The 56090-nt window shown below is 62.3% G+C and carries 56 protein-coding genes and 4 tRNA genes (2 of these 60 cut by a window edge); 32 read left to right on the forward strand and 28 right to left on the reverse strand.

Annotated features, from left to right (window positions below; all coding sequences use genetic code 11):
• From JLC71_RS09155 to rbsB, 11 genes are all read left to right on the forward strand, one after another.
• On the forward strand, positions 1-147 hold the 3' portion of the coding sequence (locus JLC71_RS09155; RefSeq protein ID WP_200915135.1) for a hypothetical protein. Its footprint begins 390 nt before the window's first position; only the last 147 of its 537 coding nucleotides appear in the window; its start codon lies beyond the left edge, outside the window; its stop codon occupies positions 145-147.
• On the forward strand, positions 144-2105 hold the full coding sequence (locus JLC71_RS09160) for a secretin GspD/PilQ domain-containing protein (protein ID WP_200915136.1): 1962 nt from the start codon (positions 144-146) through the stop codon (positions 2103-2105). The genes JLC71_RS09155 and JLC71_RS09160 overlap by 4 nt, the downstream gene beginning before the upstream one ends.
• A 14-nt stretch (positions 2106-2119) precedes the next feature.
• A complete protein-coding gene (locus JLC71_RS09165) occupies positions 2120-2587 on the forward strand; it encodes a type II secretion system protein (protein ID WP_236250847.1) in 468 nt (155 codons plus the stop codon).
• 7 nt (positions 2588-2594) lie between these two features.
• Entirely contained in the window at positions 2595-2969 is a 375-nt protein-coding gene (locus JLC71_RS09170) for a type II secretion system protein (RefSeq protein ID WP_200915137.1), read from the forward strand.
• Positions 2944-3456 (forward strand): type II secretion system protein, encoded by a 513-nt coding sequence (locus JLC71_RS09175; protein WP_200915138.1) that lies wholly within the window; start codon positions 2944-2946, stop codon positions 3454-3456. Before JLC71_RS09170 ends, JLC71_RS09175 begins: the two co-directional genes overlap by 26 nt.
• 76 nt (positions 3457-3532) lie before the next feature.
• Positions 3533-4534, forward strand: coding sequence for a LacI family DNA-binding transcriptional regulator (locus tag JLC71_RS09180; RefSeq protein WP_200915139.1), 1002 nt, complete (start codon positions 3533-3535; stop codon positions 4532-4534).
• A gap of 233 nt (positions 4535-4767) precedes the next feature.
• Entirely contained in the window at positions 4768-5667 is a 900-nt protein-coding gene (locus tag JLC71_RS09185) for a ribokinase (protein ID WP_200915140.1), read from the forward strand.
• The gene (rbsD, locus tag JLC71_RS09190) at positions 5664-6062 is read left to right on the forward strand and encodes a D-ribose pyranase (protein ID WP_200915141.1); all 399 of its coding nucleotides are present in this window, start codon (positions 5664-5666) and stop codon (positions 6060-6062) included. The genes JLC71_RS09185 and rbsD overlap by 4 nt, the downstream gene beginning before the upstream one ends.
• A gap of 41 nt (positions 6063-6103) precedes the next feature.
• A complete protein-coding gene (locus JLC71_RS09195; protein WP_200915142.1) occupies positions 6104-7585 on the forward strand; it encodes a sugar ABC transporter ATP-binding protein in 1482 nt (493 codons plus the stop codon).
• Positions 7586-7587: 2 nt separating this feature from the next.
• Complete coding sequence (locus tag JLC71_RS09200) at positions 7588-8526, forward strand: ABC transporter permease subunit (protein ID WP_200915143.1); 939 nt, start codon at positions 7588-7590, stop codon at positions 8524-8526.
• A gap of 82 nt (positions 8527-8608) precedes the next feature.
• The gene (gene rbsB, locus JLC71_RS09205; RefSeq protein WP_200915144.1) at positions 8609-9547 is read left to right on the forward strand and encodes a ribose ABC transporter substrate-binding protein RbsB; all 939 of its coding nucleotides are present in this window, start codon (positions 8609-8611) and stop codon (positions 9545-9547) included.
• An 80-nt stretch (positions 9548-9627) separates the two neighbouring features.
• Here the strand turns inward: rbsB and JLC71_RS09210 are convergent, their stop codons facing one another.
• A complete protein-coding gene (locus JLC71_RS09210; protein ID WP_200915145.1) occupies positions 9628-10692 on the reverse strand; it encodes a bifunctional nicotinamide-nucleotide adenylyltransferase/Nudix hydroxylase in 1065 nt (354 codons plus the stop codon).
• A gap of 43 nt (positions 10693-10735) precedes the next feature.
• On the reverse strand, positions 10736-11653 hold the full coding sequence (gene nadA / locus JLC71_RS09215) for a quinolinate synthase NadA (protein ID WP_200915146.1): 918 nt from the start codon (positions 11651-11653) through the stop codon (positions 10736-10738).
• Between the two features lie 243 nt (positions 11654-11896).
• Here nadA and JLC71_RS09220 point away from each other — a divergent pair.
• The 3 genes from JLC71_RS09220 to JLC71_RS09230 all read left to right on the forward strand — a co-directional run bounded on the left by JLC71_RS09220 (position 11897) and on the right by JLC71_RS09230 (position 12197).
• Positions 11897-11972, forward strand: a tRNA-Gly gene (locus JLC71_RS09220).
• A gap of 25 nt (positions 11973-11997) precedes the next feature.
• Positions 11998-12073 (forward strand) — tRNA-Gly (locus JLC71_RS09225).
• A gap of 50 nt (positions 12074-12123) precedes the next feature.
• A tRNA-Cys gene (locus tag JLC71_RS09230) sits at positions 12124-12197 on the forward strand.
• Positions 12198-12442: 245 nt separating this feature from the next.
• Here the strand turns inward: JLC71_RS09230 and JLC71_RS09235 are convergent.
• Positions 12443-12527 (reverse strand) — tRNA-Leu (locus JLC71_RS09235).
• 154 nt (positions 12528-12681) lie between these two features.
• Here JLC71_RS09235 and JLC71_RS09240 point away from each other — a divergent pair.
• On the forward strand, positions 12682-13863 hold the full coding sequence (locus JLC71_RS09240; RefSeq protein ID WP_200915147.1) for an MFS transporter: 1182 nt from the start codon (positions 12682-12684) through the stop codon (positions 13861-13863).
• A gap of 246 nt (positions 13864-14109) precedes the next feature.
• Here JLC71_RS09240 and JLC71_RS09245 read toward each other — a convergent pair whose 3' ends face one another.
• From JLC71_RS09245 to JLC71_RS09265, 5 genes are all read right to left on the reverse strand, one after another.
• Positions 14110-14976, reverse strand: a complete 867-nt coding sequence (locus JLC71_RS09245) for an SDR family NAD(P)-dependent oxidoreductase (protein ID WP_200915148.1) — start codon at positions 14974-14976, stop codon at positions 14110-14112.
• A gap of 115 nt (positions 14977-15091) precedes the next feature.
• Positions 15092-18187 carry an error-prone DNA polymerase gene (locus tag JLC71_RS09250; RefSeq protein ID WP_200915149.1) on the reverse strand — a complete coding sequence of 1032 codons (3096 nt, stop codon included), beginning with the start codon at positions 18185-18187 and terminating at the stop codon, positions 15092-15094.
• Complete coding sequence (locus JLC71_RS09255; protein WP_200915150.1) at positions 18188-19615, reverse strand: Y-family DNA polymerase; 1428 nt, start codon at positions 19613-19615, stop codon at positions 18188-18190.
• Entirely contained in the window at positions 19545-20228 is a 684-nt protein-coding gene (imuA, locus tag JLC71_RS09260; protein WP_200915151.1) for a translesion DNA synthesis-associated protein ImuA, read from the reverse strand. Before imuA ends, JLC71_RS09255 begins: the two co-directional genes overlap by 71 nt.
• Positions 20229-20363: 135 nt before the next feature.
• Positions 20364-20732: an Mth938-like domain-containing protein gene (locus JLC71_RS09265; protein ID WP_200915152.1), complete on the reverse strand. Its 369-nt coding sequence runs from the start codon at positions 20730-20732 to the stop codon at positions 20364-20366.
• A 134-nt stretch (positions 20733-20866) separates the two neighbouring features.
• Between JLC71_RS09265 and JLC71_RS09270 the strand changes: the two genes are divergently transcribed.
• Genes JLC71_RS09270 through thrC form a run of 4 tightly spaced genes read left to right on the forward strand, consistent with a single transcriptional unit; the run spans position 20867 to position 25361 of the window.
• Positions 20867-22096, forward strand: coding sequence for a pyridoxal phosphate-dependent aminotransferase (locus JLC71_RS09270; protein ID WP_200918318.1), 1230 nt, complete (start codon positions 20867-20869; stop codon positions 22094-22096).
• 8 nt (positions 22097-22104) lie between these two features.
• Positions 22105-22542 (forward strand): GNAT family N-acetyltransferase, encoded by a 438-nt coding sequence (locus JLC71_RS09275; protein WP_200915153.1) that lies wholly within the window; start codon positions 22105-22107, stop codon positions 22540-22542.
• 21 nt (positions 22543-22563) lie between these two features.
• Positions 22564-23883, forward strand: a complete 1320-nt coding sequence (locus tag JLC71_RS09280; RefSeq protein WP_200915154.1) for a homoserine dehydrogenase — start codon at positions 22564-22566, stop codon at positions 23881-23883.
• Positions 23884-23933: 50 nt separating this feature from the next.
• Positions 23934-25361: a threonine synthase gene (thrC, locus tag JLC71_RS09285; RefSeq protein ID WP_200915155.1), complete on the forward strand. Its 1428-nt coding sequence runs from the start codon at positions 23934-23936 to the stop codon at positions 25359-25361.
• A gap of 62 nt (positions 25362-25423) precedes the next feature.
• Here thrC and JLC71_RS09290 read toward each other — a convergent pair whose 3' ends face one another.
• The 10 genes from JLC71_RS09290 to JLC71_RS09335 form a co-directional block, all read right to left on the reverse strand.
• Positions 25424-26242, reverse strand: coding sequence for a polysaccharide deacetylase family protein (locus JLC71_RS09290; protein ID WP_200915156.1), 819 nt, complete (start codon positions 26240-26242; stop codon positions 25424-25426).
• A gap of 133 nt (positions 26243-26375) precedes the next feature.
• Complete coding sequence (locus tag JLC71_RS09295; protein WP_200915157.1) at positions 26376-27479, reverse strand: ABC transporter ATP-binding protein; 1104 nt, start codon at positions 27477-27479, stop codon at positions 26376-26378.
• A gap of 52 nt (positions 27480-27531) precedes the next feature.
• Positions 27532-28371, reverse strand: coding sequence for a carbohydrate ABC transporter permease (locus tag JLC71_RS09300; RefSeq protein ID WP_236250848.1), 840 nt, complete (start codon positions 28369-28371; stop codon positions 27532-27534).
• A 91-nt stretch (positions 28372-28462) separates the two neighbouring features.
• The gene (locus JLC71_RS09305; RefSeq protein WP_236250849.1) at positions 28463-29338 is read right to left on the reverse strand and encodes a carbohydrate ABC transporter permease; all 876 of its coding nucleotides are present in this window, start codon (positions 29336-29338) and stop codon (positions 28463-28465) included.
• A gap of 95 nt (positions 29339-29433) precedes the next feature.
• A complete protein-coding gene (locus JLC71_RS09310; protein WP_200915158.1) occupies positions 29434-30684 on the reverse strand; it encodes an ABC transporter substrate-binding protein in 1251 nt (416 codons plus the stop codon).
• Positions 30685-30863: 179 nt separating this feature from the next.
• On the reverse strand, positions 30864-32114 hold the full coding sequence (locus tag JLC71_RS09315) for an ABC transporter substrate-binding protein (protein WP_200915159.1): 1251 nt from the start codon (positions 32112-32114) through the stop codon (positions 30864-30866).
• Positions 32115-32509: 395 nt separating this feature from the next.
• Positions 32510-33250, reverse strand: coding sequence for a GntR family transcriptional regulator (locus tag JLC71_RS09320; protein WP_200915160.1), 741 nt, complete (start codon positions 33248-33250; stop codon positions 32510-32512).
• 22 nt (positions 33251-33272) lie between these two features.
• The gene (locus JLC71_RS09325) at positions 33273-34151 is read right to left on the reverse strand and encodes a glucosamine kinase nucleotide-binding domain-containing protein (protein WP_200915161.1); all 879 of its coding nucleotides are present in this window, start codon (positions 34149-34151) and stop codon (positions 33273-33275) included.
• 260 nt (positions 34152-34411) lie between these two features.
• Positions 34412-35095 carry a phosphoadenylyl-sulfate reductase gene (locus tag JLC71_RS09330; RefSeq protein ID WP_200915162.1) on the reverse strand — a complete coding sequence of 228 codons (684 nt, stop codon included), beginning with the start codon at positions 35093-35095 and terminating at the stop codon, positions 34412-34414.
• Positions 35096-35140: 45 nt separating this feature from the next.
• Positions 35141-35917: a sulfite exporter TauE/SafE family protein gene (locus tag JLC71_RS09335; RefSeq protein WP_200915163.1), complete on the reverse strand. Its 777-nt coding sequence runs from the start codon at positions 35915-35917 to the stop codon at positions 35141-35143.
• Between the two features lie 105 nt (positions 35918-36022).
• On the opposite strand from JLC71_RS09335, the gene cysB reads away from it, so the two are divergent.
• Positions 36023-36964 carry an HTH-type transcriptional regulator CysB gene (gene cysB / locus JLC71_RS09340; RefSeq protein ID WP_200915164.1) on the forward strand — a complete coding sequence of 314 codons (942 nt, stop codon included), beginning with the start codon at positions 36023-36025 and terminating at the stop codon, positions 36962-36964.
• Positions 36965-37042: 78 nt separating this feature from the next.
• On the opposite strand, the gene JLC71_RS09345 is transcribed toward cysB, so the two are convergent.
• Entirely contained in the window at positions 37043-37585 is a 543-nt protein-coding gene (locus tag JLC71_RS09345; protein WP_200915165.1) for an NUDIX domain-containing protein, read from the reverse strand.
• Positions 37586-37797: 212 nt separating this feature from the next.
• Here JLC71_RS09345 and JLC71_RS09350 point away from each other — a divergent pair, with 212 nt between their 5' ends.
• The 4 genes from JLC71_RS09350 to JLC71_RS09365 all read left to right on the forward strand — a co-directional run bounded on the left by JLC71_RS09350 (position 37798) and on the right by JLC71_RS09365 (position 40833).
• Positions 37798-38337, forward strand: coding sequence for a YfaZ family outer membrane protein (locus tag JLC71_RS09350; protein ID WP_200915166.1), 540 nt, complete (start codon positions 37798-37800; stop codon positions 38335-38337).
• A gap of 141 nt (positions 38338-38478) precedes the next feature.
• Positions 38479-39348 carry an ATP-binding protein gene (locus JLC71_RS09355; protein WP_200915167.1) on the forward strand — a complete coding sequence of 290 codons (870 nt, stop codon included), beginning with the start codon at positions 38479-38481 and terminating at the stop codon, positions 39346-39348.
• Positions 39349-39430: 82 nt separating this feature from the next.
• Positions 39431-40384, forward strand: coding sequence for a Nudix family hydrolase (locus tag JLC71_RS09360; protein WP_200915168.1), 954 nt, complete (start codon positions 39431-39433; stop codon positions 40382-40384).
• A complete protein-coding gene (locus JLC71_RS09365; protein ID WP_200915169.1) occupies positions 40381-40833 on the forward strand; it encodes a hypothetical protein in 453 nt (150 codons plus the stop codon). Before JLC71_RS09360 ends, JLC71_RS09365 begins: the two co-directional genes overlap by 4 nt.
• 19 nt (positions 40834-40852) lie before the next feature.
• Here JLC71_RS09365 and JLC71_RS09370 read toward each other — a convergent pair whose 3' ends face one another.
• Complete coding sequence (locus tag JLC71_RS09370) at positions 40853-41185, reverse strand: DMT family transporter (RefSeq protein WP_200915170.1); 333 nt, start codon at positions 41183-41185, stop codon at positions 40853-40855.
• A 110-nt stretch (positions 41186-41295) separates the two neighbouring features.
• Here JLC71_RS09370 and JLC71_RS09375 point away from each other — a divergent pair, with 110 nt between their 5' ends.
• The 3 genes from JLC71_RS09375 to JLC71_RS09385 all read left to right on the forward strand — a co-directional run bounded on the left by JLC71_RS09375 (position 41296) and on the right by JLC71_RS09385 (position 43227).
• Positions 41296-42192, forward strand: coding sequence for a LysR family transcriptional regulator (locus tag JLC71_RS09375; protein WP_200915171.1), 897 nt, complete (start codon positions 41296-41298; stop codon positions 42190-42192).
• A gap of 56 nt (positions 42193-42248) precedes the next feature.
• The gene (locus tag JLC71_RS09380; protein ID WP_200915172.1) at positions 42249-42743 is read left to right on the forward strand and encodes a DUF4124 domain-containing protein; all 495 of its coding nucleotides are present in this window, start codon (positions 42249-42251) and stop codon (positions 42741-42743) included.
• Between the two features lie 61 nt (positions 42744-42804).
• Entirely contained in the window at positions 42805-43227 is a 423-nt protein-coding gene (locus JLC71_RS09385; RefSeq protein WP_200915173.1) for a c-type cytochrome, read from the forward strand.
• 5 nt (positions 43228-43232) lie between these two features.
• Here the strand turns inward: JLC71_RS09385 and JLC71_RS09390 are convergent, their stop codons facing one another.
• On the reverse strand, positions 43233-44087 hold the full coding sequence (locus tag JLC71_RS09390) for an ion transporter (RefSeq protein WP_200915174.1): 855 nt from the start codon (positions 44085-44087) through the stop codon (positions 43233-43235).
• 232 nt (positions 44088-44319) lie between these two features.
• On the opposite strand from JLC71_RS09390, the gene JLC71_RS09395 reads away from it, so the two are divergent.
• The 3 genes from JLC71_RS09395 to JLC71_RS09405 all read left to right on the forward strand — a co-directional run bounded on the left by JLC71_RS09395 (position 44320) and on the right by JLC71_RS09405 (position 47467).
• A complete protein-coding gene (locus JLC71_RS09395) occupies positions 44320-45927 on the forward strand; it encodes a methyl-accepting chemotaxis protein (protein ID WP_200915175.1) in 1608 nt (535 codons plus the stop codon).
• A gap of 91 nt (positions 45928-46018) precedes the next feature.
• On the forward strand, positions 46019-46789 hold the full coding sequence (gene xth, locus JLC71_RS09400) for an exodeoxyribonuclease III (RefSeq protein ID WP_200915176.1): 771 nt from the start codon (positions 46019-46021) through the stop codon (positions 46787-46789).
• A 6-nt stretch (positions 46790-46795) separates the two neighbouring features.
• The gene (locus JLC71_RS09405) at positions 46796-47467 is read left to right on the forward strand and encodes a Crp/Fnr family transcriptional regulator (protein ID WP_200915177.1); all 672 of its coding nucleotides are present in this window, start codon (positions 46796-46798) and stop codon (positions 47465-47467) included.
• A 60-nt stretch (positions 47468-47527) separates the two neighbouring features.
• Here JLC71_RS09405 and JLC71_RS09410 read toward each other — a convergent pair whose 3' ends face one another.
• The 6 genes from JLC71_RS09410 to JLC71_RS09435 all read right to left on the reverse strand — a co-directional run bounded on the left by JLC71_RS09410 (position 47528) and on the right by JLC71_RS09435 (position 53199).
• Positions 47528-48685: an OmpA family protein gene (locus JLC71_RS09410; RefSeq protein ID WP_200915178.1), complete on the reverse strand. Its 1158-nt coding sequence runs from the start codon at positions 48683-48685 to the stop codon at positions 47528-47530.
• A 157-nt stretch (positions 48686-48842) separates the two neighbouring features.
• A complete protein-coding gene (locus tag JLC71_RS09415) occupies positions 48843-49697 on the reverse strand; it encodes a YoaK family protein (RefSeq protein ID WP_236250850.1) in 855 nt (284 codons plus the stop codon).
• Between the two features lie 38 nt (positions 49698-49735).
• Positions 49736-50161, reverse strand: coding sequence for a hotdog fold thioesterase (locus tag JLC71_RS09420; RefSeq protein ID WP_200915179.1), 426 nt, complete (start codon positions 50159-50161; stop codon positions 49736-49738).
• Between the two features lie 112 nt (positions 50162-50273).
• Positions 50274-50693 (reverse strand): VOC family protein, encoded by a 420-nt coding sequence (locus tag JLC71_RS09425; protein WP_200915180.1) that lies wholly within the window; start codon positions 50691-50693, stop codon positions 50274-50276.
• A gap of 93 nt (positions 50694-50786) precedes the next feature.
• Positions 50787-51395, reverse strand: coding sequence for a lytic transglycosylase domain-containing protein (locus JLC71_RS09430; RefSeq protein ID WP_200915181.1), 609 nt, complete (start codon positions 51393-51395; stop codon positions 50787-50789).
• A gap of 91 nt (positions 51396-51486) precedes the next feature.
• Positions 51487-53199, reverse strand: a complete 1713-nt coding sequence (locus JLC71_RS09435; RefSeq protein ID WP_200915182.1) for a proline--tRNA ligase — start codon at positions 53197-53199, stop codon at positions 51487-51489.
• A gap of 169 nt (positions 53200-53368) precedes the next feature.
• Here JLC71_RS09435 and JLC71_RS09440 point away from each other — a divergent pair, with 169 nt between their 5' ends.
• The gene (locus JLC71_RS09440; RefSeq protein ID WP_200915183.1) at positions 53369-54544 is read left to right on the forward strand and encodes an MFS transporter; all 1176 of its coding nucleotides are present in this window, start codon (positions 53369-53371) and stop codon (positions 54542-54544) included.
• Positions 54545-54659: 115 nt separating this feature from the next.
• A complete protein-coding gene (gene gdhA / locus JLC71_RS09445) occupies positions 54660-56003 on the forward strand; it encodes an NADP-specific glutamate dehydrogenase (protein WP_200915184.1) in 1344 nt (447 codons plus the stop codon).
• Positions 56004-56078: 75 nt separating this feature from the next.
• Here gdhA and JLC71_RS09450 read toward each other — a convergent pair whose 3' ends face one another.
• Positions 56079-56090, reverse strand: partial view of an N-acetylmuramoyl-L-alanine amidase family protein gene (locus tag JLC71_RS09450; RefSeq protein ID WP_200915185.1) — the end only. It continues 693 nt past the right edge of the window; the window shows 12 of its 705 coding nt (coding positions 694-705); its start codon lies beyond the right edge, outside the window — the gene reads right to left on this strand; it ends in the stop codon at positions 56079-56081.

A 56090-nucleotide genomic window follows, 5' to 3' on the forward strand; every position in this document is an offset into this window, starting at 1 on the left:
AATCGCTGCGATGCGCTTGGGCGCATCCAGCAAGGTGAAACCGTGCTCGGCAGCTGGCGTGTCGACAAAGTCAGCCGCGATGCCATCGCCTTTACATTCATGCCATTGAATCAGCAGCAAGTGCTGCCGATAGGAGGAACGCCGTGAAACGAGCGTTGACCGTGACCATTCTGGTCGCGATGCTGACCGGCTGTGCCGCCGATACCGCGCGCCAGCAAGGTGAGTCGCTGATCGAACAAGGCAATACCCAGCAAGGGTTGAGTGCGCTGCAAACCGCAGTGAAACAGTATCCGGACGACATCAAGCTGCGCACCGCCTACCGCCGCCAGCTGGATCAAATGCTGGGACAGCTGCTGCAGGAAGCCGAAACCGCTCGTTCGCGCGGCGATCTGCCGGGCGCGCTGGCGCGTTACCAGCAGATGCTGTCGTGGGAGCCGGGCAATGTGCGGGCGCAGGAAGGCATGCGCCAGCTCGAACGCTCTAGCCGCGGCGATTCGATGCTCAAGTTCGCCAACGAGATCAAGGACAAGCGCCCCGATGAGGCGCTGGAAATCGTCCGCCAGTTGCTCGCTGAAAATCCGCGCAACCCGCAGGCGGTGAAACTGCGGGACGACATCGAAAACCGCAAGGCGCGCGAGGCCAATCTGCGCCCGGCACTGGCGCAGGCTCTGAAGAGCCCGATCTCGCTGCAGTTCCGCGACCAGCCGGTGATGAGCGTGTTCGACATCATCGCGCGCATCGGCAAGGTCAACTTCATTTTCGACCGCGACGTGCCGCCCAACCTGCGCACGACGATTTTCGCCCGCGATACCACGGTCGAGGACGTGATCAATCTGGTCCTGGCCACCAACCAGCTCGACAAGAAAATCCTCAACGACAACACCATCCTGATCTATCCGAAGCGGCCCGACAAAGACCGCGACTACAAGGATCTGGTGATGCGCACCTTCTACCTGAGCAACGCCGATCCCAAGCAGGTGCTGTCGATGCTCAAGCAGATGGTCAAGACCCGCGACGTCTATATCGACGAGCGGCTGAACATGCTGGTGATGCGCGATACGCCCGACGCGATCGCCGTGGCCGAGCGCTTGATCGCGGCGCAGGATCTGCCGCAATCGGAGGTGGTGTTCGACGTCGAGGTGCTCGAAGTCAACAGCAGCGATACGCTCAACCTCGGCATCCGCTACCCGGACAGCATCAGCGCCACCGCTGGCGGCTTCAGCGCTCAGGGTGTATTCACGCCGGGGCTGATCGGCCTGGACAAACTCTCCGACCTGAACAAGGGCAATGTGCTGGTCAACGTCGGCTCGCCGACGATCACCGCCAATCTCGCGCACAACAAGGGCGCCGGCACGGTGCTGGCCAATCCGAAAATCCGCGTCAAGAACCGCGACAAGGCCAAGATCCTCATCGGCGATCGCTTGCCGGTGGTCACCACGGTCAACTCGAACGGCGTGGTCAGCGAAACCATCAGTTATCAGGATGTCGGCCTGACGCTGAATGTCGAACCCACCATCGGCAACGACGGCGATATCGGCGTCAAGGTGATGCTGGAAGTCTCCAATGTCACCGACACGATGACGACCAAGACCGGCCTGACCGCCTACACCATCGGCACCCGCCGCGCCGAAACCAATATGAGCGGCCGCGACGGCGAAACGCAGATCCTCGCCGGCCTGTTGAATCGCACCAGCCAGAGCACCGGCAATGCGATTCCGGGCCTGGGCGAGCTGCCGATTCTCGATCGCATTTTCGGCAGCAAATCGGACTCGTCGAAGAAAACCGAACTGGTGCTGTCGATCACCCCGCGTATCGTGCGCAATCTGCCGATTCCGGGCGGCTATATCACCCAGTTCGACAGCGGCACCGACAGCGCGATTTCGACCGATCCGCTGCGCTTGCGCCCGGCATCGACCATCAACTTCTCGACCCAGGGCGGCGCGGTCAGCGCCCCGCCACCGGCGCCAGTTCCGGCACCAGTTCCGGCACCAGCTCCGGCACCAGCTCCGGCACCAGTCCCGGCCGCACCGGCGCCGCAGGCGCAGACCGGCGCGCCGGCCGTCGCGGACGCGCCGGTGCCCCGCGCCGGACTGGGCCGGCGTTGAACGGATTGGCAACCGTGCAACGCGGCTTTACGCTGATCGAGCTGATGGTCACGCTGACCATCCTCGCGGTGCTGGCGACGGTGGCGTTGCCACTGTCGCAGGTTGCCGCGACGCGCAACCGCGAGTCCGAGCTGCGCCAGGCGCTGTGGCAGATCCGCAGCGCCATCGACGCCTACAAGCAGGCGGCGACCGACAAGCGCGTCGCCACCTCGCTCGACGACACCGGTTATCCGCCCGAACTGGCCGTGCTCGTCGACGGCGTCAAGGACGCCACGGATCCGACCGGCAAGAAAATCTACTTTCTGCGGCGCATTCCGCGCGACCCGTTCTGCGATTGCCCGAGCATGAGCAACGCCCAGACCTGGGGTATCCGCAGTTATGCCAGCCCGCCCGATTCACCGCAGGAAGGCCGCGACGTCTACGATGTCTACACGCGCTCCAACGCTGTCGGCCTCAATGGCACGCCCTATCGTGAATGGTGATCCAGACATGTCTTCTTTACGCCGCCGCGGCTTTACGCTGATCGAACTGTTGGTCGTGCTCGCCATCATGGCCAGCCTGCTGACCCTGGTCGTGCCACGTTATTTTCAACAAACCGATCGCGCCGCCGAGACCGTGCTCAAGCACAACCTCGTGGCGATGCGTGACGCCATCGACAAGTTCTACGCCGACACCGGCCGCTATCCGGCCACGCTGGACGAGCTGGTGCAGCGCCGCTATCTGCGCGAGATGCCGCTGGATCCGGTCGCCAACCGCCGCGATGCCTGGCAGACGCTGGCGCCGGAAGGCGGCAGCGGCGTTTACGACGTCAAGAGCGGCGCCGATGGCAGCGACAGCGATGGCAAACCATACCGTGAACTTTGAGCGTCGCCCACGGACGCCGCCCGGCCAAGCCGGCTATGCCTACCTGTGGGTATTGATGATGGTGCTGGTCATGGGCATCTATCTGGGCCTTGTTGGCGAGGCCTGGCAAAACCGCTTGCAGCGTGAACGCGAGCAGGAACTGCTGCGCGTCGGCGATGAAATCCGTTTAGCAATCAAGAACTACAACGCCATTACCACCGCCGGAGGCACGCAATATCCGAAGCGGCTGCAAGATCTGGTGCAAGACCCGCGCGTGCCCTTCGCCCGACGCTTTCTGCGCCGCGCCTATAAAGACCCGCTCACCGGCGAAGACTGGGCTTATATCGGTGCGCCCGGCGGCGGCTTCATGGGCGTTTACAGCAAATCGCCCAAGCTGCCGCTCAAGCAGAACAACTTTCCGCGGCAGTTCGCCAACTTCGCCGACAAAAAAAGCTTCGCCGACTGGCAGTTCGCCTCGTGGCCCGATGGCGGTGGGCGCACGCGCTGAACCAGCGCGGTCTTTACCTTGTCCTGAACCCCGACAAACGCTAAGCTAACACGGTTTAGCAAAGCAGATCGCCACCGTGTCCGCCTTCGCCCGCCTGACCATCGATGACATCGCCCGGCTTGCCGGCGTCTCCCGCACCACCGCGAGTCTGGTGCTCAATGGCCGCGCGCAAAACTACCGGATTTCCGAGGCCACGCAAGCGCGCGTGCTGGCGATTGCTGCCGAGCACCAGTTCCAGCCCTCGCAGTCGGCACGGGCCTTGCGTGCGCGCGCCAGCCACACGCTTGGGCTGGTGGTGCCGCAGCTGACCAACTTCGCCCACGCCAGCCTCGCCGAAGCGCTCGAGCCGCTGGCGCGCGCCGCCGGTTACCAATTGATGATCGTCAGCAGCAGCGATGATCTGGAACAGGAAGCCGCCGGCATCGGCCAATTGGTCGCGCGACAGGTCGATGGCCTGATCGTGGTGCCGTGTAATCCGAATCCGACGGCCTACGCCGGCTGGGCCACGCGCTTGCCGCTGGTGTTCGCCGACCGCCGCGTACCCGGCAGCCCGGTTCCGTTTGTCGTGACCGCCGCCGCAGATGCCAGCGACGCGCTGGTCAGCCATGCCATCGATCTGGGCGCCCGCGAGATTGTGTACATCGGCGGTGGCGCCGCGCTGTCGACCAGCGCCGATCGCCTCGCCGGCTACCGCGCCGCACTCGCGCGCGCCGGCATCATGCCTGGTGACGACTGGATCAGCGAACGTGATTACCAGCGCGCCTCCGGCCACGCCCTGCTGGCTGACTGGATTGCCAAGCATGGCCGCTACCCGCAGGCGGTGTTCACCGGCGGCATTACCCTGCTTGAAGGCGTACTGGCCTGCGTCAATACCCGCGGCCACGGCGCGCCCGACTACCTGCTCACCTTCGATGACCACCCGCTGCTCGATTGCCTGCCGCAACCGGTGCAATCGGTCGCGCAGGACAGCCACGCGCTCGCCGCCGGTAGCCTCGCAGCGGTGCTGGCCTTGCTGGCCGGCGAGATCCCGCCGCCAGCGTGCTGGGTCGACGCCAGCCTGCGTTACCGCAGCCGCTAAACCCGCGCTCTGCTCCCCCCATCCCTGGCGGCCTTGATCCCGAGGCAGGCTGTTGCACGCCTGCATCGCGTCTCATAAGGGGAATCCTGTAGTTTTCATAAATTCACTACATAAACTTGATCTAGGTCTACTTTTTTTGCTTAACACGGTTTAGCATCAGCACATCAGTCATTTCCAGATTCTGAATCCGTGCTAACGGTCTAGCCTGTACTACGGATGCATAAGGAGTTTTCATGACCAAGGTACTTGTTGTCGGCAGCATCAATATGGACCTCGTCGTCGGTACGGCGAAGTTTCCCAGACTGGGGGAAACGCTGTTCGGCGAGCACTTCGCCACCTACCCCGGCGGCAAGGGCGCCAATCAGGCCGTCGCCGCCGCGCGCCTCGGCGCACAGGTGACGATGATAGGCCGCGTCGGCGACGACGCTTTCGGCCAGCAAATGCTCGCCACCCTTGGTGCTGAAGGCATCGATACCCGCTGGATCGGTATTTCGGCCACCGCCGCCACCGGCATCGCGGCGATCACCGTCTGCGATGGCGACAACGCCATCCTCGTGATCCCCGGTGCCAACGGCGAGCTCTCCCCCGCGCACATCGCCGCGTCGGAAGCCGCTTTCGCCGACGCCGACGTCGTACTGGCGCAGCTCGAAGTCCCGATGGCGGCCATCGAAGCCGCCGCCGCGCTGGCCGCCAAACACGGCAAGCCCTTCATCCTCAACCCGGCGCCAGCCGCGTCGCTGCCGATCAAGCTGATCGGCCAGATCGCGCTGTTCACGCCGAATGAATACGAGCTTGCCGTTGCCTTCGAGGGCAAACCGGCAGACTGGAAGGCGCTGCTGGCGACGCTGCCGGGCAAGGTGGTGATGACCAAGGGCCGCGACGGCGCCTGGTTCACCGATGCCGCCGGCGTGCTGCAGCATCAGCCCTCGTACCCGGTCGCAGCGGTCGACTCGACCGGCGCCGGCGACACGTTCAACGGCGCCATCGCGGCATTCTGGGATCTGGGCCTCGCCGCCGCCGCGCGCTACGCCTGCGCCGCCGGGGCACTGTCGGTCACCCGCCCCGGCGCCCAGGGCGGTATGCCGACGCGTGCCGACGTCGACGCCTTTCTCGCCACGAGGGATGCAGCATGAAAAAGCACGGCATCCTCAATAGCGATATCGCCCGCGTCCTGGCGACGCTGGGCCACACCGACTGCATCGTCATCGGCGACTGCGGCCTGCCGATTCCCGATCATGTCGAACGCATCGATCTGGCGCTGCGCATCGGCGAACCGCGCTTTTTCGACGTCCTCGACGAAGTGCTCAAGGACATGCAGGTCGAACGCGCGGTGTTCGCCACCGAAGCGCTCGACCAGAACGAGGCCGTGATGAGCCGCGCGACGACGATGGCCGGTGACGGCATCGAGATCGCCTATGTCGCCCACGACGAACTGAAGCGGCTGTCGCACTCTGCCCGCGCGGTGATCCGCACCGGCGAAGCCACGCCTTACGCCAATGTCGTGCTGTATGCCGGCGTGATCTTCTGAATGACCAATGGTCAAGGGATCGATCTTCAAGGGGGACGATCATGGTTGTAAAAATGAAGGACGTCAGCAAGGCCTTCGGCCCGGTCAAGGTGCTCGAAGGCGTCGACTTCGAACTCAAGCGCGGCGAAATCCACGCGCTGATGGGCGAGAACGGCGCCGGCAAGTCAACGCTGATGAAAATCCTCTGCGGGGTTTATCAGGCCGATTACGGCAGCATCGAAATCGAAGGCAGACCGGTCGAAATCCGCGACACCAAGGACGCCGAGCGCCACGGCATTGCGATGATTCATCAGGAACTCAACCTGATTCCGCAACTGTCGGTGATCGACAACCTGTTTCTGGGGCGCGAAAAGCACAAGGGCGGCGTGCTCGATTCACGCAAGATGCGCGAACTGGCGCTTGAATACCTGGCGCATCTGGGCGTGAAGAACATCGACCCGGACATCGAGGCCGGCAAGCTGTCGATCGGTCAGCAGCAGATGGTCGAAATCGCCAAGGCGCTGAGCCTGAACGCGCAAGTGCTGATCATGGACGAACCGACCGCGGCACTGACCGACCGCGAGATCGAGGTGCTGTTCGGGCTGATGCGCGACCTCAAGTCGCGCGGTGTCGGCATCGTTTATGTCTCGCACCGGATGGAAGAAATTTTCGAAATCTGCGACCGGATTTCGGTATTGCGCGACGGCCAGTTCGTCGGCCAGCGCGTGATCAAGGACACGAGCTTCGACGAAATCGTCAAGATGATGGTCGGCCGCGAAATCGGCGACCGCTTCCCCAAACGCAACGTGGCACTCGGCGACGTCCGCCTCAGGGTCAGCGACCTCGACGACGGCCACGCGATCTCCGACGTCAACTTTGAAGTCCACGCCGGCGAAGTGCTCGGCATCTCCGGGCTGATGGGGTCGGGGCGCAGCGAGATTGTCTGGGCGCTGTTCGGCGCCGGCAAGCGCAAACACGGTCAGGTCTGGCTTGATGGCGAAGCGATCGACATACGCAATCCGGTTGAAGCCATCGATCTTGGCATCGGCTTTGTTACCGAAGACCGCAAAAGCCAGGGGCTGGTACTGGGGATGTCGGTCAAGGAAAACATCACCCTCACCCACCTTTCCAAGCTGGCACGCGCCGGCGTGGTCAACAGCGGCGAAGAGAACCACGAGGTGGCCGGGCTGATCGAGCGGCTGAAAATCCGAACTCGTGACGCCGAGCTCGACGTCAAATCACTGTCGGGCGGCAATCAGCAAAAAATCGTCTTCGCCAAGTGGCTGGGCATCACCCCCAAGGTGCTGTTTCTCGATGAACCGACCCGCGGGGTCGACGTCGGCGGCAAGGCGGAGATTTACCAGATCATCAACGAACTCGCCGCGAACGGCGTCGCCATTGTCATGGTGTCGTCCGAACTCCCCGAGGTGTTATCGATGAGCGATCGCATCCTCGTGATGCACCAAGGGCGGCAGGCCGGCATTTTCGACACCAAAACCGCCACCCAGGAAACCATCATGCACGCGGCAACCGGAGGACAATAACGATGAGCCCGCAAACCAAAGCCACCCTGCAAAAACTGGGACCGCTGATCGCACTGGTGATCATGTCTGCCGTGCTCGCGACCATGAGTCCGGACTTCCTCACCGTCGGCAACCTGCTGAACGTACTGCGTCAGGTATCGATCAACGCCCTGATCGCCTTCGGCATGACCTTCGTGATCCTGCTCGCCGGCATCGACTTGTCGGTCGGCTCCATTCTCGCGCTCTCGGCCGCCTTCATGGCCGGACTGATGGGCAGTGGCATGGATCCGGTCGTGGCCACCTCGATCGGCCTGATCTCCGGCGCGCTGATGGGCCTGGTCAACGGCCTGATCGTCACCAAGGGCAAGGTCGCACCGTTCATTGCCACGCTAGGCACCATGACGCTGTATCGCGGCCTGACCATGGTCTACACCAACGGCAGCCCGATGACGGGTTTCAACAGCGACTTCATCTACATGCTCGGCAGCGGCTACGTGTTCGGCATCGTGCCGGTGCCGGTGGTGATTACGCTGCTGGTCTTCGGCGCACTGTGGTTCGTGCTGAAGAAAACCGTGTTCGGCCGTCATGTCTACGCCGTCGGCGGCAACCCTGAAGCCTCCAAGCTGTCCGGGGTAAAGGTCGATCGGGTACAGCTGTGGGTGTATTCGATGTCCGGCCTGATGGCCGCACTCGCCGGGGTAATCCTGACTTCGCGACTGAATTCCGCCCAGCCGACCGCCGGCGCCGGTTACGAACTCGACGCGATCGCCGCGGTCGTCATCGGCGGCACCAGTCTGGCTGGCGGGCGCGGCTGGATCATCGGCACACTGATCGGTGCGGTCCTGCTTGGGGTGCTGAATAATGGCCTCAACCTGCTTGGCGTATCGTCGTTCTACCAGCAGGTCATCAAGGGCATCATCATTCTGCTCGCGGTACTGATCGACCGGGCCGGAAAAAAGTAAGCCAAGGAGGCCTCGTCCTCCTTTGAACACCTGCTCTTTATTCGCTTGCCCAACAACACAACGCACGTTTAGGAGAAGTCGCATGAAACCGTGGATCAAACCCCTGCTGATTGGCGCCATCGCCCTTGGTCTGGCCGCTTGCTCGAAGCAAGGCCCGGACAGCAGCGCCGCCTCGGGCGCAGCCGCCAGCGGCGAGCCGGTGATCGGCCTGGCCGTCTCGACCCAGAACAACCCCTTCTTCGTCACCCTGCGCCAAGCCGCCGAAGCCGAAGCCAAGGCGCAGGGCATCAAGCTGATCGCCGTCGATGCCCAGGATGATGCCGCCAAGCAGATTGCCAGCATCGAAGACCTGATCCAGAAGAAGGTCAGCGTCATTCTGATCAACCCGACCGATTCGGACGCACTGGCCAACGCCGTGCGTAGCGCCAACAACGCCAAGATTCCGGTGATCTCGATCGACCGCACCATCAACGGCGGCGACGTGGTTGCGCACATCGCCTCGGACAACGTCGAAGGCGGCCGCATGGCAGCCAACTTCCTGCTCGACCAGATCAAGCATCAGGGCAAGATCATCGAACTTGAAGGCATTCCGGGTTCGTCGGCCGCACGCGAACGTGGCCAGGGCTTCAACGAGATCGTCAACACGGTCAAGGATGTGCAGGTCGTTGCCAAACAGCCGGCCGACTTCGATCGTGCCAAGGGCCTGACCGTGACCGAGAACATCCTGCAGGGCAACAAGGGTGTGAAGGCCCTGTTCGCCCAGAACGATGAAATGGCGCTGGGCGCAGCGCAAGCGGTGAAAGCGGCCGGGCTGAAAGACGTGGTCATCGTCGGCTTCGACGCCACCAACGATGCGATTGCCGCAGTCAAGGCCGGCACGCTCGCCGCCACCGTGCAGCAAAAGCCGGACCTGATGGGCAAGATGGCCGTCGATACCGCCAAGCAACTGATCGATGGCAAGCAGGTGCCCAAGTCCATTCCTGTGCCGCTGAACCTGGTGACCAAGGAAAACGCGCAGTAAGTCGTACCGGCCCGCGTGGTCAGCTCGACGAGTTAGAGACATTGCGGCCCCATCGGGGCCGCTTTTTTATGCGTGACGAATCAGATCTGGCCGAGGAACCAGTTGACGATATAAAAGTGATCCTCGAACAGCTCGGTTTCCATCCGGTTGAACTCGAACAGCGGCACCCACTGCGCCCGGTCGGCATCATCGCCACCGCGCACCTTGGGCAAGCCCTCACCGGTTGGCGTCAGTTCGATCAAAAAGCCGTGCGTAATCGTTCGCCCGCGCAAGGAGCGTTGCGGGTGATCGAACACCCGGCTGGCCCGGATCGACCCGGCGAGCACCGGCGCCGGCACCTTGAGGCGGGTTTCTTCTTTCAGCTCGCGAATGACCGCGTCGCGAATCGGCTCGTCCTGATTGATGAAGCCGCCGGGTAAGGCCCACAAGCCCCTGCCCGGCATGCCGCGACGGCGCACCAGCAGAATATGCCCAGAGTGGATCACCACCGCATCGACAGTCACAAAGGTCGGCGGATACGGCGCCACCGCCCAGGCACGGCGGAAGTCCTGCAGGTAGCGGTACTCGGCCAGCAAGCGCGGGTATACCTCGCCGGCGCGAAACGTCTGCAACCAGTCGAACACCGTCGGCGGCAATCTGGCCGCACACGCATCGAACGCCGTGCCGCCGGCATCGAACAAGGCATCGCGAACGCGCTGCGCATCGATATCGGGTTCATCCTCAACATCCAGCCGTTGCCACTGCGGGAACAACTCCAGATACCAGGCATTGCGGCTGCGGCGGCTGCCGACGATACCGATGCGGAACTCGGCGGCGCGATGGCCGAGGCTGGCGGTATCGACGGCAATCACCTTGTCGACCTGATTCTGGATCTCGGTCACCCATTGCTGATCGTTGTACATCCGGTCCGAGCAGCCGACCATGAATACCCGGTGCTGCAACTCGTCCGGCAAGGCCATGCGCAACATCGCCTCGCGCTCGGCCAGCGTGAACGGATTGCGCGGGCTCGCCGCCTGCCGGGCCGAACCGCAAATCACGATCAATTTATCCGCATGCTCAAGCGCGGCGTGGATCAGTTTCAGGTGGCCGTTGTGCACCGGCTGGAAGCGGCCGATGAATACGAGGTAATCGAATTGTTTTGCCATGCGATCCTCCAAGACAAAGGGCGACCGAAGTCGCCCTTTGGGTTTACTGGTAGTAACGCTTGGAGAATTCCAGCATCCGCTCGATCGGCAAACGCGCCGCGGCCATCTGCTCAGGCGTCAGGTAGTCGATGCGCGTACCGATACCGGCCTGCGCCCGCTTCACCGCCGCGATGGTGTTCATCTTCATATACGGGCACGAGTTGCACTGGCAGCCGGCGTAGATCGGCGCCTGACGGATGTCGAGATCCGGCCGTGCCAAACCCATGTTGTAGAGAATGCCGTCCTCGGTTGCGACGAAAATCACCGCGTCGGCTTCCTTGTCGAACGATTTCACCCAGTTCAGCATGCCCGAGGTCGAGCCGACGTAATCGGCCTGCTGCAGCACCGGCAGCGGTGATTCCGGATGGGCGATCAGGTATTTCGCACCGGCCACGCTGGCAAAAGCCTCGTCAAGCGCGGTCTGGTTGAACTTGTCGTGCACTTCGCACACGGCCGACCACAGCGGCATGTCATAGCCGTACTGGAAGTTCAAATACGCGCCCATATTGCGGTCGGGCGAAAAAATCACCTTTTTACCGTCGGCATACAGGTGCGCGATGATGTCGTCGACGTTGCGGCTGGTGACAATCCAGTCACTCAAGGCTTTATGCTCGGCCGAGCTGTTGATGTAGCTGACGTGTACATAATCGGCATGGGCCTCGCGCCACTTCTGCAACGCGGCCACGTCGGTCTGGGTGACGAGGCTACAGGTCGAACCGGCGTCGGGCAGGATTACCTCGGCTTCCGGATTGAGGATCTTGGCGGTTTCGGCCATGAAACGCACACCGGCGAACACGATGGTATCGGCGCCGCATTCCTTGGCATACAGCGACAACTCCAGGCTATCGCCGACCTTGTCGGCCATCTGCTGGATCTCGGGCTGGCAGTAGTAATGCGCCAGCGTGACAACTTTCTTGCTCATGGTCTTCCCCCATGCAAAACGCGCGGTCTTGCCCCGCGACGGATCTGATCAGTACTTCAAGCCCCTGATGCGTAACGGATTATCATCCGGCGCGACGCATCCCGTCGCACGGCATCAGTGTGCTTATACTACACCCAGACGCGCCACCGACCGCGTTTGCCTCGGCTTTTTTGCAAACTGGTGTTGACAGACGGAAAGCCACAAACCATAATGCGCTCCTCAGTTGCAAAACGCAGCAGCGAAGCGGGATTAGCTCAGTTGGTAGAGCGATACCTTGCCAAGGTATAGGTCGAGAGTTCGAGCCTCTTATCCCGCTCCATTCGTTTCGTGTTTTGCCTGCTGATGCGGGATTAGCTCAGTTGGTAGAGCGATACCTTGCCAAGGTATAGGTCGAGAGTTCGAGCCTCTTATCCCGCTCCAAATCCAGAAAAAGGGAAAGTATTTTACTTTCCCTTTTTCGTCGCCGTTACGGCGGGGTAGCAAAATGGTTATGCAGTGGATTGCAAATCCGCCTACGCCGGTTCGATTCCGACCCCCGCCTCCAGTAAAAAAGCCCTGATTCGTCTCAGGGCTTTTTGCTTTTCTGCGCTCCGCTCCCATCCTCTGCAGCAGCGCTCAAAACCCACCTAAAACAAGCTATCGGGAAAGGTTACTCGCCATTCCCGAACGCCTTTGCGCGCTCGTTGCGCCAATCGGTACGGCTTAGGCCGTACCGTAAACAAAAAACCCGCAAAGCCTGGTGACTGTGCGGGTGATCTGGACGCGATCGGAAGCGCGTGGAATCGGTGGTGGTGCCCCGAGCCGGGGTCGAACCGGCACAGCTTACGCCGAGGGATTTTAAGTCCCTTGTGTCTACCAATTTCACCATCGGGGCAGCGAGGGGGCGATTCTAGCACTTTGGCGTGCTCACGGTGGGGCATCTCGGCCCCCGCGTCAGCTGGCGGTGCTTTTCTGGACACCGACGACCCACGCGGCGACAATCCACAAATGACGAATGAATAACATTCTCATCTACAACCGAGGGACGCATGTTTAGAAGCATTTTCGCGCTACCGCGCACCGTCTGGTTGATCGGCCTGATCAGTCTGGTCAACGACAGCGCCAGTGAAATGCTCTATCCATTGATCCCGCTCTACCTATCGTCGGTATTGATGGCCGGACCACGGGCGCTGGGGATTATCGAGGGCATTGCCGAGGCAACCGCCAGCATACTCAAGCTGTTTTCGGGCGTGATCGTCGATCGTACTCGCCGTACCAAGCCGTGGATCGTGTTCGGCTACGGTCTTGCCGGCTTGGGACGCCCGCTCGTCGCCTTCGTCAGCACCTGGTCTGGCTTGCTGGTGATCCGCTTCGCCGACCGCATCGGCAAGGGTCTGCGCTCATCGCCACGGGATGCGCTGCTCGCGGCCAGCGTCGGCCCGGAGCGGCGCGGCCTGGCGTTCGGCCTGCACCGCGCGATGGATAATGCCGGCGCCGTGGTCGGCCCCCTGATCGCGTACTTGCTGCTGGCGGCGCAGATGCCGCTCAAGGATGTGTTCCTGTGGTCGATCATCCCGGCGCTGCTGTGCCTGGCCCTGGCCTGCTGGATCCGCGAACCGCAGCTTGACGAGCGACCCAAGCGGCAGGCCTTCGATTGGCGCATGAACGATATGCCGCCGGTATTCAAACGCTATCTGGCGGTGATCGCGCTGTTCACGCTGGGTAATTCGTCCAATATGTTTCTGCTCTTGCGCGCCAAGGAGCTCGGCGTTCCCGAGGCGCACATCCCGCTGCTCTGGGCCGCCGTTTCGGTCGTGGCGATGCTGTTCTCCACGCCCTTGTCGGCGCTGTCGGATCACGTCGGCCGCGTTCGCCTGCTGATCGGCGGCTATCTTGCCTACGGACTTTTTTACTTCGCCATGGGAATGCTGACCGACAGCAGCGCGCTACTGATCGCGCTGTTTGCGTTCTATGGCCTGTTCATGGCCGCGACCGAGGGCGTCGAGAAGGCCATGGTGGCCGACGTTGCGCCGGCCGCGCGACGCGGCACCGCGTTCGGCTGGTTCAATCTGACCGTCGGCGCCTTCCTGCTCCCGTCGTCGATCGTCTTCGGCTGGCTGTACCAGTCCGTCTCGCCCCTGGTTGCCTTTGCCTTCTCGGGCGGCTGCGCGCTGCTGGCGGCACTGCTGCTGTGGCGCTGGGTCGGCGTGGAACGGACGGCGCCGGTTTAGCGCCCTCGCCGCCCGGCCACTCGCCGTCGGCTGACCCGAACGGCATCCGCCCAGACTTCGGCCGGAACATTGCAACTCGGAAATGGGTACAAGAACGTCATCGAGTTCAAGAACGCAGGGCAGCTGACATCCAAGCTGCCGGGCGAAAACGAAAGCTGGCGACCGCTCATGAGCACGAACCATCAACACAAAGCGGATCGCTGGGGCAACGATGCAACGACATCGTCATCGTAGCCCTAGCGCCAGTCAATCAACCTCGGCAAATGAGCGTATCCGTAGCATCAAGGCATCGCTGCGCTTGATCTGCCGCGCCTGCGCAAGCAGCGTGGCCGGGTCGTCGTACACGGTGAGATAGCGGCCGCTCAGGAAATCAAACTGGCCCGACGCCAGCGCGATGATCCGTTCCGCGCCCGGCTCCGGACCGATGGTGCGCCCATTGGCCGCTTCGTCCTCCATCCAGGCGATGAGGTCCGCCAGCGCCGAACCGGGCTCGGCCCCTTGCGCGATCGCATCGCTGCCCATGCCCACGCCGCTGACCAGCCCGGGATGAAACGCAAACAGGCTGATACCGAGCGATTTCGCCTCGACCGCGACGTTCTCGGTAAACTTGATCAGCGCCGACTTGGCTACCGAGTAAGCCGATGCGGTCGGCCAACGGTGCGCACCGGCGTTGCTGGCGATATTGATGATGCGTCCACGGCGGCGCAGAGCCATCCGGCGCAAGGCCTCCTGCGTGCACAGGAAGCTGCCGCGCAGATGGACCTCCACCGCGTGCCACCAGTCATGACCGTCGACCTGCCACGCCTTGCCGATCGGCCCGACATTCCCGGCATTGTTGATCAGCACATCGATCGGACCGAGCAGCTCTTCCACCTCGGTAAAACCGCGCTTCACCGTATCCGCATCGATTACATCGACCAGCACCCCGATGGCGTGTCCACCTTCAGCCTGGATCGTCGCGACCGCCACATCCAGCTGCGCCTGCGAGCGCGCCAGCAATGCGACCCTGGCGCCGGCCGATGCCAGTTTTTGGCCGTAGAACAGTCCAAGCCCGCGGCCACCACCGGTGACCACCGCCACTTGGCCGGCAAGAGAAGTCTGCAACGTCGTCATGCTTCACCTCCAATCAGAACGAATGAACTCGGAATATGCGAACAACATGAATCATCAATAACGTAACAAAATTTAGCCGACCATGATTACCGTTTGTCTGACAAATTGATTACATTTATCTGAAGTCACGACTGGAAATCTGCAAACCACCGAGCAAGCTACTCTTGTCGGCCAGCCGTTTCGCCAGCAGGTGCACCACCTCGCCCTCACGCTGCACCACGCCGTACACGGCCAAAAGCTGCGCACCGAGCAGCTCGCGCCGCTGCCGCTCGACCAGATCGCTCCAGACAATCACGTTGACGTTGCCGGTTTCGTCTTCCAGCGTCACGAACACCACCCCGCTGGCCGTGCCCGGGCGCTGGCGGCCGACCACCAGGCCGCAGGCGCGGGCCGGCAGGCCATTCGGCGCGGCGGCCAGCTCGGCGGCAGTCAGCAGGCGCTCCTGTTGCAATCTCGACCGCAGCAGGCTGAGCGGATGCGCGCGCAGCGTCAGCCCGGTGGCGTGATAATCGGCGACGATGTCTTGCCCCAGCGACAGGGCCGGCAGCGGCGGCAGCGCGTCGGCGGTGACCGGCGCCAGATCGTCCGCCCCCCTCGCCCCGCTGACCTGCCACCACGCCTCGCGCCTATGGCCGGCCAGCGACGCCAGGGCATCGGATTCGGTCAGTGCCGCCAGCGCGCGCGGGTCGGCCGCGCTACGTTGCGCCAGTACGTCGATCGAACCGTAGCCGGCAGCGGGCCGGGCCGCGACGATCTGCCGGCCGATCTCGGCGCCCAGCCCTTTCACTAACCGTAGCCCCAATCTCACTGCCGGTTGCGGCTGGCCACGTTCTTCCAGCGTGCAATCCCAGTCGCTGTACTGGACGTCGATCGGCCTGATCTCGATACCGTGCCGGCGCGCGTCCTGAATCAGCTGCGATGCGGTGTAAAAGCCCATCGGCAACGAATTGAGCAAGCCGCAGCAGAACGCCGCCGGTTCATAGCGTTTGAGCCAGGCCGAGGCGTAGACGAGGATGGCGAAGCTGGCCGCGTGCGATTCGGGAAAACCGTACTCGGCGAAGCCCTCGATCTGCTTGAAGATGCGCTCGGCGAATTCGCGCGGATAGCCGCGTTCGAGCATGCCGTCGATCAGCTTGTCGCGATGGATCTCCAGCCGGCCGGTGCGACGCCACGCCGCCATCGAGCGCCGCAACTGGTCGGCCTCGCCCGGGCTATAGCCGGCGGCGACCACGGCGATGCGCATCACCTGCTCCTGGAAAATCGGCACGCCCAGCGTGCGCTCCAGCACCGCCCTGACCGCGTCACTGGGATATTCGACGTCTTCCAGCTTCTGCTTGCGCCGCAGGTAGGGATGAACCATGCCGCCCTGAATCGGCCCGGGGCGAACGATCGCGACCTCGATCACCAGGTCGTAGAACGTCTCCGGCCGCAGCCGCGGCAGCATGCTCATCTGCGCGCGGCTCTCGACCTGGAACACGCCGATGCTGTCGGCGCGGCTGAGCATCGCGTAGACCTCGGGATCTTCGCGCGGGATTTGCTGCAAGCTCATCGGCGCTTGCCGCAGCGCCGCGACCAGTTGCAGCGTGCGCCGCAGCGCCGACAACATCCCCAGCGCCAGTACGTCGACCTTGAGCAAGCCCATCGCGTCGAGGTCGTCCTTGTCCCACTCGATCACGGTGCGATCCGCCATCGCCGCGTTCTCGATCGGCACCAGCCGCGCCAGCGGCCCGCGTGAGATCACGAAACCACCGACGTGCTGCGACAGATGGCGCGGAAAGCCGCGCAGCGTGCCGACCAGCGCCAGCAATTGCTGCACCGGCAGGCTGTCGGGTTCGAGCCCGACTTCGAGCATCCGTTGCGCCAGTTCGCGCCGGTCGTCCCACCACGCCAGCGAGCGCGTCAAGCGGTCGAGCTGGTCTTCGGACAAACCGAGGGCACGGCCGACATCGCGCAAGGCCGATTTGGTCCGGTAGGTGATTACCGTCGCCGCCAGCGCGGCGCGATCGCGGCCGTATTTGCGGTACAGGTACTGGATGACCTCTTCGCGGCGGTCATGCTCGAAATCGACATCGATATCGGGCGGCTCGGCGCGCTCTTCCGAGACGAAACGTTCGAACAGCAGATTGCCGCTTTCCGGATCGACCTCGGTGATGCCGAGCGCGTAGCACACCGCCGAATTGGCCGCCGAGCCACGCCCCTGGCACAGAATGCCCTGGCTACGGGCAAAGGCGACAATGTCTTCGACGGTGAGGAAATACGCCTCGTAGCGCATCTTGGCGATCAGCCCGAGTTCCAGCTCGACCTGCGCGCTGACCTGCTCCGGCGCGCCGTGGGGATAGCGGCGCAGCAAGCCGGCCACGGTCAGCTGGCGCAGATAGGCAGCCGGCGTCATACCGGTCGGGACCAGCTCGGCCGGGTATTCGTAGCGCAACTCACTCAGCTTGAACTGGCAGCGCGCGGCGATCGCCACCGATTCGGCCAGCCACGGCGCCGGGTAAAGCTGCGCCAGCCGCGCGCGGGCGCGCAAATGCCGCTCGGCATTCGGCTGCAAGGCCATGCCGCATTGCGCCACCGGCTGGCCGAGCCGGATCGCCGTCAGCACATCCTGCAGCGGCTTGCGCGCCCGTGTGTGCATATGCACGTCGCCGGCGGCCACGCAACGCAGGCCAGTCGCCCCGCTCAGCCAGCGCAACTGTTCGATCCTGCTACGATCATCGGGCCCGGCCAGCAGCTCGGCCGCGATCCAGGCGCGATCGGCAAAATGCGCAGCCAGCCAAGCGCCGTCGGCCAAGTCCGGCGCCTCCCCTGGCAACCACAGCGCCAGCAGCCGGCTGGCAAGGCCGGCCACGTCGCCGCGCCCAAGCCGGTATTGCCCCTTGCCAGCGTTGCGGCGCCCGCAGCTGATCAGCTCGGACAGATCGCCGTAGGCTGAGCGATCCGGTGCCAGCAGCACCAGCCGCAGGCCGTCGTCGAGCACGAACTCGGCGCCGACAATCAGCTTCAGCCCCGCCTCGCTAGCGGCGAGATGAGCGCGGACGATGCCGGCGAGCGAACACTCGTCGGTGATCGCCAGCGCCGCATACCCCTGGTCGCGGGCGCGCTCGACCAGCTCCTCGGCGTGCGAAGCACCGCGCTGGAACGAGAAATTGGACAGGCAATGCAGCTCGGCGTATTCGGGCAGACCGGGCGCAGCGCTGATGTCGGCGCTCATTCAGAACAGTCCGTGCAAGTACCAGCCCAGGCTGTGGCGATCCTGATAAATCCAGTAGCGCCGCCCCGACGGGCCGACGGCCTGAAAATAATCGCGCACGGCGCTGCCGCCATCCCACCAGCCGGCCTCGATCCGCTCGGCCCGGCCGATGCAGCTCAGCGGCTCGTCGTGCCAGGGCCTACCCTGGCGGATTGGTAGCGCCAGCGGCTCGGGCAAGAGCCAGCCGGGGCGCTCGCCCACCGGCAGCGCGCCGGAGGCTTCCCCCGTCGGAGTGACAGCCCAAGCCCGCTCGGGGCGATGATCGGCGACGGTCGCCACGCCGCTGACCGCAGCGTCGCCGAGCCGTGCGCGCAAACGTGCCAGCAGCAGGCCCACGTCGCCCTGCCCGCCAGCCAGATCGAACAGCGACAGCGGCATACCGCCGAGCGCGTGCAAGCGCTCGGCCTCCAGCGTGAGCGAGCAGACCGGCGCGGTCAGCGCAAAACGTTCGGCGCGTTCGCGCAGCACCGCCAGCATCTCTTCGACGCGGCGGATCGGTCGGCCGAAGCCGACCTCGAGCAGCGTCGCCGAACCATCCTCGTAGGCAAAACGAAAGGTCAGCGATTGCACCCCAAGGCCGCGCCCGGCCAGATACGCGGCCAGCTCGGTGCACAGCCGCTCGGCCAGTTTGATGAATACCTCGACATGCTCGAACGGGTAATCCAGATCAATGCAGCGCGAAAAACGATCCGGCGGCACGAAGGCTTCGCGCGGATCGGCAACCACACCCAGCGCCCGATCCAGCCACGGCAGCACATCGGCGCCAAAGCGGCGGGCGATGCCGGCGCGCGGCAAAGCCAGCAGCTCACCCAGCGTTTTCACGCCCAGCTGTGCCAGACCGGCTTGCTGGCGTTCGCGCAGCGGCAGCACCGACAGCGGCAAACCGGCCAGCGCCGGTAACAACCCGGCCGGATCGAGGATCGGTTCGGTCTGCCCCTGGGCCACGCGCCAGCTGGCGGCCAGCGGCGTCGGCGCGCAGCTCATCCGGGCGGTGTGCCCCAGCGCTGCCAGCCCGGTCACGACCAGGCTTTGCAACGGCGCCAGCCCGCCGAAGTAGCGCAAGCAGCCGCCAATTTCGAGCAGCAGGATGCCCGCTGCGCCAAGCACCGCCGTGGGCGTGAACTGCTGCGCCCAGCAGGCAAGCAGCGTCATCGCCTCCGCCTCGGCCGGCGGATTGCGCCGGTGCACGGTCAGCTCGTTGGCCAGTGCCAGCGCGGCCGATAGCTTGATCCCGGCGCGGATGCCCAGCGATTGCGCCAGCGCATCGGCCTGCACCACACGTTCAAACCGCCCGGCCGATTCGACCACCAGCCGGGGCTTAGGCGGCGTGACGATATTCGGGAAGACGTCCAGCGCCAGCGTCGGCAGATGGAGGGCCAGCCAGAGCATGCAAGGGACTCCTGAGCAACAACGGTTCGGTGAGGGGCGCGCCACGGCGCTTGAGCACATGCACGGTCAGACCGGCCGCGCCGGATTCAAGACCAAGGCGCAGCGGCAACGGCGAACTGATGGCCCGCGACGCGCCGGTGCGAAGCAGGAAGCCGCAACTGCCGCCCTCCTTGCCCGCCAGCAGCAAGCGGCGACAAGCGCGATCATCGATGCCGTCGGCCCAGCCCAGCACCGCGCCGCAATCGGGCTCGCGCAAGGCCTGCTCCATCGCCCACAAGGTCTCGGCACGGCTGCGGCTGCGCACCCACACCAGCCGTTCGAGCGCAATCCCGGCGGTGGCCCACGCCGGGGCATAGGGAATGAAAGGCGGCTGGATCACGAACACGGTTTGCACGGAGAGCCGGCGCAACGCCGGCCACAACAAGGCCAACTCGCCGCTACCGGGGCGGGGAACGACGATCTCGCTCATCCCCGCCCGCGGCCAGCCTCCGCCCGGCAAGGCGGCATCCAGCTCGGCATAACCGCTGGGCACACAGGCTGCCCCATCGCTACGCGCGCTATCACCGCACCAGATTGCCGGATGTTTGAGCACATCACTCAGCACCGCGTTCATGGCCTGCTCCCGATTCGCTTCATGCCCTTTATGATATAGAACGAATGTTCTATTCAACAAGCAGCAATCGGCGAACGGCAGCAACAAAAAAGCCGGCATCAAACCGGCCTTTCATCGGGTCACACCAACGCAGGATCAGGCGCCGAGCACCACGGCCACCGCGCGGCGGGATTCGGCGGTGAGGATATTGAAGGTGCGGCACATCGCTCCGGTATCCATCGCATCAAAGCCGACGCGGGCGTTGACCAGCGCAGCGGTGAGGCGCGGATGTGGAAAACGCAGCGTCTTGCCGGTGCCGAACAGCACCAGCTCGGGTTTGAGCTCGAGCAGCACGGCGAAATCGTCCGGCGTCAGCGCCTCGAAACTGGCCGGACGCCATTCGCGGATCTCGTCCGGCGTGACGATCAGGCTGCCTTCATAGCGCACGTCGTTGACGCTGACGAAGCCGTCGCCATAGCTGGCAAACTGGTTGAGATGGTCGGTAACGGTGTGGTGCAGTTTCATCGCGGCAGTCCTGATTCGATCTGCCGCCATTTTAGCCGAACTGTGACCCGCATCGTCACGGTGCGCTGTATGCGCCGCAGCATGATTCTTTAGATAGAATGGACTCTCCTTTCACCGCCACCGGCCAGCTCGTCATGGAAGCCATCCTCAAATCGAACAAACTGCTCAACGTCTGCTACGAAATCCGCGGCCCGATTCCGGAGCGAGCGCGGCAGATGGAAGAGGAAGGCCACCGCATCATCAAGCTGAACATCGGCAATCTGGCGCCGTTCGGTTTCGATGCGCCGGAAGAAGTGGTGCAGGACGTGATCCGCAACCTGCCGAACGCCTCGGGTTATGTCGACTCGAAAGGCCTGTTCCAGGCGCGCAAGGCGATCATGCATTACACGCAGGAGAAGAACATCGCCGACGTCACCGTCGACGATATCTATATCGGCAATGGCGCGTCCGAGCTGATCGTCATGGCGATGCAGGGCCTCTTGAACAACGGCGACGAAGTGCTGGTGCCGATGCCTGACTACCCGCTGTGGACCGCCGCGGTCAGCCTCGCCGGCGGCCGCCCGCGCCATTACCTGTGTGACGAAGCCAACGGCTGGCTGCCGGCGCTGGATGATATCCGTGCCAAGATCAGCGACAAGACCAAGGCCATCGTCATCATCAATCCGAACAACCCGACCGGCGCGCTCTACCCGGACGAGGTGTTGCGCGAAATGGTGCAAATCGCCCGCGAACACGGGCTGATCATTTATGCCGACGAAATCTACGACAAGGTGCTGTACGACGATGCCAAGCACACGTCGATCGCCTCACTCGCCGACGATATCCTGTTCGTCACCTTCAACGGCCTGTCGAAGAACTACCGCGCCTGTGGCTATCGCGCCGGCTGGATGATCGTCTCGGGCAACAAGAAAATCGCCCGCGACTACATCGAAGGGCTGAACATCCTCTCGACCATGCGTTTGTGTGCCAACGTGCCGGCACAGTACGCGATCCAGACCGCGCTCGGCGGCTATCAAAGCATTGACGATCTGGTGCGCGCCGGCGGCCGGCTCGCCAAGCAACGCGATCTGGCGCACGACATGCTCAACGCCATGCCCGGCGTCTCCAGCGTCAAGCCCAAGGCCGCGCTGTATATGTTCCCCAAACTCGATCCGGCCGTGTATCCGATCGCCGACGATCAGCAGTTCGTGCTCGACTTCCTGCAGCAGGAGAAAGTGCTGCTGGTGCAGGGCACCGGCTTCAACTGGCATCAACCCGACCACTTCCGCGTGGTGTTCCTGCCCAACCTGGACGACCTGACCGATGCGCTGAGCCGGCTCGAGCGCTTCCTTGCGTCTTACCGAAAACGCCACGGTACCGCATAATGCAGCTCTTGCCGCTCACCGACGATTCGGGTGCGCTGATCGCGCCAGAATGGCTGATCGCCGCCGAGCCGGTACACCGGCAATTGCGCCCCAGCCTGCCAGCGGACTACGCCGGCAGGATTGCGGCAGTGTGTACTGCCGGTGGCCGACTGGTGGTTGCCACCGACGGTGAACGCGTACTCGGGCTCGCGCTGTGGCGCGTGATCGAGAACACTTATGAAGGCCGGCGTCTTTACGTAGACGATCTGGTCACCAGCGCGGCCGACCGCTCACAAGGCGTCGGCCGCGCCCTCCTCGCCTGGCTCACCGAGCAAGCCAACGCGCAGGGCTGTGATGTGCTCGCGCTCGATTCGGGCGTACAGCGCGCAGGCGCGCACCGCTTTTATTTCCGGGAAGGGATGAGCATCGCTTCCTACAGTTTCAAAAAAAATTTGAGAATGGCCTGACAGGCCCAAGGGTTGACCGTGATGAAACCGATCTATGTAGGCTTGTGCGGCGTCGGCACAGTCGGCGGCGGCACTGCCACCGTCCTTAAACGCAACGCCGAGGAAATCGCCCGCCGCGCCGGCCGGCCAATTACCGTGAAAATGGCCGCCAGCCGCGATGTCGCCAGCGCGCGCGCGATTTGCGGCGCCGACGTCGAAGTCATCGACGACGTGCTCGCGATTGCCCGCCACCCGGATATCGACATCGTCGTCGAACTGATCGGCGGCACCACCATCGCCAAAGAGCTGGTGCTGACCGCGATCGAGAACGGCAAACACGTGGTCACCGCCAACAAGAAACTGATCGCCGAATACGGCAACGAGATCTTCGCCAAGGCCCAGGAAAAAGGCGTGATGGTCGCGTTTGAAGCCGCGGTCGCCGGTGGCATTCCGGTGATCAAGGCACTGCGCGAAGGCCTTACCGCCAACCGCATCGAATGGATCGCCGGCATCATCAACGGCACCAGCAACTTCATCCTTACCGAAATGCGCGACAAGGGTCTGCCGTTCGAGGAAGTGCTGGCGCAAGCGCAGGCACTCGGCTACGCCGAAGCCGACCCGACCTTCGACATCGAAGGCCACGACGCCGCGCACAAGCTCACCATCATGAGCGCGATCGCCTTCGGCATCCCGGTCCAGTTCGACAAGGCCTACCTCGAAGGCATCAGCAAGCTCGACGCCATCGACATCCGCTACGCGCAAGAACTGGGCTACCGCATCAAGCTGCTCGGCATCACCCGCCGCCGCGAAAACGGCATCGAACTGCGCGTGGCGCCGACACTGATCCCGCACAAGCGGCTGATCGCCAACGTCGACGGCGTGATGAACGCCGTGCTGGTCAAGGGCGACGCCGTCGGTGCCACCATGTATTACGGCCCGGGCGCCGGCGCCGAACCGACCGCATCGTCGGTGATCGCCGATCTGGTCGATATCACCCGCCTGCACACCGCCGACCCGGAACACCGCGTGCCGCATCTGGCGTTCCAGCCATCGCAAATGGCCGATTTGCCGATCCTGCCGATCGGCGAAGTGGAAAGCTGCTACTACCTGCGCATGAATGCCAAGGACCAGCCGGGCGTGCTCGCCGACGTCACCCGCATCCTTGCCGACTCGCTGATTTCGGTCGATGCCATGCTGCAGCGCCCGTCCGACAACGGCAACGATGACGGTCACGACGACATCATCATCATCACCCACATCGCAATCGAGAAAAACGTCGATGCGGCGCTGGCGAAGATCGAGGCGCTGCCGACCATCAACGGCAAGATCGTCAAGCTGCGGCTTGAGCATCTGAACGGTTAATCCATCCGACTCGGCGTGGCTTTGGCCACGCCTTTTTGCTGAATGAGACCATGAAATATATCTCGACCCGCGGCGGCATGACCCCGCAATCATTCTCCGACATCCTGCTCGGTGGCCTCGCGCCCGATGGCGGCCTGAGCATCTCCGAAGCCTACCCGCACTTCGGCCTCGACGCCCTCAAGCGCCTTGCACCGCTGTCGTATGCCGATCTGGCTTTCCAGATCATCGATCACTTTGTCGACGATATTCCGGCGGCAGATCTGAAAGCGCTGATCGCCAAGACCTACACCGCCGAGGTGTACTGCAACGGTCGTGATCCGGCACGCGCGGCCGAGATCACCCCGGTGACCAAGCTGGAAGACAACCTCTATCTGCAAGAGCTGTCGAACGGCCCGACACTGGCGTTCAAGGACATGGCGATGCAGCTGCTCGGCAACCTGTTCGAGTACGTGCTGGCTGCGCGCGGCGAAACGATCAACATCGTCGGCGCCACCTCGGGCGATACCGGCTCGGCAGCCGAATACGCGATGCGCGGCAAGCATGGCGTCAACGTGATCATGCTGTCGCCCGCCGGCAAGATGAGCCCGTTCCAGCGCGCGCAGATGTTCAGCCTGCAGGACGCCAATATCCATAATGTCGCGGTCAAAGGCTTCTTCGACGCCTGCCAGGACATGGTCAAGGCGGTGAACAACGACGCCGCATTCAAGGCCGAGCACAAGATCGGCGCGGTGAACTCGATCAACTGGGGCCGTGTAATCGCCCAAGTGGTGTACTACTTCAAGGGCTACTTCGCCGTTGCGAAGAATGTCGGCGATCCGGTCGACTTCTGCGTGCCGTCGGGCAACTTCGGTAATGTCTGCGCCGGGCATATCGCGCGCCAGCTCGGCCTGCCGATCCGCCACCTGATCGTCGCGACCAACGAGAACGACGTGCTTGACGAGTTCTTCAAGACCGGCCGCTACCAGCCGCGCGGTCTGGATCGCACCTACGAGACGTCGAGCCCGTCGATGGACATCACCAAGGCGTCAAACCTCGAACGCTTCGTGTTCGACCTGATCGGCCGCGATGCCGATCTGCTGGCGGCGATGTGGCAGCAAGTCGAAAAGGCCGATGGCTTTGCACTGACGGAGGGCGATTTCAAGCGTATGCACGACGCCTATGGCTTCCGCTCGGAGAAAAGCACCCACGCCGATCGTGTCGCCAGCATTCGCGAAGTGTCGGCCAGGTACGGCGTCGAGATTGATCCGCACACCGCCGATGGCTACAAGGCGGCCAAGGCGCATCGTGATGCCAATGTGCCGATGGTGATTCTCGAAACCGCGCTGCCGGCCAAGTTCGAGGCAACGATGATTGAAGCACTCGACACCGCGCCGCAACGCCCGGCGCACCTTGTCGGCCTTGAGGATCTGCCACAGCGTTTCGATACGCTGGAAGCCGATACCGAGGCGCTCAAGCGTTACGTTGCCGCGCATATCTAAGGCAATACGCGTGTAAAAAAGCCGGTCAATTGACCGGCTTTTTTGTTGGCGGTGTATCCCGCTTATTGGCTAGCGGCAGCTTGAGGCTGTACAAACTGCTGCTTGCCCGGCACACCCAGCATGGCGTCGACGGTCACAAACTCATAGCCCTGCGCCTTGAGCTTGGGAATCAGCGCATCGACCGCGGCAATGGTCCGCTCGCGCGGGCCACCACCGTCATGCATCAGCACGATGGCTTCCGGGTGAACGTAATCGGTGACCATCTTCTCGATCTCGCCCGGCATGCCCTTCTTCCACGCCACCCACCAGTCGCGGGTATCGATCGACCAGCTCACCACCTTCATGCCCTGCCCCTGCATCAGCTTGACCTCGCTGTCACTGATGTCGCCATACGGCGGCCTGAACAGCGTCGGCGCAAAACCGAGCGTCGATTGCATGATCTGCTGGGTACGTGCGACCTGATCGCGCCAGAATACCGCCGGAATCAGCTTGCTCGAATACGGGTGATTGTAGGAATGATTGGCGATCGTATGCCCCTGCTTTGCCGCATCTCGCGCAACATCCGGGCTCTTCTCCACTTGTGCACCAAGCCAGAAGAAGGTGGCGTGCACGCCATGCTTTTGCAAAACCTTCAGCAGCTCCGGCGTATTAGCGCTGGGGCCGTCGTCAAAAGTCAGCGCCACCTGCTTGCGCTGGCCCGGGCCTTCCAGCCAGTAGGTACCCGGAAAAGCCGCGGCCTGCTTCTCCATCACCTCGAGCGGTACCTGTTCCCAGCCTTCCAGATACGGCGTGCGAATTTTCTGCACCTTGTCTACCGCACCTACCACGCCACTGCATAGCATCATTGCGGCAATCACCCAGTGTTTGGCCTGAACACCCATTTGACTCTCCCATTTTGGATACCTGTCCATTCTAGGGAAAGACGCAAAATGCCGGTTTGCCTGCCTTGTCACATTCGCTTTCAGGCAAGAAAAAGGCCTGCTAAATAGCAGGCCTTTCGAGGCAATACAGGAATTACTTCGTGCGCGTGAATGCCAGACCATCGGCATCAAACAGCATCACGTGTTTTTCCGGGAAAGTAATGCGCACGCTATCACCGTACTTCAGACCCGTCATATTGGCCGGCAGCTTGACACAGAGGATCTCGTTGATGCCAGGGATCTCGATGTAAGCCAGTACGATATCGCCCAGGTGTTCGATCAGGTCGACGCGCGCCGGAATGGCGTTGGCATCTTGCGGATCGGCCAGCTGGATGTGTTCCGGACGAATACCCAACGTCACCTTGTCGCCGACCTTGCCACGGCTGGCATCAACCGAGCTGCGCACGGTCATGCCCTTGGGCAAGCGCATGACTGCTGCGCCTTGCTCGACGCCAACCAGCTGGGCTTCGAGCAGGTTCATCTTCGGCGAGCCGAGGAAGCCGGCCACGAAGAGGTTGGACGGGTTTTCGTACATCTCCAGCGGGCTACCCACCTGCTGGATGATACCGGCGTTGAACACCACGATACGATCGGCCAGCGTCATTGCTTCAACCTGATCGTGCGTCACGTAGATCATCGTGGTCTTGAGATCCTGGTGCAGCTTGGACAACTCGACACGCATGTTCAAACGCAGCGAAGCATCCAGGTTCGACAGCGGTTCGTCGAACAGGAACACCTTCGGCTCGCGAACGATCGCGCGACCGATCGCCACGCGCTGACGCTGGCCACCGGACAGTGCCTTCGGCTTGCGATCAAGCAGATGGGTGATCTGCAGAATGTCGCCAGCCTTGCTCACGCGCTCGTCAATTTCGGCCTTCGGCGTACCGGCGAGCTTGAGGGCAAAACCCATGTTCTGCGCGACCGTCATGTGCGGATACAGCGCATACGACTGGAACACCATGGCGATGCCGCGCTTGGACGAGTGGATGTCATTCGCCAGCGTGTCGCCGATGAAGAGCTCGCCATCGGTAATGTCTTCCAGACCGGCGATCATCCGCAGCATGGTCGACTTGCCGCAACCCGACGGGCCGACGAAAACGACGAACTCGCCGTCCTGGATATCCAGATCCACACCCTTGATGACGGTAACGTCCTTGGTGTAGTTTTTCTTGATGTTCTTGAGCGTAACCGAAGCCATTTTCGATTTCCTTGCAAATTCAGTTCTTGGGCGTTAGCTGATCGCGGCGGGCTTACTTCACTGCACCGTCGAGGCCGGAGATAAAGTAGCGCTGCGTGAAGGCGAAGAAGATCAGAACCGGCAGAACGGTCATGACGATCGCGGCCATCACGAGGCTGGTCGACACCGCGAACGGGCCGGTCAGGTCGTTAAACACACCGACAGCCAGCGGCAACTTGTCGCGGGTCGTGATCACGATCGAAGGCCAGAGGTAATCGTTCCACGCGTTAACGAGAGTGAAGATCGACAGCGCGGCAATCGACGGCGCCGAAACCGGCACCATCACACGCCAGAGGATCTGCAACTCGGTCGCACCATCCACACGGGCAGCATCAATCAGGTCTTGCGGAATCTGCTCGAACGCCTGCTTCATCAGGAAAATGCCGAATGCACCGGCAAAGTTCGGGATGATCGCGCCCCAGTAGCTGTCCAGCAGCCCCATATGCTTGAGGGTGATGAAGTTCGGAATGATGTTGACTTCGGACGGCAGCATCATGGTTGCGATGATGCCAACGAAAATCAGATTACGACCCGGGAATTTCAGCCGCGCCAGCGGGTAACCCGCCAGCACCGAAATCACCGCCACCGCAACAATCGTCCACAACGACATGACGGTCGAGTTCTTCAGGTAATCCAGAAACGGCATCTCGGTAAAGACGCGTTCGAACCACATCAGGCTCGGCTCGGTTGGCCAGAACGACCGCGGGAACAGCCAGGTGTTGGACGGATCGGCAGACAGACCCACCGACAGCGCCCAGACAAACGGGAAGCAGGTAAAGATAGCGAAGGCGATCAGACCGGCATATTGCCCGATCAATGCCAGCGCGCGCCGGGTCGTGCGACTAGTAGCCATATTACGGGACCTTTTTTGCGTATTGCGACCGCCCTGCGTCGTTGGGGGCAGCACCTTCTCAGCGGAATGACTGGCAGACATGGCGGGCTCCTTACTTCTTCTCGCTGAAGAAACGGAACTGCACGGCTGCGAGCATCATGCAGAAGAAGGTCACCACCAGACCGGCAGCGGCACCACGACCGAAGTTGTAGTTGCGGAATGCCTGGTCGTACACGTAATAAAGCGCGGTATAGGTATCGGCCTGACCCTTGGTCAGCACGATGATTTCCTGGAAGGATTTGATCGCGGCAATGGTAGACAACAGCGTACAGAGCAAAATTGTCGGCTTGACCATTGGAACGGTGATTTTCCAGAAACGATCCCAAGCATTGGCGCCATCCAGAATCGCGGCCTCTTCAACCTCGGCCGGAATGGCTTGCAAACCGGCAAGATACAGGACCATGTAATAACCGATACCTTTCCAGAAGGTAAAGATCATGACCATGTAAATGGCGATATCGGGATTACCCAGCCAGTCGATCTGACCATCCGGGCCTTGTGGCACCAGATGCAGCGACTGCAGCAGCCAAGTGAGCATGCCGTCGTACTTATAGACGTTGGCCCAAACGACACCGGCAATCGAGATGGCGGTAATGACCGGGATGTAATACGCCGCGCGGAAGAAGGTCATCCCCGGCAGCTTGTTGTTGACCAGCTTGGCAACAACCAGTGCAGCCACCTGAATGACCGGCACAACCAGCAGGTAAAGCAGCGAATTCTTCAACGCGTTATGGAACAGTTCTTCCTGAGCAATGTACTTGAAATGCTCGAAGTTGTTCCATGTCGCAACGCCATCGGCAATGCTGTAGTTATTAAATGCCAGGTAAGTATTATACCCTACTGGCCAAAATGTGAAGATACCCATCAGAATTAGCGCGGGGGCCAAGAACAGATAGGCAATGGCGGTATAGCTGCTTGAGTTTTTCACGGCGCAACTCGACTGTTTATATATTTATGTACGGCGGGGAAAAACGGAACTGTCGTTGCCGACAGCTCCGTTTTCAGAGAAACAGAAGCAAATGCTTACTTCTTGCCGAGCTTCTCATTCCAAGCGGCAACCACTTCATCCAGAGCCGACTTGACCGACTTGCGGCCTTCGATCGCGCTTTGAACTTCGTCTTGCAACTTCTTGGTCATTGCAGCTTCATCCGGCAGCACGCCCGGAGCAATGGTCAGAGTGCGAGCATTTTCCATCGACTTGGCAGCAACGGCACGAGCCTGGTCAACCGCATCGGCGCTCTTGGCACCAGCTTGGAAGTAGGAGTCGAGGTTAGCCTTCTTGGTCGACGGGAAGGTCGTTTCGGTAGCCTTCGAGAACGCAACTTGCTGTTCATCCGAGGTCAGGAACTTGCCCAGCTTTGCAGCTGCAGCCGGATCCTTGGTGCCCTTCGGTACAACGAAGTCCATCATCCAGGCGCCGAATGCCATCTTGCCAGCATCAGCCGGGAACGGTGCAACACCGGTCTTCTCGTAGATAGCCTTGGCATCGGTTTCGGTACGCTTCAGAGCTTGCGGCGCGGTGGTCATCATCGCGATCTTGCCCGAGTTGTACGCAGCGATTTCTTGCTCGAATTCCATCTTGAAGACGTCTTTCGGCATCACGCCAGCTTTGTACAGATCAGCAAACTTCTGCACGAAAGCAACGTGCTTCGGCGAGTTGAACACTGCCTTGCCATTTTCAACGACCGGCAGACCTGCGTAGTAGAACCAGCCCACCATGTTGCCCATCTTCGGAGCGAAAGCAGCCAGACCAGTCTTGGCCTTGATTTGCTTAGCATCAGAGACGAGCTGATCAAAGTTCTTCGGAGCCGACTTCACGCCAGCCTTGGCGAAGATGTCCTTGTTGTAGGCAATAACCGAAACCGAGTTGTACCACGGGAAGGCATACACCTTGCCATTGACAGTCACGTCCTTGAGGGCGGCAGCCAGGTAAACGTTCTTGTCAGCACCGAGGTACTGGTCCAGCGGCAGAATGTTGCCTTGCTGAGCGTACTCATGTACCCAAGGCACGTTGAAGTTGACCAGTGCCGGCGGGTTGCCAGCAGCGATCGAAGCAATCAGCTTCGGCTGGATTTGATCCCAGTTCATGTCAACCCACTTGGCTTGCAGGCCCGGGTTGGCAGCGTTGAACTTGGAAACGGACTGCTCGAAGTAGCCATTGAACTTCGGTGCGAGGTTCATGGTCCAGAATTCGAGTTCGGTAGCAGCTTGTGCTTGCAGCGCTGCGAAGCCGAAGATAGCCGCGCCAACGGTCAACATTTTTTTGAGCTTCATCTTGTCTTCCTCTTGGAGTTATCGACAAAAACGCTAAAGGCAAAGGCCTTTGCGCTACACCACATTTGACCCAGTGTCATCACTAAATCATGCGGATTGTTTATTTTGCCGGGTTAGTCTAACAGAATTCATCCCCGGCAAAATTTGATTCACTTCAACATTACAAGTAAGTGAACACCTTACTTGCTGGCGAGCTTGCCGTTCCAGAAGGCCGCTGCGTCATCCAGCGCCTGCTTGGCGGACTTGCGACCGGTCACGGCAGCCTGGACTTCATCGTTGAGCTTTTTGTTCATCGCCGCTTCGTCCGGCAGGCCGGAAACGGTCAAGGTACGCGATGCTTTGATCGCGGTCGCCGCAACCGAGGTAGCACGCTCGACCGGATCGGCCGACTTGGCACCGGACTGGAAGTAAGCGTCGTCAAGTGCCTTGTTGGTCGACGGGAAAGTAGCCGACGCCTTGGCAAAGGCCAATTGCGCTTCGTCGTTGGTCAGGAACTTACCGAGCTTGACCGCAGCGTCGACGTTCTTGTAGCCCTTAGGTACCGACCACAGGAACAGAAAACCACCGAACGGGGTCTTGCCGCCTGCTTGCGGGAAGCCTGCAACGCCGGTTTCGGCGTAGACCTTGGGTGCATCGGTCTTGGTACGCTTCAGCGCATGGCCGCCCTCAGCGAACATCGCGATCTTCTGCGAGCCGAACGCGGCGATCTGTTCTTCGAAGCCCATCTTGAAGACGTCCTTCGGGAACACGCCGCTCTTGTAGGCGGCGGCGAACTGCTCGACCAGCTTGACGTGGGCCGGGCTATTGAACGCGGCCTTGCCATCCTTCAGCACCGGCAGACCTTCGTACAGGAACCAGCCGCTAAAGCCATCGTTCAGCTTCGGCGCAAAACCGGCGACGCCCGTTTTTTCCTTGACGAGCTTGGCGGTCTGCATCAACTCGCTGAAGCTCTTCGGGGCTTCCTTGACGCCGGCCTTGGCCAGCAGGTCCTTGTTGTAGAACAGCACGCCGGTGACCTGGTACCACGGCAGACCGTAGATCTGACCGTCGTAACTCATATCCTTGTTGGCGCCTTCGGTATAAACACTCTTGAAGCTGCTCGCCTGCTTGGTGATCGGCACGATCATCTTCGATTGAGCGTATTGATCCATCCACGGCTTGGGCAGGTTCACCAGGCCCGGGACGGTGCCACTGGCGACTGCGGCGACCATACGAGCCTGGAAGGCATCCCACGGCACATCGACCCACTTGGCTTCGATATCGGTCTGTGAAGCGTTGAACTTGCCGGTCAACTCCTTCATGACGCTGTCGAATTTCGGCGACAAGCTGTTCGACCAGTACTCGACCTGCACCTTGTCGGCGGCCAGAGCGTTGAGAGAGGTGGCGGCGAATACGGCAGCGGCCAAGGCAAGGGAACGCTTCAACTTCATCGATCAATCTCCAATCCGGGCGGGTATTCCCTGACTATCCATCAAGCCGGGAAAACCTTAGTCATTCACTCTTATGCCGTCAAATCACCGTTGTTTTCTCGCATATGCGGCCGGTTGATTCGGGCGGTACGTGTAAGGTCCGCTCGACTTCAATGTGCGACCACCCGGGTCTTCACACCGCGTCTGAACGGCTCAGGCCAGATTACCGCAATTTGAAAGCAGGCAGAAATTGACGGGGCGCGAGCCCAAGCGGGAGTACAGGAACGAGATCGGCGGCCCGAAAAACCCGCCAGCCGGTGGCATGCGTTTGGCACGTAGCCGACAACAAACCGGATGACCGGGCAACTACATGACAACCAAAGAAAGAACCGATTTTTTCGTTTTCAATCAGCAAATTAACAGTGAAGCTCAACAACAAAATCGTAGTAATCGCTACGGAAGTACGAATGCGTAAGCTCAACAGCCGTGCCATTTTCAAGAAATCCAACCCGAGTCAGGTGGAGCATGGCGGATCCCAGCGGCACATTGGCGAGCGTTGCCAGTGCTTCGGACGCATTGATTGCGCCGATATTTTGTATCGCACGTACAACACCAAGGCGGCGATCACGCATAAATTCATAAAGAGAATCCCCTACCTCGGCCGGCTCGGGCACCAGATGATAGGGCAGCGTGGTTTCCTCAATCGCCATGATCACATCGCTGGCGGTACGCACCCGCAGTAGCCGGCTCACCCGGCTGTTGGGTGCCAGATTGAGCTTGAGCAGCTCCTCGGGCGTCGCGGTGGCAACTTCACGCCTGAGCCATTTCGAGCCCGGCGTAAAACCGCGCTGTTTGAGCACTTCCGACAAATTGGTCAGCCGGGTCAGTGACTGCTCAAGCTTCGGCGTGATGTAAGTTCCCGCCCCCTGGCGCCGGATGATCATGCCCTGCTCGTACAGGAGATCGAGCGCCTTGCGCGCGGTCACGCGCGAAACGCCGAGCACCTCGCAAAAAGTGCGCTCGGACGGCAACGGATCATCGGCTTTCCAGAAGCCCGCATGAATCGCTGCCGCGAGCTTGTGGCCAAGCTGGAGGTAAAGCGGCGTCGCACTGTCCGGATCGGGCTTGAGGACGAGCAATTTGGCGGGTGCTTGCATGCGACGCTTCTCCAGCCCTGACTCAGGCGACTGCGCGGCGGATCAGAATCAGCGCACCAGCACACGAATCGGCTTGTGGCCGCGTGGTGCTGGCAAGAAAATCGACCGGAATGTACGGGCACAGCGCTTCGGACAGGCCACCACCGCAAATCGCGATAGGCAGCGTGGGCGAAGTGCGGCGCAGCGCTTGGCCGATGATTTCGATTTCGCGACCGGCATCGAGCAGAAAAGACTCCGCCACCAGATCACGCTCGCCAAACTCGACCACGATGGGCGACAACGAGGCGCATTCGCCCTGCTTCATCTGCCCCATCCAGGCGAAGATCGCTTCTTTGGTTTCGCCAACGACGCTCATCAGCTTGCGGCTGAAATCGGTCACCGGCTGGCGGCCATCGAACACGCGCTGCACATGGTTGATCGCCTTGAGGCCGAGATACGCCCCCGAACCTTCGTCCGAAGTCGGGAAACCCCAGCCGCCGACTTCAAGCCGCGTACCGTCGGCCAGCCAGGCTTCGCCGATCGACCCGGTGCCAATGGCAATGATCGCGCCGAATTCGCCCTTGTGAGCACCAAGCAAAGTCGAAAAACCGTCGGTCTCGACGATGATCTTCGCGAACCCCGGATTCTTCTGTTCGAACTCGTCCGCCCAAGCACGGTTGTGTACGCCCGACAAACCCAGACCCACCGCGCAACGCGAGAAATCGGGCGCGGTCACGCCAATGGCGGCAAAACCGTCATTGATGGCCTGGAGGATATTGGTCCACGCCTTGTCGACCCCCTGCCCTAGCGCCGATGCACCGGCTTCGGCGCGAATTTTCTCGATCCCGTCGAGACCGGAGATACAGATGCGCGTACCGGTACCGCCACCGTCGACACCGATCAGATATTCAATTTGACTCATGGCCCGTCCTCATCATCGTTATATGTGCATCGCTTTAAGACCACTGGCTTGATACTTCAATACCAGTGAGCTGCGTTTGCCTTGCCAAGGCCAGCGTTTGTTCGGACCGCATGGTTGTCGGTACGAACCAGGCCGAATCGGGCAAGGACACCAATTTATGTGCGCCCCTCCGCCATGTCAACGAACGCTGATAGACCTGCATCCAGAAATGACAACGCCCGCGTCGGCGGGCGTTGTACAGGGCGACCAGCGGCTCGCAATCAGTGCTTTGCGTGCAAACCACATTCCTTGAATTCGGGGTTTTCCCACCACCAGCGGCCGGCGCGGACGTCCTCTCCCGCTGCAATCGAGCGGGTACAGGGCGCGCATCCAATCGACGGATAGTGTTTATCGTGCAGCGCGTTGTACGGCACCTTGTTGGCCTTGATGTAGGCCCAGACGTCTTTCTCGGTCCATTCAAGCAGCGGATTGAATTTCTCCATCCCGTTGCCGTCATCGAACTCCTGATGCGCCATATCGGTACGCGTCGGCGATTGCTCGCGCCGCAAGCCGGTCACCCAAGCCTTCTTGCCCGACAAGGCACGTGCCAGCGGCTCGAGCTTGCGGATACGGCAGCACTCCTTGCGCAGATCGACCGAATCGTAAAAGGCATTGATGCCGTTCCGGTTCACATACGCCTCCACCGACTCGGCGCGCGGAAAGAACACCAGCACTTTCTTCGCCGGATACTGCTCACCGGTTTTCTGCATCAGGTCGTACGTTTCGGTCGGCAAGCGGCCGGTATCGAGACTGAAAATGTCGATGCCGATTTCATGCCGGGCGATCAGGTCGGTGATCACCATGTCCTCGGCGCCGTACGAGTTGGCGAATACCGCCGGGCTGTATTCGGCGGCAATGCGCTTGAGCAGCGCCACGGTTACCGCCAGCTTGTCTTCCATGCTCATGCGAACTCCAGAATGCGGTTGGGCCTATCTTATATAGATAGGTGATCAAAATACCAGCTTGGCGCCGGTCACCACCAGCATCACCGCCAGCAGCGGGCGCAGCACATGGTCGGGAACACGGCCGGCCAAGCGGCTGCCTAAGTAAATCGCCGGCAGGGAGCCGACCAAAAGGTTGCCGAGCAGATGCCAATCGATATTACCAAGCCCCATGTGACCAAGACCGGCGACCAGCGTCAGCGGCACCGCATGGGCGATTTCGGTGCCGACGAGGCGCGTTGTCGGCAGCAGCGGATACAACATGAAGAGGGCGACAGTCCCCAAGGCGCCAGCACCGATCGAGGTGAGCGTGACGATCACGCCGAGCAAAATGCCCACCACAACGGTGTAAACATTGCGGCTCGAATCGGGCATCGACAACCAGTCGCTGGCGTGGCGTTGTGCCAGTTTCAACAGTTTCTGCTTGAAGACAATCGCAACCGAAGTCAGCAGCAGGGCGATGCCCAGACCGGTTTTGATGACCCGGTTCACGGTATCGATATCGCCATGCCAGTTATGCAGCAGCAACACCGTCAACGCAGCGGCCGGCACACTGCCGGCGGCGAGCCAGCCGGTGATGCGCCAGTCGATGTTACGGGCACGCTGGTGCACGACCACGCCGCCCGATTTGGTAATCGCGGCATAGAGCAAATCGGTGCCGACTGCAGTGGCCGGGCTGATGCCGAAAAACAGCAGGATAGGCGTCATCAGCGAGCCCCCGCCGACGCCGGTCATGCCGACCACGAAGCCCACAACGAGTCCTGCAATGATGTAAGCCAGTTCCATGCCGCGCCATTCCTTGATTTGAGCGGCGATGATAGCAACGGCTTTTATAGCAACTTAGATTGATATGTTAGGATAATAGAATCCTCGGTTATTTGAATATCGGCCATGAAACTGCAACAGCTGCGCTATCTCGTCGAAGTCGCCAAACAGGGTCTCAATGTCTCCGAGGCGGCCGAAAAACTGCACACATCACAGCCAGGAATTTCCAAGCAGATCCGTCTGCTGGAGGATGAACTGGGTGTGCAGATCTTCATCCGCAACGGCAAGCGCGTGGTCGACGTGACCGCGCCGGGCCGCGAGATCCTGAAGATTTCCGAGCGGATGCTGATGCAGGCGCAGAACCTCAAGCGCATCGGCGAAGAGTTCGTCAATGTCGAGGGCGGCAGCCTGACCATCGCCACCACGCACACGCAGGCGCGCTATGCGCTGCCGAAGACGATCAAGGCCTTTTTGTCGCGCTATCCGAAGGTGCGGCTGTCGATCAAGCAAGGCAGCCCGACCCAGATCAGTGAAATGGTCGTCGACGGCGAGGCCGATATCGCCATCGCCACCGAGGGCATCGACCACTATCCCGAACTGGCGATGCTCGATTGCTACGACTGGAACCGCGATGTGGTCGTCCCCAAGGATCATCCGCTCACCGGATTGACCCGGCCGCTGACCTTGGCCGACGTCGCCGCCTACCCGCTGATCACCTACGATTTCGCGTTTACCGGGCGCAACAAGATCAACAATGCGTTTGAAATGGCGGGCCTGTCGCCAAACGTGGTGCTGACGGCCATCGACACCGACGTCATCAAGACCTATGTATCGCTGGGGCTGGGCGTCGGCATTATCGCGGCGATGGCCTTCGAGCCTGAGCGCGACAGCAACCTGGTGGCGATCAATGCCAGCCATCTGTTCGAGTCGTCGACCACGCGCATTGGCCTGCGCCGCGATGCCTATCTGCGCGGCTATGCCTTCGATTTCATCTCGCTGTTCGCGCCACAACTGACACGCGAGATCGTTCAGGGTGCGCTGATGTGCGATGTCGACGATGCCGACTGAGTGATCGCGCCACAAGCGTAGTCAGAACGACACAACCCCGCCCGCAAGCGGGGTTGTTTGTTTTTAAGCCAGCCCGGATCAGCGCTTCTGCTGTGCCCAGAAGACACCGGCCACCGTTTTGGCATCGGTGATCGTTCCGTCGAGCACGCCGGCGACCAGCGCATTGAGCGAAATCGCCACCGTTTCGACGAACTCTCCCTCGTCGAGCTTCGCCTCGCCCGCCGTCAGCTCGCGCGCGAGGAATAAATGAATCTCCTCGGTCGCGTAGCTGATGACCGGATGGATCAGGCCGAGGTAATCCCACTGGGCGGCGGTATAGCCGGTTTCTTCTTCAAGTTCGCGCTGCGCGCAGGCCAGCAGCGACTCGCCGGCGTCGAGCTTGCCGGCCGGAAACTCGATGAACACCCGGTTCAGCGGATAGCGGAACTGCCGCTCCATCAGCAAGCGCCCATCCGGCAGCACCGGAATCACCATCACCGCACCGGGATGCACCACATATTCGCGCACCGCCTGACTGCCATCGGGCAAGCGCACGTTATCGCGGTTGATATGCAGCAACGCGCCGTCGTAAACGCGTTCACCATCAATACGGGTTTCGATCAGGTGCTGGTCGTCTTGCATGCGGAGGAGTCCTGAAATCGGCAATAGCGGAGGCGGCCAGTGTAGCGCCGATCCGGGTCATTCCGGTGACAGGCCGCCGGTGCTAAACGATCCGAATGACGCTGTCCAACCCCAAATAATCACACCCCACAACGATGGCGGAGACGCTTATTCTTCCACTCATCAATTTGCCGGCCATGTAAGTGTCGGCACGCGCTCACAGGATGAACACCATGCAACACCTCAAAAAAGCGCTGTTTGCGGCCCTCCTGGCCGTCTCGGCCACCGCCGCCCAGGCCATCGAAGTCAACGGTAGCGCCGGTGACGCGTATCAGCACATCGACGGCAATGCATCCATGCTCGGGATCGATTTCTCGGCCGACTGGACCCACAACGATCACAAGGGCGAAGTGGGTGGCGTGGGCATCGGCATCAAACTGCCGGTACCGGTGGTCGACATCGCCCTCGGCGGCAAGGCCGTGTACCTGTCGCCGACCGATATGGATACCGAATACGCGGCAGCACTCGGTGGCCGTTTCACCGTGCCGCTGGGCGAGCACTTTGCCATGTACGGCAGCGCCTATTACGCGCCGGACGGTTTTGCCAGCGGCAACGTCAAGACCTTTACCGACGCAGCCATCGGCGTGCGCTGGAACATCATCAAACCGGTTTCGATCGACGTTGGTTACCGCTACACCGCGATCGACCGCGACAACGGCGGTGAGATCCGCATCGCCGACGGCGTCTACGGCGGGCTGGGCGTGCGTTTCTAAGCGCCTGTCTCACTTGGCGGCTGCGGTAGCACTGCAGCATCCAGCATCACAAAAAGGGAGCCATATGCTCCCTTTTTGTATCTGAGCCGCCATCGTCACGGCAGGTAAGATAACGCTCTGACCCGCCCCACCGGAACGACGATGAATGACGCCTGGCTCCCCTCTGTTCTCGATCTGCTCGCCCGTGGCGAGCGCCTGCTCGGCGAGTACGAGCGTCGGCTGCCGGCGCTGCCGCCTGGCAACGACTGGCAGGCGCAAGCGTATCGCTGGCGCAGCTTTGATGGCCGCGGCGCGCTGCAGCCGGTCTTGCATCCGCATGTGATCACGCTCGATTCGCTGTGCAATATCGAGCGGCAAAAGAATCTGCTGGTCGCCAATACCCGTCAGTTCGTCGAAGGCCGGCTCGCCAACAACGTGCTGCTGACCGGTTCACGCGGTTGCGGCAAGAGTTCCTTGGTCAAGGCGGCATGGAACGCGTTCAAGGATCACGGCCTGCGGCTGATCGAGGTCGAAAAAACCCATCTGACCGATCTGCCCGACATCGTCGAGCTGGTCGCCGACCGGCCGGAACGTTTCATCCTGTTTTGCGACGACCTCAGTTTCGAGGAAGGCGATTGGGGTTATCAGGCGCTGAAGACCGCGCTCGACGGCTCGATAGCCGCGCCGAGCGCCAATGTACTGATTTACGCGACCTCGAACCGCCGCCATCTGGTGCCCGAGTATTTCAGCGAAAACGCCCAGACGCGCTACGACGGCGACGAGATCCATGTCGCCGAGGCGATCGAAGAAAAGGTCGCGCTGTCGGAACGCTTCGGCCTGTGGCTGTCGTTCTACGGTTTCGATCAGAACGACTACCTGAACGCGTGCAAGCTGTGGCTGCGGAATTTCGGCATCACCGGCTGGGATGAACACACCGAGCGCGAGGCGCTGCAATGGGCGCAAGGGCGCGGCTCGCGCAGCGGCCGGGTGGCGTGGCAGTTTGCGCGCGACTGGTCGGGCAAGGCCGGCTGAGCCGGCGTACTTTTGCCACGGCGACAAGGCCACAGGCCGGGCTACGGTACAATCGGGCCGATCTGACCAACCCTTGTGCGCCATGACCCACGCCCGCATTACCCACGTCGCCGCCGGCATCCTGCTTCGCCCGGAAGGCGGCTTCCTGCTCGGCAGTCGCCCGGTCGGCAAACCCTATGCCGGCTACTGGGAATTCCCCGGTGGCAAGCTTGAAGCTGGCGAAACCGCGCTCGACGCCTTGAAGCGCGAGCTGCACGAGGAAATGGGCATCGCCGTCACCGCGGCAACGCCGTGGCTGGTGCAGACCTTCACCTATCCGCATGCGACGGTGCGTCTGCAGTTCTTCCGCGTCACCGCCTGGGAAGGCGAACCGCAAGCGCACGAAGGCCAGGCCTTCGCCTGGCAAACCCCGGGTGCCCTGAACGTGTCGCCTATCCTGCCGGCCAACGGCCCCATCCTGCGCGGCTTGGCCTTGCCGCCGGCGCTGGCGCTATCAAGCGCCGGCACGCTTGGCAGCGACGCCTGGCTGGCCCGACTCGACGAAAGACTGGCGCGCGGCCTGCGCTGGCTGGTGCTGCGCGAGCCGCAGCTCGATCCGGCCAGCTATCGCGAACTGGCAACAACGGTGCTCGCGCGCGCGCGCCGCCACGGTTGCCGGGTGTTGCTGCATGGCGATATCGCGCTGGCGCAAGCACTCGGTGCCGACGGTGTGCAACTGCCGGCCCGACTCGCCGCAACCCTGGCAAAACGCCCGCGCGGCATCGACTGGCTCGGTGTTTCGGCGCACAACGCGGCCGAACTGGCGATCGCACAACGCATCGGCGCCGATTACGCGCTGATCGGCCACGTTCGCGATACCGCATCGCATCCGGGCGAGCCCGCACTGGGCTGGGACGGTTTCGCCGCGCTCACCGGCAGCGGCTGGCCTTTCCCGATTTACGCGATCGGCGGCATGAGCGATGCCGACATCGCGACCGCACAAGTCCACGGCGGCCACGGCGTCGCCCAACTCTCTATGGCCTGGAGCCAAGCATGAAAGACAAGATGTTGAAACGCGCGCTATTGCGCGTTGCCGCGGTGCTGCTGATTGCCTTCGGCGCCGCCTGGTACTACGGCTGGGTTCATCCGCAATACTGGTTCCGCAATTACGAGGTCAACACCATCGTCACCCAGCAGTGCGACGATCTCGTCGCCGGCTGCCGCTTCCGGCTGGAAAACCACGACTACGTACTGAAGAGCCGTGGCCCGGTTACCACCCAGGCACCGGTGGAACTGGTGCTGAGCGGCAAGGCCGACAAGGTCAGCGCCGAATGGGCGATGGCCGGCATGGATATGGGCAGCGCCCGCTACACGCTGCAACGCGACGGCGAAGGCTGGCGCGCATCGACGATTCTGCCGGTCTGCAGCCAGAAGCGGCAGGACTGGCAGCTGACGCTGAACATCGACCGCAACCGGGTCGTGCTGCTGACGAAATCGCAGCGATAGGTCGGCGCCCGACCACGGCTCAGTGCGCCCCGGTCGCCGAGAACAACTGGATCACCGCGACGCCGGCAATGATCAGCGCAATCCCGATCCACGCAGCCAGATCGGGCACCTGCTTGTACAGCACGCTGGCGACCAGCGTCACCAGCACGATGCCGGCGCCGCACCAGATTGCGTAGGCGATGCCGACCGGCACGGTTTTCATCACCTGCATCAGCAGGTAGAACGCCGTCGCATAGCCAAGCACGACAAAAATACTGGGAATCAGCCGGGTAAACCCGTCCGACGCCTTGAGGCTGCTGGTGGCGATCACTTCGGCGACAATCGCCACGCCCAGCATCAGATAACTTTTCATTTCCTACATCCTCTCCAGTTCAGCCGGCCTTCGCGGTGGCGAGTGCCGAACGGCATCTTATGCAAACAAGCCGATACCCATAAGTTGGATTCCATCTGATAATCAGATGGATGAACTGGACCCACGAACAACTTGCCACCTTTGTCACCGCCGCCGACGCCGGCTCGTTTTCGGCGGCGGCACGCCGGCTGGGGCGGGCGCAATCGGCGGTCAGCAGTGCGATTGCGCTGCTCGAAGCCAGCCTCGACGTCGCACTATTCGATCGCAGCACGCGAACCCCGGTATTGACTGACGCCGGCCGCGTGCTGCTCGGTGAAGCGCGTGAACTACTGCGGCAGCGGCAACACTTCGAAAACCGCGCCTTCGCGCTCGGCAGCCAGGTGCCGGGACAGATCACGCTGGCGCTCGACGAAGGCCTGCCGTATCTGCCGGCGATGAAACTGCTCGCCGATTTCGCCGCCGCCTATCCGCAACTCGATGTCACCGTGCTGAACTGCTCGGCGGCGGAAATCGCCGAATGGGTCGCCGACGGCCAGGTCGACGCCGGCCTGTCTTTCCGCCGGCGCGGCGACGACAGCGCGATCGAGTCCGAACCGGTCGGCGCGGTACCGCGGGTGATCGTCACCGGCATCGAGCATCCGCTGGCCGGCCTGAGCACGATCAATCGCAACGAACTGGCGCGACACCGGCAACTGATCGTGATGCCGCGCACCGGTGCCGAGGATGGCGACGACGACGAACGCATCAGCCCGCAGGCCTGGCATTCGGACAGCCTGTACGCGGTCGCCGAGCTGGCGGCATTCGGCATCGGCTGGGCGGTGGTGCCGCGCAACGTTGCGCGCTACCCGACGCTGGCCGGCCGGCTGGTCGAGCTGGCGGCCGGCGATGTGGCGTTCAGCGCGCTGGAGGTGCGCTTGTGCTGGCGAACCGGCCGCGGCGACTGGCCGATACTCGGCTGGCTGCGGCGCTATCTGGCGCAGGCGGTGTTTGCCGCTGACGACAAATAAGCCGCAGCGGGCACGAACGGGTGACGTTCGCAGGCAGATTTGAAACAATGGCCTCCTTGACCAAGTCAGCCACCAAGCCAGCCATCATGCGCCGCCTGTTCGCCATTTCCGCCCTGATGTTGTCGCTGACCGCCTGGGGCAAGGTCTACCAATGGCGCGATGCCGACGGCCGCGTCCATTACAGCGATCAGCCGCCGGCCGGGCAAACCAGCCGCGAACGTACGATCAAGCCGAACGTGATCGGCAATGCGGCCAAACCCGCCGCCAGCGCGCCACAGGCCAAGGGGCCGGCGGTGGTGCTGTACACCAATCCGCAATGCGGCCAGCCATGCGCGCTGGCGGTGATGCTGCTGGATGCCCGTAGTGTCGATTACGAAGTCCGCAACCCGGCCAGTTCCGATGCGCAGCTGCTGGATTTTTACAAGGCCACCGGCCAGACCCAGCTGATTCCGCCGGTGCTGCAGGTCGGTACCGATATCTACCGGATCTGGGATCCGCAACTGTGGTCGGCGGCGCTGGCCCGCGCCGGCTACCTTATTACCCAGCGCTGAGCGGACGAGGCTTTGGCATCATCGGCGTTTTGCCGATATCCTCTCGCCGATGTACTCATCCATGACACGTTTTGCGCTGGCGCTCATCGCAGCCGCGCTACTTGCCGGCTGCTCAAAAACCGACCCCGACTCACCGGGCGCGCAACGCCAGGCCATCTTCAAGGACATGCTCAGAACCAGCGAAGCGCTCGGCGGCATGATTCGTGGCCGCAGCAGCTACGATGCGGCCAGTTTTCAGGCCGGCGCACTCAAGCTCAAAGCACTGGCATCGGCGCCGTGGTCGCACTTTCCCGAATTCGACGCCAGCGGCCCCAGCAGCGCCGGCGCAGCTGATTTCCACGCCGCAGCACAAAAGCTGGAAAGTGCCGCCACCCAGCTCGCCGCGCAAACCGGCACCGGCGTGACCATGGCCGACGTCCGTCCGCACTTTGCTGCGGTCGAAGAATCGTGCACGGCCTGCCACAAGCAGTTCCGCCCCGAGTAAGCGCGCTAACGCGGGGTCGCGGCAGGCAGGTTGCTGCCGCAGGCCTTGCAGAAGCGCGCATCGCCATCGTGATCGGCCGAATCGCAAGCACCACAGCGGCGTAACAACTGTTTTTCGTCGTCGCGCACCCGCGCGAACTCGGCCGAGACGATGCCGGTCGGCACCGCGAGGATGCCGTAGCCCATCAGCGTCACCAGCGCCGCCAAACCCTGGCCGAGGCCGGTTTTCGGCGTCAGATCGCCGTAGCCGAGCGTGGTCAGCGTGACGATGGCCCAGTAAATGCCGCGCGGAATCGAGGTAAAGCCGTTGGCCTCGCCTTCGATCACGAACATCAGCGTGCCGAGCACGATGGCCATCATCAGCATCACGTAGATAAAGATCATGATCTTGCGCCGGCTCGCCGCCAGCGCCTGGGTGATCGCGCTGCTGGCATTGAGGTAGCCGGCGAGCTTGAGCACCCGAAACACCCGCAACAGCCGCAGCACGCGGATATCGGTGAGATAGATGCTCTGCGGCAGGAACAGGCCCATATACGTCGGCAGGATGGACAGCAGATCGATCAAGCCCAGCGGGCTGGTGATATAGCGCCACGGTCTGGCGACGCAGGCGATGCGCACGATGTATTCGGCGGTGAACAGCAGCGTAAAGCCCCATTCCAGCGCCGTGAACACCCCGCCCCACTGCGCGCGGATGCTGGCGACGCTGTCGAGCACCACCGTGAGCACCGACAGCACAATGGCGACCAGCAGGCAGACGTCGAAGCACTTGCCGGCCGGCGTGTCGGCTTCAAAAATGATCGTGTACAGACGGCGCTGCCAGCCAGGGGCTGACGGTTTGAGCGCGGCGGATAAGGCGGACATGTCGCGGCCCCGGCGAAATGGACAACCCGACAGTTTACCGTGTTGCCACAGGCGGACCTGCGATCAGGTCAAGCTCCGGCCATTGCCGACCTCGCCCCCGCCCGGTCAGAGACCAAGTGCCAAGCCATAACTGCCGCTCGACGGACATGCAAAAGATTCAAGCAAGTTAAATGACAGAAATAAGAAGGCTGACGCTATAACAGAAGAACCTTTTTGTGTGTGGAGCTTCAAGATGACCATCTCAGCCCGGCTGGTTCTCACCTTTGCCATCGCCTTGTTTTCCCTGCTGTTCATCGGCGGCTTCGGACTCTGGCAACTGAAGCAGGCGCAACAGCGTTTCGACGAAGTCCAGATCCGCAGCCTTGCCAGCTTCACCGAACTGAATAGCGCCAAGGATGGTGTCGACAGCCTGCGTCTTTCGGCCTACAAGCATGTACTGAGCACCAACGCCGCCGAGCAGCAACGCTGGCAGAAGGACATCGACCAGCGTCTGGTCACGGTCGATACCGCACTGCAAAATTATGCAAAAACCTATGTGTTCGATGCCGAAGACCAGCGCCTGCTGGCCGCCGACAAGGCTGGCTGGGCCGCCTATCGCACGCAGCTGGCCACCGCGCTGGAGCACTCGCGTGCTCGCGATCTGGACGGTGCCCGCCTCGCGCTGAACCAGAATCGCGGCAGCAAGCTGCACCAGATACTGAATACGCATATCGAACACAATATGCGGGAAGCCGCAGCGCTGGCGGCGACCAATGCCGCCGCCTACGAGCACACCATGCGCTGGACCATCGGCGTGGTGCTCGCCTGCCTGCTGCTGACCGCCGTCCTCGCCGGCCAACTGTTCGCCCACATCCGCACCGGTCTGTCGGCGATTCAGCACACACTCAGACACGTCGCCGAAACGCTCGACTTCACCCAGCGCGTTCGCGCGCAGCGCAATGACGAAATCGGCCTGACCGCGACGGCATTCAATCGCCTGCTCGACCGCCTGCAAGCCAACCTCAAATCGATGATGGCGCTCGCCAGCGAGGTCGCCGGCTCGGCACGTACGCTCAACGAATCGGCGGAACAGGTGTCCACTGCTGCCAGCTCACAAAGCGAGGCATCGGCCAGTATCGCCGCCACGGTCGAGGAAATGACCGTCAGTGTCAGCCAGGTCGCCGAACGCGCCACCGATGCCCGGCAGATGGCCGCGCAATCGGGTCAACTGGCCGCCTCCGGCTCGGCCACCGTCAGCCAGACGGTGCAGGACATCCGCAGCATCGCCGATGCGGTGCAAACCGCCGCAGCCACCATCCGCGAGCTCGAAGCGCACAGCGCCGAAGTCAGCTCGGTGGTACAGGTGATCAAGGAGGTCGCCGACCAGACCAATCTGCTGGCGCTGAATGCTGCGATCGAAGCCGCCCGCGCCGGGGAAAACGGTCGCGGTTTCGCCGTCGTCGCCGACGAAGTACGCAAGCTGGCCGAGCGCACGACCCAGTCGACGCAGCAGATCGCCGACACCATCGAGGCCATGCGCCTCAGCGCCGCCAGTGCCAACGACAAGATGCTGTCCGCCGAAACCTACGCCCGTGACGGGGTCGAGCGGGTCGATGCCACCGACTCGGCCATCCACCGGATCGGCGAATCTGCCGGCGCCACCGCGGACGTCGTCGGTGAAATCGCCTTGTCGATCCGCGAGCACGGCGCGGCCAGCAATACCATCGCCGGCCAGATCGAACGGATCGCGCAAATGGCCGAGCAGGCCAGCGCCGCCGCCGAGCGCAGCCGCAGCAGCGCGCACTCGCTCGACCAGCTGGCCGCGCAGCAGATGCAGACACTGCAGCAATACGCGCTGTGAGTGCCTGCCGCCGGGGGGCGCAGCGCGCCGCCCGGCAAGAAGCGCCCGGCCTGATAGAATCAGGGCATTCTTCAGCCTTGCGACCCGCCTCATGCAATTTGCCACCTGGAACGTCAACAGCCTGAAAGTGCGCCTGCCGCAGGTGCTCGACTGGCTCGCCAGCCGTCCCGAGCTGACCGCGCTGGCGCTGCAGGAAACCAAACTCGAAGACCACAACTTCCCGCAGGCCGAGATCGAAGCCGCTGGTTTTCATGTCGTCTACGCCGGGCAGAAAACCTATAACGGCGTCGCCATCATCAGCCGCGTGCCGATCGACGAGGTGGTGGTCAATATTCCCGGCTTCGACGATCCGCAAAAGCGCGTGATCACCGCCACCATCGCCGGCGTGCGCTTTATCTGCGCCTATATCCCCAACGGCCAGGCGCTTGATTCGGACAAATACCCGTACAAGCTCGGCTGGCTGGAAGCACTGACCGCATGGCTCAAGACCGAGCTGCTACAGCACCCGCAACTGATTCTCGCTGGCGATTACAACATCGCGCCGGAAGATCGCGACGTCCACGACATCACAAAATGGGAAGGCGGCGTGCTGGTGTCGCCGGCCGAGCGCGAAGCGTTCGGCAAGCTCGTCGCGCTGGGGCTGACCGATGCCTTCCGGGCGTTCGAGCAACCGGAAAAATCGTTTACATGGTGGGATTACCGAATGCTCGGCTTCCGCCGCAATGCCGGGCTGCGCATTGACCACTTACTGGTGACGGCAACACTGGCGGCCAAGCTGACGGCTTGCGAGATCGATAAAGAGCCGCGCAAGAACGAACGCCCTTCCGACCACACGCCGGTACTCGCCGTCTTCGGCGACTGAGGACATATGGATAAGGCCAAACTGTTGTCGGGCAGCAGCCTGTTTTGCGAGCTGTCGCACGATGAGCTCGCCGGACTCGCCATGCATGCGCAGCCGCGCAGCGTGCGCGCCAAGGAAATCATCGTCGCCCAGGGCGACGGTGGTGACGCGATGTATGCGGTGCTGCACGGCCGGCTCAAGGTATTGCGCACCAGCGATGAGGGCCGCGAGGCCACGCTGGCGATTCTGGAAGCCGGCGAAGTATTCGGCGAAGTCGCCATGCTCGACGGCGGCCCGCGTACCGCCAGCGTTGAAGCACTGGAGCCGTGCGAGCTGCTGGTGCTGCGCCGCGACGCGGTGATGCAGCATCTGGAATCACACCCGAAGGTGATGCGCCAGCTGATCGCCGCCCTGTGCCACCGGCTGCGCGGTGCCGACGAGCTTTTGCAGGACACGCTGTTTCTGCCGCTGCCGCAACGGTTGGCCAAGACCTTGCGCCAGCTCGGCGCGCAGCACGGCAGCGATCGTGATGGTAGCGTATTGATCGATCTGAAACTGACCCAGCAGGAAATCGCCAACCTCGTCGGCGCCAGCCGCGAGAGCGTCAACAAACAACTCAATGTGTGGGTCGACGATGGCTTGATCGCGCTGGAGGGCGGCTACGTCAGGTTGATCGAACCGGACAAGCTGCCCAAGTAAAACCATGAATGCATGCAACGCGGGCCCCTGGCCCGCGTTGCTGTTTTGGCTTCGGTTTGATCAGTTGGCGACGAATTCGATGCGCCGGTTCTGACGCTTGCCGTCCTCGCTGCTGTTGTCGGCCAGCGGTCGGCTATCACCGTAACCCACCGCAGTCAGCGTATCGGGCGGCACACCCTTGGCGATCAGGTAATTGCGTACCGCCGCAGCACGTTGCTCGGACAACGCCTTGTTGTGCGATGCGTCGCCCACGTTGTCGGTATGCCCGGCGATCTCGCCCTGCTTGCCACTGGCCTTCAGCTCACTGGCCAGCTTGTCCAGCGAAGCATGGTATTTCGGCTCGATCGCCGCACTATCAGTGCCAAACTGCACATCAATCTCAATACCGGCGAGTTTGAACAGCGCCGGTGCGCTGGCCACCATGGATGCCACCGGTGTCTTGACGTCAACCTCGGGGATATCGGGAACCTTGGGGGTGCCGCAGTAGCGCAATGCGATAAAGGCCAGTATCAGCAAGGGCAGCAGCCACCATAACCAGCGCGGTACGCGAGATTTCACGGCGGCCTCGGCCGACTCGACCGCGCCGCCAATCTTGCGCTTGGCCGCATCGCCAGCATCGGCCACCGCGCCCAGCGCCGCGCCGGCATGCGAAGTCAGGCCGCCGAACAATCCGGCAAAACTGCCCACCCCGAGCGCCTGCAACAGCGGGCCATCAAGCAGTTTTTCCAGCCAGCCCTTCTGCTCACCCAGAATGCCCAGGAAGCCCGCATAGCCACCGCCGGTCTGCCCCAGTTTGGACTTGAGCAAGGACAGCAGCATCGGTGCCCCCAGCGCCAGCAAGGAGGTTGCCGAACCCGCCGATACCCCGGCCTTGGTCGCGATCGCACCGGCAACGCTATCGGCCTGCCCGCCCAGTAGCGCGGGCAGAAATTGCCTGCCGCTTTCCACAACACCGGCCAGCACGTTGTCGTCACCAGCCAGCACGGTCGGGCTTTGCAACAGGCCCCCATCAACCTTGGGGCCGGAGATCAGATCAAACAAACCGCGCGCCGCTTGTGGATCCCCGGCCTGCTTGACCACCCCGCCGACCAGCGCGGGCAAGACCTGCCCGATCACCGAACTGGCCGTCGCGGCATCCATGCCCAGTGCCTTGCTGGCAAAACCGGTCAGAACCGGCCCCGCTGCGCCTTGCAAAACCTCAATCAGATTGAACGCCATCTTGACGCCTCCTTGCAGGATATGGGGAGACCTTCGCTCCCCTAGCATCGCGAAGGCAAAACCGAACCGCATGGTTCACTCACCATTTAGGTGCAAAGAAGGCAAAAAACTCAAGTTAATCAATGACTAGATGACGAATAAATGGCCGTTCGTCCGCTCAGCGGCGCGAATACCGCAGCCTGAGCAAGCGCCCGCGCACTTGTACGTCCTCCCACACCGGCATCACCGCCAGCAGCAACAGGAACAACGCCAGCGGCACAGTGGCAACAAAACCGGCACGCTGAAACGCCCACGCGCCGACAATCCCGCCCGAGAAAAACAAGCTCAACAAGCCAAGATTGAGCGCCAGCAAGCTACGGTCGGCCACCACGCGCGGCATCCCCGCAGCATCGCTATGGCGGTTCCAGTACAGCAGGCGACCGAGTTCGATACCGATATCGGTGACCAGCCCGGTAACGTGGGTGGTGCGAATCCGCTTGCTTGATAACTTGGTAACGATGGCGTTCTGCAAGCCCATCAGATAGCACAACCACATCACCGTAAACGGCAAGAAGAAGCCGCTGAGTTTACTGAGCCAGCCACCCAGCAAACCAAACCCGAGCATCAACACGGCTTCGAGCAGCAAGGAAAGCGCGTACTCGCTGTGCATACGCCGCCGCCGCGCCCAGTTGATCAACAACGATGAGGTTGCCGCACCCGCAGCGAAACAGATGAAAGCACCCAGCCCGGCCAGCAGCAGTTTCAGATTCCCCAGCACCAGCTGATCGGCCATGGCCGAGACGATGCCCGACATATGCGAGGTATATTGACCGACCGCCAGAAAACCACCGGCGTTGGCGGCTCCGGCGACAAAGGCGAGCGACAGGCCCAGCGTCTGGTCGGCCTCGCGCGTGCGCTCCCGCCCCACCAGTGCATGCATCCACTTCATCGCCGCCTCCACCTTGCCGTCAATCCTGCCAGCGTGGCAGATCGAGCGCTTGGACGCTTCGCCCCAGATCAACCCGGCAGGCATAAGCCGGCCCAATCCGGCAACTTGCGACAAATTACCGGCTAAGGCCGCTGGATGATCGCGTTGGTCAGCCGGGCGATGCTGATCAAACGCCCCGCCTCATCGTCAATGCGGATTTCCCAGACATGCTGGCTTTGGCCCAAGCGGATCGGCCGCGCCGTACCGGTCACCCGGCCGCTCGACGCCGAACGCACATGGCTGGCGTTGATCTCGGTGCCAACGGCGAGATGGGTCGACGTATCAACGATCAGATTGCTCGCCAGGCTGCCTAGCGTTTCGGCCAGCACGCAGGACACCCCGCCGTGCAGCAGCCGCATCGGCTGCACCGTACGGTGATCGACCGGCATGGTGGCCACCACATAATCGTCACCCACTTCGGTGAAACGGATATCCAGATGCTCGACCGCGGTATTGGCGCACATCGCATCGAGATCGGCAGGGACAAACGGGCGAAACCAGATCGGCATGGGGCTATCCTCACAAACAGGTACGGCCAACAATAGGCGCAAAAAAGCCGGCCCGACAGACCGGCAAGTGCGAGTAAGCCTGTTTGAAACCGCCGCGACCGCGCGGTGGCGTTTACAGAATAAGATTGTCGTGCTGATCGAACTTCCAGCCATCCTCATACAGCACCTCGAACAGATGCCCATCAGGGTCGCGAAAATAACCGGCATGGCCCCATTGATTGGCGACCGCGGGTTTGACGATGGTCGCGCCGAGTGCTTCGGCCTTCTGCATCACCCGGTACACGTCGTCGGCTGTTCGTGCGATATACGCCAAGGCAAAACCGGCAAAACCGCTGCCCTGCGGCTGATCGAAATTGGCATCCTTGGCGAAGGCTGTGCGCGACTGGATCGCCAGCGCGATGCCACCCAGATCAAAAAGGGCAAAGCCTTCCGAGCCGGCCTTCGATCGTTGCCAGCCGAGCGCCTGATAGAAGTCGACCGATTTTTGTACATCGGCAACGCCAAGCAGGATCAGATTAAGGCGCTGACGCATGGGGAACTCGCAGGATCGTTGGATAAGCGTCGATGCTAAGCCCGAATCGCTTCGCCGCGTTGTCGCGCCGTCATAATAAGCAAGCCGGGCAAATCAACGCTGCGCGACGCTATTGCCCGTCCCGCTCCACGCATAGTTTTTCCACGCCCCGTAGACAAGGTTCGGATATTCGGCGCGGCCGAGGCTGCCGTTATAGCGGCCCAGCGCCCGAAACAGATCGCCGTTTTCGATATCAAGATAGTGACGCAAAATGGTGCAGCCGTAGCGCAGGTTGGTGTTCACGTCCAGGAGGTTCTGGTCGGATGCGCCGATCTGCCGCTGCCAGAACGGCATCACCTGCATCAGCCCGCGCGCGCCGACCGGGCTGATCGCGTAGCGGTTGAAGCCGCTCTCGATATGGATCAAGCCCAGCACCAGTTGCGGATCAAGCCCGGCGCGCGTGGCCTCGTACTGCACCGCGATCAGCAGCTTGCGACGCATGAATTCATCCGGAATCCGCTTGGTGAGCCGGGCACTCATCTCGGCCAGCCATGCATCGGCCTCGGCCTGGGTAGCAAAAATCAGCCGGGCCTTGGCACCGTCGCCAATGGCGCGCGACATCGCCGATTGCACCGACGACGACAGCGCTTCTTCGCGCTGCGCACCGGCAAAGGCCGCGCCGGCGAACACGGCAAGAACGAGCGCGAGGGAGATTTTTTTCATGGTGCAGAACATCGATTGAAGCTTTCGTAAAAAACGGGGCCAGCGTTAAACGCTATGCCCCGTTCGCGATACCGGCAAGCCGGATGACGATTTATGCCAATTGCTGCTGCACGAAGGCAACAGCGTCGCCGACGATCACCTTCTGCATCTCGCCGCCGGCACGCGCAACGTACTCGACCAGACCGTCGGCCAGACCCTTGTCGCCGATGGTGATGCGGTGCGGGATGCCGATCAGTTCCATATCGGCGAACATCACCCCCGGGCGCTCGTTGCGATCGTCCAGCAGCACATCGACGCCGGCGGCGGTGAGCTTGGCGTAGAGCGCATCGGCCGCCGCTTTCACCGCTTCGGACTTGTGATAACCGACCGCGACGACGGCGACGGCGAACGGCGCCAGTGCCGGGGTGAAGACGATGCCGCGCGCGTCGTAGTTCTGCTCGATCGCGGCGGCGACAATGCGCGAGACACCGATACCGTAGCAGCCCATTTCCATCGGCTCTTGCTGGTTGTTCTCGTTGACGAAGGTGCAGTTCATCGCGGCCGAGTACTTGGTGCGCAGCTGGAAGATATGGCCGACTTCGATGCCGCGGCACAGCTCCAGCACGCCCTTGCCATCCGGGCTCGGATCACCGGCGACGACGTTGCGGATATCGGCAACGACGTGCGGTTCGGGCAGATCGCGGCCGAAGTTGACGCCGGCGATGTGGAATTTCGGCTTGTTGGCGCCGCAGACAAAATCGCTCATCGCCGCGACGGTACGGTCGGCGATGACCTTGATGTCGGACGCAATGCCGACCGGGCCGAGGAAGCCCGGCGGGCAGTTGAACTTGGCGCGGATTTCTTCATCGGTGGCGAAGCGGAATTCGCCGATGCCGTCGACCTTGGACAGCTTCACCTCGTTGAGCGAATGATCGCCACGGATCAGCGCGATCACGAACTGGTCGGCGCCGGCAATCAGCGCGATCAGCTTGACGGTCTTCTCGATGCCGATCTCCAGCAGCTTGGCGACGTCTTCGCAGGTGGTTTGCTTGGGCGTATCGACATCGCGCAGTGTCTCGGTGGCGGCGGCACGCGGCGCGGTCGGCGCCAGCGCTTCGGCCAGCTCGACGTTGGCGGCGAAATCCGAATCCGGGCAGTAGGCCAGCAGGTCTTCACCGGCATCGGCAAGCACGTGGAACTCGTGCGAGCCCGAACCACCGATCGCGCCGGTGTCGGCGGCAACGGCGCGGAACTTGAGGCCAAGGCGGGTAAACACGTTCGAGTACGCCTGGTACATCTTGCCGTAAGTGACTTGCAGGCCTTCGAAGCTGGCGTCGAACGAGTACGCGTCTTTCATGGTGAATTCGCGCGCACGCATCACGCCGAAACGCGGGCGGATTTCGTCGCGGAATTTCACCTGGATCTGGTAGAAATTGGCCGGCAGTTGCTTGTACGAGCGCAGCTCGGAGCGGGCGATGTCGGTGATGACTTCTTCGTGCGTCGGGCCAAAACAGAACTGGCGATCGTGACGGTCGGTGATTTTCAGCATCTGCGGACCGAACTGTTCCCAGCGGCCGGTTTCCTGCCACAGCTCGGCCGGTTGTACCGCCGGCATCAGCAATTCCTGCGCGCCGGCCTTGTTCATTTCATCGCGCACGATCGCTTCGACCTTGCGCAGCACCTTGAGGCCCAGCGGCATCCAGGTATAGAGGCCCGAGCCGAGCTTTTTGATCAAGCCGGCACGCAGCATCAGCTTGTGCGAAATCAGTTCGGCCTCGTTCGGGGCTTCCTTGAGGGTCGAGATATACAGTTGCGATGTGCGCATGGCGGATGGGGTCGGCAAACGGGAAAGCGCAGATTCTACCAAAGCCGCGCGACTATGCCGTTGCGGCGCGCGTAGTGGCGGCAATATCCACATTGCGCGCCACGCTTGTGCCCGCAGCATCGGTGCGACAATGGCCTCAGCATTTATCTATCCAGAACGGTTCAGCCCCATGCAGCGACACGTCCAAAGCTGCGCTAACGCGCCGCGTTACGCCCCCCGTCTGGCAACCATGGCCTTGTTTTTCGTCGCCGGTGCCACTTACGCCACCTGGGGGATTCATATTCCAACGCTGCGCGACCGCTTTGCGTTGTCGCCGGCGTGGCTGTCGGTGGCGATGTTCGCGGTGGCACTCGGCGCCATCGTCGCAATGCAGCCCGTCGGCAAGCTGATCGCCCGGCTCGGCAGCGACAAGGTCGTCGGTGTCTCGGCTTGGTGCTTTGCCGCAACGACGGCACTGTTGATGCTGATGCCAAGCTTCTGGCTGACGCTACTGGTGCTGATCGGTTTCGGCGTCGCCAACGCCGCGTATGACGTGGCAATGAATGCGCAGGCGGCGACGGTCGAGGCCGGCGGCGACAAGCCGATCATGTCAACGCTGCACGGGCTGTTCAGCGTCGGCGGCATGGTCGGCGCCAGCGTCGGCGGTGTGATCATTTCGCTCGGCGTGCCGCCGTGGCTGCATTTCGTTGGTATGGGGGTGCTGATCGCGATCACCGGCGTGCTCGCGCGGCCCAGGCTGATCGCCGATCCGGCAAGTGCTGCGGCCGGCGGGCAGCAAAAGCACGCGCATGCGGGCCGGCTGCTGTGGGTGATCGGTTTTCTGGCCTTCCTCGGCCTCGTTGCCGAGGGCGCGATGTACGACTGGACGGCAATCTACCTGCGCGACGTCGCGAAATCGGTCACGCTGGCCAGCTTCGGCTACGCGACCTTCTCCGGCGGCATGGCGATCGGGCGTTTCTCAGGCGATGCGCTGCGCGCGCGCATGGGGATGCTGAAACTGCTGAGCACCAGCGGCATCGTCGGCGTGGCCGGCATCGTGCTGGCGCTGGCGTGGCCGAATCCGTGGGCGGCGCTGTTCGGCTTCCTGCTGATGGGTCTGGGCTGCGCCAACCTCGTGCCGATCTTCTTCGTCGCCGCCTCGCGCTTGCCGGATATGCACGCCGGCGAGGCGATCGCCGCCGTGGCGCGGCTGGCTTACGTCGGCATGCTGCTCGGGCCGGTGCTGATCGGTTTTGTCGCCCAGCACGCCGGCCTGCGGCTTGCGCTGGGGCTGGTGGCGGTTTCGATCGCGTGGATTGCCATCGACGGCAGCCGGGTGCTGAAAAGGGCACTCCAGCCCGCTTGAAACCTGATCACTCCGGTTTGCAGCGCAAGACTGCGTTGCATCAAGAGTCGCCGGCTCATTAGCTGTATTATTTACTTTCCATAAAAGTACCAAATGCCATGTAAAGGGGTGGGGAATGAAGTATGGGCACGTGAATGAATTTCTCTCTGTTGTTGCGGAACGCAATCCGGGCCAGCCGGAGTATCTGCAAGCGGTCACCGAGGTCATCGAGAGCCTGTGGCCCTTCATTCAACAGCACCCCCGCTATGCCGAATACGGCCTGCTCGATCGGCTGATCGAGGCCGAGCGCGCGTTGATCTTCCGCGTCTCGTGGGTCGACGATCAGGGCAAGGTGCGCGTGAATCGCGGCTACCGCATCCAGCACAGCTCGGCGATCGGCCCGTACAAAGGCGGCATCCGTTTTCACCCGTCGGTGAACCTGTCGGTGCTCAAGTTCCTCGCCTTCGAGCAGACGCTGAAAAACGCACTGACCACCCTGCCGATGGGCGGCGGCAAGGGCGGTGCGGATTTCGACCCCAAGGGCAAGAGCCCCGGCGAGGTGATGCGTTTCTGTCAGGCCTTCATGACCGAGCTCTACCGGCACATCGGCGCCGATACCGACATCCCGGCCGGTGATATCGGCGTCGGTGCGCGCGAAGTCGGCTTTATGGCCGGGATGATGAAGAAGCTCTCCAACCGCAACGACTGCGTGTTTACCGGCAAGGGGCTGTCGTTCGGCGGCTCGGTGATGCGGCCCGAGGCCACCGGCTACGGCACCGTCTACTTCGCCGAGGAAATGCTGCGCCACGCCGGGAAATCGCTCGCGGGTCTGCGGGTGGCAGTGTCGGGCTCGGGCAACGTCGCCCAGTTCGCGATCGAGAAGGCCATGGCGCTGGGCGCCAAGGTGCTGACGGTATCCGATTCGAGCGGCACGGTGATCGATCCGGACGGTTTCACCCCGGAGAAACTGGCCTTGCTGCAGGACATCAAGAACCGCCACTACGGCCGCGTCAGCGATTACGCCGAACGCGCCGGCGTGCGCTTTGAAGCCGGCGTGCGCCCCTGGCATGTGCCGGTCGACGTGGCGATGCCGTGCGCAACGCAAAACGAACTCGACGGTCAGGATGCGGCGCAACTGGTCGCCAACGGCGTGATCTGTGTGGCCGAGGGCGCCAACATGCCGTCGACCGCCGCCGCAGTGCGCATCTTCACCGAGCACGGCGTGCTGTACGCGCCGGGCAAGGCGAGCAATGCCGGCGGCGTCGCCACCTCGGGGCTGGAAATGAGCCAGAACGCGATGCGGCTGTCGTGGTCGCGCGACGAAGTCGATGCGCGACTGCTGGACATCATGAAGGGCATCCACGCCGCCTGCCTGCATTACGGCCAGCGCGAAGACGGCAGCGTCAGCTATGTCGACGGCGCCAATATCGCCGGCTTCGTCAAGGTCGCCGATGCGATGCTGGCGCAGGGCGTCATCTGAGAATCCGTTGCAACGGTAATGACATCATCTTGGGGTCTTTCCCATCCTCAGCCCTGCCGCCCGGCGGGGCTTTTTTTATGCGGACGG

The sequence above is a fragment of the Jeongeupia sp. HS-3 genome (assembly GCF_015140455.1).
Lineage (GTDB): Bacteria > Pseudomonadota > Gammaproteobacteria > Burkholderiales > Chitinibacteraceae > Jeongeupia.

Bases quoted from the DNA above. Each gene is read 5' to 3' on its own strand.
- JLC71_RS09210 (WP_200915145.1), bottom strand. From the start codon at position 10,692: ATGGCAAAACAATTCGATTACCTCGTATTCATCGGCCGCTTCCAGCCG.
- JLC71_RS09290 (WP_200915156.1), bottom strand. From the start codon at position 26,242: ATGGGTGTTCAGGCCAAACACTGGGTGATTGCCGCAATGATGCTATGC.
- rbsB (WP_200915144.1), top strand. From the start codon at position 8,609: ATGAAACCGTGGATCAAACCCCTGCTGATTGGCGCCATCGCCCTTGGT.
- JLC71_RS09270 (WP_200918318.1), top strand. From the start codon at position 20,867: ATGGAAGCCATCCTCAAATCGAACAAACTGCTCAACGTCTGCTACGAA.
- JLC71_RS09310 (WP_200915158.1), bottom strand. From the start codon at position 30,684: ATGAAGCTCAAAAAAATGTTGACCGTTGGCGCGGCTATCTTCGGCTTC.
- JLC71_RS09185 (WP_200915140.1), top strand. From the start codon at position 4,768: ATGACCAAGGTACTTGTTGTCGGCAGCATCAATATGGACCTCGTCGTC.
- JLC71_RS09240 (WP_200915147.1), top strand. From the start codon at position 12,682: ATGTTTAGAAGCATTTTCGCGCTACCGCGCACCGTCTGGTTGATCGGC.
- JLC71_RS09360 (WP_200915168.1), top strand. From the start codon at position 39,431: ATGACCCACGCCCGCATTACCCACGTCGCCGCCGGCATCCTGCTTCGC.
- JLC71_RS09295 (WP_200915157.1), bottom strand. From the start codon at position 27,479: ATGGCTTCGGTTACGCTCAAGAACATCAAGAAAAACTACACCAAGGAC.
- JLC71_RS09195 (WP_200915142.1), top strand. From the start codon at position 6,104: ATGGTTGTAAAAATGAAGGACGTCAGCAAGGCCTTCGGCCCGGTCAAG.
- nadA (WP_200915146.1), bottom strand. From the start codon at position 11,653: ATGAGCAAGAAAGTTGTCACGCTGGCGCATTACTACTGCCAGCCCGAG.
- JLC71_RS09375 (WP_200915171.1), top strand. From the start codon at position 41,296: ATGAACTGGACCCACGAACAACTTGCCACCTTTGTCACCGCCGCCGAC.
- JLC71_RS09405 (WP_200915177.1), top strand. From the start codon at position 46,796: ATGGATAAGGCCAAACTGTTGTCGGGCAGCAGCCTGTTTTGCGAGCTG.
- JLC71_RS09170 (WP_200915137.1), top strand. From the start codon at position 2,595: ATGTCTTCTTTACGCCGCCGCGGCTTTACGCTGATCGAACTGTTGGTC.
- JLC71_RS09265 (WP_200915152.1), bottom strand. From the start codon at position 20,732: ATGAAACTGCACCACACCGTTACCGACCATCTCAACCAGTTTGCCAGC.
- cysB (WP_200915164.1), top strand. From the start codon at position 36,023: ATGAAACTGCAACAGCTGCGCTATCTCGTCGAAGTCGCCAAACAGGGT.
- JLC71_RS09385 (WP_200915173.1), top strand. From the start codon at position 42,805: ATGACACGTTTTGCGCTGGCGCTCATCGCAGCCGCGCTACTTGCCGGC.
- JLC71_RS09350 (WP_200915166.1), top strand. From the start codon at position 37,798: ATGCAACACCTCAAAAAAGCGCTGTTTGCGGCCCTCCTGGCCGTCTCG.
- JLC71_RS09330 (WP_200915162.1), bottom strand. From the start codon at position 35,095: ATGAGCATGGAAGACAAGCTGGCGGTAACCGTGGCGCTGCTCAAGCGC.
- gdhA (WP_200915184.1), top strand. From the start codon at position 54,660: ATGAAGTATGGGCACGTGAATGAATTTCTCTCTGTTGTTGCGGAACGC.
- JLC71_RS09280 (WP_200915154.1), top strand. From the start codon at position 22,564: ATGAAACCGATCTATGTAGGCTTGTGCGGCGTCGGCACAGTCGGCGGC.
- JLC71_RS09365 (WP_200915169.1), top strand. From the start codon at position 40,381: ATGAAAGACAAGATGTTGAAACGCGCGCTATTGCGCGTTGCCGCGGTG.
- xth (WP_200915176.1), top strand. From the start codon at position 46,019: ATGCAATTTGCCACCTGGAACGTCAACAGCCTGAAAGTGCGCCTGCCG.
- JLC71_RS09200 (WP_200915143.1), top strand. From the start codon at position 7,588: ATGAGCCCGCAAACCAAAGCCACCCTGCAAAAACTGGGACCGCTGATC.
- imuA (WP_200915151.1), bottom strand. From the start codon at position 20,228: ATGAACGCGGTGCTGAGTGATGTGCTCAAACATCCGGCAATCTGGTGC.
- JLC71_RS09175 (WP_200915138.1), top strand. From the start codon at position 2,944: ATGGCAAACCATACCGTGAACTTTGAGCGTCGCCCACGGACGCCGCCC.
- JLC71_RS09410 (WP_200915178.1), bottom strand. From the start codon at position 48,685: ATGGCGTTCAATCTGATTGAGGTTTTGCAAGGCGCAGCGGGGCCGGTT.
- JLC71_RS09320 (WP_200915160.1), bottom strand. From the start codon at position 33,250: ATGCAAGCACCCGCCAAATTGCTCGTCCTCAAGCCCGATCCGGACAGT.
- JLC71_RS09395 (WP_200915175.1), top strand. From the start codon at position 44,320: ATGACCATCTCAGCCCGGCTGGTTCTCACCTTTGCCATCGCCTTGTTT.
- JLC71_RS09325 (WP_200915161.1), bottom strand. From the start codon at position 34,151: ATGAGTCAAATTGAATATCTGATCGGTGTCGACGGTGGCGGTACCGGT.
- rbsD (WP_200915141.1), top strand. From the start codon at position 5,664: ATGAAAAAGCACGGCATCCTCAATAGCGATATCGCCCGCGTCCTGGCG.
- JLC71_RS09425 (WP_200915180.1), bottom strand. From the start codon at position 50,693: ATGCGTCAGCGCCTTAATCTGATCCTGCTTGGCGTTGCCGATGTACAA.
- JLC71_RS09440 (WP_200915183.1), top strand. From the start codon at position 53,369: ATGCAGCGACACGTCCAAAGCTGCGCTAACGCGCCGCGTTACGCCCCC.
- JLC71_RS09355 (WP_200915167.1), top strand. From the start codon at position 38,479: ATGAATGACGCCTGGCTCCCCTCTGTTCTCGATCTGCTCGCCCGTGGC.
- JLC71_RS09255 (WP_200915150.1), bottom strand. From the start codon at position 19,615: ATGCTCTGGCTGGCCCTCCATCTGCCGACGCTGGCGCTGGACGTCTTC.
- JLC71_RS09415 (WP_236250850.1), bottom strand. From the start codon at position 49,697: ATGCCTGCCGGGTTGATCTGGGGCGAAGCGTCCAAGCGCTCGATCTGC.
- thrC (WP_200915155.1), top strand. From the start codon at position 23,934: ATGAAATATATCTCGACCCGCGGCGGCATGACCCCGCAATCATTCTCC.
- JLC71_RS09435 (WP_200915182.1), bottom strand. From the start codon at position 53,199: ATGCGCACATCGCAACTGTATATCTCGACCCTCAAGGAAGCCCCGAAC.
- JLC71_RS09345 (WP_200915165.1), bottom strand. From the start codon at position 37,585: ATGCAAGACGACCAGCACCTGATCGAAACCCGTATTGATGGTGAACGC.
- JLC71_RS09370 (WP_200915170.1), bottom strand. From the start codon at position 41,185: ATGAAAAGTTATCTGATGCTGGGCGTGGCGATTGTCGCCGAAGTGATC.
- JLC71_RS09430 (WP_200915181.1), bottom strand. From the start codon at position 51,395: ATGAAAAAAATCTCCCTCGCGCTCGTTCTTGCCGTGTTCGCCGGCGCG.
- JLC71_RS09245 (WP_200915148.1), bottom strand. From the start codon at position 14,976: ATGACGACGTTGCAGACTTCTCTTGCCGGCCAAGTGGCGGTGGTCACC.
- JLC71_RS09335 (WP_200915163.1), bottom strand. From the start codon at position 35,917: ATGGAACTGGCTTACATCATTGCAGGACTCGTTGTGGGCTTCGTGGTC.
- JLC71_RS09420 (WP_200915179.1), bottom strand. From the start codon at position 50,161: ATGCCGATCTGGTTTCGCCCGTTTGTCCCTGCCGATCTCGATGCGATG.
- JLC71_RS09300 (WP_236250848.1), bottom strand. From the start codon at position 28,371: ATGGCTACTAGTCGCACGACCCGGCGCGCGCTGGCATTGATCGGGCAA.
- JLC71_RS09390 (WP_200915174.1), bottom strand. From the start codon at position 44,087: ATGTCCGCCTTATCCGCCGCGCTCAAACCGTCAGCCCCTGGCTGGCAG.
- JLC71_RS09250 (WP_200915149.1), bottom strand. From the start codon at position 18,187: ATGAGCGCCGACATCAGCGCTGCGCCCGGTCTGCCCGAATACGCCGAG.
- JLC71_RS09315 (WP_200915159.1), bottom strand. From the start codon at position 32,114: ATGAAGTTGAAGCGTTCCCTTGCCTTGGCCGCTGCCGTATTCGCCGCC.